Raw genomic sequence first — 57,031 nt, forward strand, 5'->3', positions numbered from 1 at the left:
GATCCGGCTGATCGCCGAGGTCAACGTCGTCGGGTCGGCCTGCGTGCCCGCCGCGCCGTCGGTGCCGTTCGGCGACACGTACAACGCCGACGCCGGCGGATTCGTCGTCGTCGTGGTGGTCGTCGTGGTCGTGGTGGTGCTCGTCGTCGTGCTCGTGCTGGTGGACGTCGACGTGGATGTGTCCGTGGGCACGCCGGTGCACGCCACGCCGTTGAGCTTGAAGGAGGTCGGGGCGGGGTTGGAGCCGGTCCACGAGCCGTTGAAGCCCGGCGTCACCGACGCGCCCGTGCCCAGGGAGCCGTTCCAGGACGCGTTGCGCACCGTCACCGCGCTGCCGGACTGGGAGAACTCACCGCCCCACAGCTGCGTGACCTGCTGCCCCGCGGCGAAGCTCCACTCCAGCGTCCACCCCGACACCGCGTCGCCCAGGTTGGTCACCGTGACGTTCGCGCCGAAACCGCCCTGCCACTGGCTCGTCACGGCGTAGTCCACCCGGCACCCGACCGCCGCGTTGGCGTTGGTGCCGGCGGCCACCACCATCAACGCCGACACGGCGACCGCCGAAGCGGCGGCGGTCGCGACAGAGACCCACCGGGTGGTGCGCCTGATCATGCGCGGATTCATGCATCGCCTCCTTGCGAGCAGGGTCCGGACGCCCCGGCAGTCCACCAGGGCGTTCCGGCGGAAGTCGGTGTCAGTTGCCGATGTCGGCTTGGGGACCCGCGTACGCGCGCAGCAGGGCGGGCACGTCGGCGGCCTTGTCCAGGGTGTAGGCGTAGAAGTCCGACGGGGTGAAGGCGGAGCCCCCGGTCTGCTGCTTGCCCGTCGAGTCGACCACGATGCTGCCGCTCTGGCGCAGCTCGGCGGTGGCGTCCTTGTAGTACGGGTCGCGGACGTTGTCGAAGTAGCTGTTCTCCAGCACCATCCTGGTGTTGCCGCGCGAGTAGTTGCCGTAGCCGCGCACGTCCTGCAGGTGGTTGTTGTAGAGGTGGGCGTACGCCACGTTGTCGGTGCTGGGGTTGCGGCTGTTCGTGTCGTGGATCCAGTTGTGGTGGATGGTCAGGCGGGCGGTGGTGTTGTCGGTCCAGCCGATGCCGAACGACTTGTTGCCCTCGGCGAGGACGTTCCAGGACACGGTGAGGTTGGTGGTGTCCTTGCGGCTGTCGAGGAGGCCGTCGTTCATGCGCAGGATCCGGTTGTGGTCGATCCAGACCCGGTCGGCGGTGTCCAGCTGGATGCCGTCGTAGTCGAACTCCTTGTCGTCCGGGTCGTCGGAGGCGACGCGGGTGTCGCGGATGGTCAGGTTGCGGATGATGACGTTGCCCGTGCCCGCGTTGAGCCGGAAGCCTCCGCCCACGATCTCGCCGCGCGTGCCGACGCCCACGACGGTCTTGTTCGAGGCGACCGGGACTTCCCTGCCCAGCGGGGTGATGGTGATGGCGCGGTCCACGCGGATCACGTACGGCTCGGCCGCCGAGGCGTAGCGCTCCAGGCCGGCCTGGTCGGTGACGGTGACCGTGGCGCCGCCCGCGCCGCCGGTGGTGCCGGCCGCGCCCGCGAACCCGTCGGGAGTCGCCGACCACCTCCCGCCACCTGTCGTGGTCGTGGTGGTGGTCGGGCTGTCGCCGGTGCAGGTGGTGCCGTTGAGCACGAAGCCGGTGGGCGTCGGGTTGGTCGACGTGAACGAACCGTTGAAGCCGAACGTCGCGCTGCCGCCGGTGGGGAGGGCCGCGTTGTAGGAGGCGTTCGTCGCGGTGACGTTCGCCGTGCCGGTGGTGACGGTGGCGTTCCACGCCTGCGTCACCCGCTGCCCGGCGGGGAACACCCACGTCAGGCTCCACCCGTACACCGGGTCGCCGAGATTGGTGACCGTCACCTCGGCGCCGAAGCCGCCCTGCCACTGGTTGGTCACGGTGTAGTCGACCCGGCACCCGACCGCCGCGTTGGCGTTGGTGCCGACCGCCATCACCAAGCCGCCGGTCAAAGCCGCCACCGACACGGCCGCGGCGATACCGGCGGTCCGGCTCCTCGTGCGCCAACCCCTACGCGGACTCATGCGTCGCCTCCTTGCGAACAGCACTGCCGGACCGCGATCCCCACGACGCCGACCCACGGCCGAATTGGCGGTTCCAGCAGTGTGAACCGCCCTCTGGGAACGCTCCCAGGGAGCATTGCGCAACCTTGCGCGACCGGCAAGAAAATTCACAATCATGAACGATCCCCACTCACCGCCGACCACCGGATCGATTCACGACCATGAACAAAATTGACCCGAACCGAAGGGATAACACCCCGATACGTTCATCCCGGTGAATTCCCGCGCTTTTCGCGCACGCGGCTACCACATCGCCGCCATTCGCATTCCCCGGCGCACCGACCGAGGTTTTCCGGCGGACGTGCACGGTTCGCAACCGCGTCGCGGGGCCCGTCACCCAGGCGGCTTGTCGAGATGACGGGTCGGGTGAAGCCGGTTCCCGGGACTCCGCCTGGACCAGCCGCGGACCTAGCGTTCGACACGTCAGGACACGAAGCGCGGGGAGGCTCCCATGGCCGGCCACCGATTCCTCCTCACCGCCGCGGCGCTGGTCGCCGCGACGGTGCTGCCCACCGGGACGGCTCACGCCGACGTGCCCGCGGGCGCGTGTGCGTTGCCCCCGACCAGCGCGCACCTGACCGAAGGCGTGCCCACGCCTGCGGGGCACGTGCCGTCGCACGGCACGGTGCGGGCCACGATGGTCTTCGTCGACTTCCCCGACGCGCCGGCCGGCGACTCGACCACCGGCCTGCGCGACCAGCTGCTGCCCGGCGGTCCGAGCTGGTTCACCACCAGCTCGTACGCCAACCTGACAGTGGCCGTCGACGCCGTCACCGCCCGGTTCTACCGGATGCCGCGACGGTCCACCGACTACGGCTGGCGACGCGGCCTCACCGCCGAGGCCCACGCCCGCTACCTCAACGACGCGCTGGCCGCGGTCGGCCGGACGGTGGCGTTCAGCGGCACGAACCTCCTCTACGTCGTGCCCACCCGTGCGGCGGCCGAGATCTCCTTCGCCGCCGCCTACATGGGCCCGGTCACGGCGCCCGACGGCACGGTGATCACCAGGTCCGTCACGTTCGGCCAGGACACGGCGCACTGGGGCAGCAAGGTCCTCAACCACGAGACCGGGCACGCGCTCGGCCTGCCGGACCTGTACGGCTACAGCGGCGACCTCCACCGGTTCGTCGGCGGCTGGGACCTGATGGGCCTGATCTCCGGGCCCAGCCCGGACCTGCTGGCCTGGCACAAGTGGAAGCTGAACTGGCTGCGCTACGACCAGATCGGCTGCGTCAGCGCCACCGGCCGCTACGTCGACACCCTCGTCCCGATCTCGGCCACCGGCGGGCGCAAGGGCGTCGTGATCCGCACCGGCCCGACCACCGTGCTGGTCGCCGAAGCACGAGCCCGGACCGGCCTGGACGCCGCCGCCTGCGCCACCGGTGTCCTGATCTACTCCGTCAACACCGCCGTCGCGAGCGGCAACGGCCCCGTGCTGGTCAAGGACTCACGGCCCGGCTCGGGTGGCTGCGGCGGGCACGAGCTGAACGACGCGCCGTTCACCGTGGGAGGCCGTTTCCACGACGCCGCGAGCAACACCACGATCGACGTGACGGGTCGTTCCGGCGACGACCACCGGATCACCATCGCGTTCGGCGTGGCGCCGTAGTGCGGCTGGGACGGAACGGAGGCGACCGTGGTCACGAGGCGTCGAGTGCTGGGACTGGGTGCCGCCGTGGCGCTCGGCACCGTCCTGCCCGCGGTGCCCGCCCGGGGCGACTACACGACCCACGTCGATCCGGCCCTCGGCTACGGCAGGTGGGGTTGAACGTCGTCCGCTACAACCTCGGCGCCAGCACGTTCCAGCCTGCTCATCCCGGTGGCCCGTCGATGGTCGCCTCCCCGAGGCTGCCGGCATTCCGCAAGATCGAGGGCTTCTGGCTCAACTGGCACAGCGCCGACCCGACGAACACGGGCAGCTGGGACTGGTCGAACGACGATCACCAACGTGCCATGTTGTACGCGGCACGCGATCGGGGGGCGAACGTCTTCCAGCTGTTCTCCGTCTCCCGATCTGGTGGATGTGCAAGAACCACAACCCGTCCGGCGCCGCTGACGGCGGCAACAACCTGCAGGAGCACAACTACCGGCAGCACGCCCAGTACCTGGCGATCGTCGCCCGGCACGCCCGCGACTTCTGGGGCATCGACTTCGGCAGCGTCGAACCGTTCAACGAACCGTCCCGGGGAGGGCACACGGCGGACGGGAGGGCCGAAGGCTGCTTCGTCAGCGCCCGCCCGTTCGAGCCGATCCAGCAGCAGGTCATCCACCACCTGAGGGAGGAACTGGACCGCCGCGGCCTGTCGGACGTGACGATCGCCGCCTCCGACGAGATGCGCTTCGAGCGCGCCGACATCACCTGGGGGCAGATGTCCGAACTGGACACCCAGCGCGTGATCGGCCAGGTCAACACCCACGGCTACCAGTACGACGACGAAGGGCCCGCGCGGTCGGCGCTGTACGACCACGTGCGCCCCCACGGCAAGCGGTTGTGGCAGAGCGAGTACGGCGAGCAGTACGAGCACGGCCTGTACCTGGCCTACCACCTGGCGATGGACCTGTACTTCCTGCACCCGACCGCCTGGTGCTACTGGCAGCCCCTGGACGGCCAGGTCACCGACCCCGACGGGCGCCGGCTCAGCTGGGGCCTGCTGAAGGCCACCTACAGCTTCGACACCGCGGTCAAGGGCGGCCGGCTCGGCGAGGACGACCCCTATCCGGGCACCGACGAGCACGTGACGAACAAGTACTTCGTCCTGGCCCAGTACACCCGCCACATCCGGCCCGGGATGACCATCATCGACAGCGGGGGCCAGGCCACCGTCGCCGCGCACCACCCGGACCGCGAACGCCTGGTCCTCGTCACGGTCTGCGGCAACACACCGCAGCGGGTCACCTACGACCTGTCCCGCTTCGCGGCCGTCGGCGGCTCCGCCCGGCGCTGGATCACCGATGCCGACCCGTCCTACCGCGTCGCCCGGCAGTACGTGCGCGGCACGGACGTCCAGCTGAGGAACAAGTGGCTGTCCGTGCCGTTCGACGCCAACTCCGGTCCAGACCTTCGAGATCGACGACGTCCGCCGCTGACCCCCGAGCTCGTGGCCGCTTGTTGCCAGGCCGCGCCACGCCGTCGCTCCACGACGTTGACTGGGGCCACCACGAACGGCGAGCGAGGAGGAGCGTCCGATGGTCCTGCATCCAGCCAGGCCGGTGCCGGTGGAGGCGCGGTTCCGCACGGCCCCGCTCACGGCGGCCGTCACCTGCGCGCTCGTGCTCGGTGTGCTCACCCTGCCGGCCGCGTTCGGCGTGCTCGGCGCGGCGGGCACCCCGACGAACACCCTCAGCACCGTGCTCAGGAGCGTGCTGGGCGCCGAAGGCGCGTGCTGCCTCGCCGGCGCGGTGCTGCTGGTGCTGCGGCAACCCGCGGGCCGGGCACTGGCAGCGATGGGCGGCGGTGTCGCCTCGGCGCTCCCCCTGCTGATGGTTCCGCTGATCGTCGTGACCCCGGAGGAGTTCGCGTCCGGCATCCGGCAGTCCGGCGGCCTCCTGATGCTCTTGGCGCTGTTCGTGCTCGGCCCGTTGACGATGGTGCTGAGCCTGCGTTGCGGTCCCCGTGCCGCGGTCGCGCGTCACCACCCGCACGGTCCGATCGCGCCCACGCCGCCGTGGTGATCCCGCGACCGGGCTTCAGGTGGCCGCTCCGGTCTCCCGCCGGGGAACGGACAGCGGCGTGGAGCCGAGCGTGCTCTCCAGTTGCTCCCACCGCGTGACCAGGTCCGACATCATCAGCATCAGCACGTCGGGGAAGGCGTGCAGGAAGCTCTGGTACCGGTAGTGGTCCAGGTAGTACAGGACCGCGTCGCTGACCGCCGTCACCGACGTGGTGCGGGCGTTGAAGAACAGGTCGTAGTGGCCGAGCACGGCGCCGCGACCCAGGACCGCGCGCTCGTAGAAGCCGCCGAAGTCCACCTCGACCTCACCGCCGGCGACGATGAACACCCCGTGCGCGGCGTCGTCCTCGCGGCAGATGACGTCGCCCGCGGTGAACGGGATCTCGTCGAACATCGAGGCGAGCGTCTCCCGCTCGGAATCGGCCAGCGAGGCGAACAGCCGCACCCCGTGCGGGTCGACGCCCTCGCGCAGGCACGCCACCCGCTCGGCCAGCTCGCGCTCGTCGATGTGCGTCATCCGCAGCCGCGCGAACCGCAGCACGCGGTCGGTGTTGCGGGACTGGCGGCGTGACGTCCCGGCGCTCGGCGGCGTGTAGAGCGTGGCGTTCCCGCTGATCCGCGCGGCTTCGCGCAGGCCGGACTCGTAGGCGCTGTGCACGCAGCCCCAGTGGTAGGGGTTGGTGCCCTCGCCGGCGAAGAACAGCCGGTCACCGACCGGTTCGGCGAGCGTGCCGATGTCCTTCGACGAGGAGTCGACGCCGATGCAGGTGTAGGAGCCCCGGGCGAAGGGGTCGGACGACCACGCGGTGCGCGAGATGCGCTCGGGCGCGGGCGCCTCGGCGCCGAACAGGTCCTCGACGATGGTGCCCGCGTAGGCGGCGACGTCCTCGTCGGACCAGGTCTCCGCCTCACGGCCGAGCGAGGCGCCGAGCAGCAGCACCAGGACCGGCTTGCCGTGGGACTTCCACATGCTGATCACGACCGTGGGGTACCGGTCCGTGTCGCGGCACAGGTAGCCGAAGACGTACTGGTCCCGCGGCCAGAAGGGTTCGCGGTAGTGCAGGGCGATCTTGTTGAGGGTGCCGAAGCCCAGTCGGGCGATCGCGGACCGCTTGGCCTCCGGCAGCGGCGGCTCGAAGCGCACCACCTCGGCCTTGAGCACCCCGAGCGGCACGGTCACCAGGACCTTGTCCGCCTCGAAGTCGCCCCGGTCGGTGGTGACCCGCACCGGCCCGGCGGTGGTGTCGATCCCGGTGACCACGTGGCCGAGCCTGACGTCCAAGCCCTCGGCGATGGCCTCCACCACCGCCTGGTAACCCTGGTGGAGAACGCTGTCGCCGTAGCCGTAGACCAGGTAGCCGTCCTCCCAGAACTTCAGGGACAGCTTGTCGGGGTCCTCGGCGACGTCCTCCCGCAGGAGCACGTTGAGGTGGTAGCGGACCGCCTGCTCGTCCTCGGCGGACAGCCGGCGTTCGGCGAGGATCCGGCGGAGCGCCTCGCCCAGCGAGATGTCCGGGTGCTGCTCCTTACGCGCGATCGCGGCCCGCTGCTCCAGCTCGTGCAGCACGTCGTCGGCCAGGTGCAGGGTGCGGCTCTTGTGGCGGTGGTTCGCCAGGCGGTGGTCCGCGCCGAACAGGTCCAGGCTGTCGAAGCCCCCGGTGTAGGCGCTGTCGCCGCCCACGTAGCTGTAGGGGATGCCCAGGTCCTCGACCAGCTCGGTGATCGGGTTGCCGTCCGTGCCGTGGATCCAGTGCGCGCCCAGGTCCACCCCGTGCTCGTCGGTCCGGATCCGCCCTCCGACGCGGTCGCGCGCCTCCAGCACCACCACCTCGTGACCGAGTTCGCGCAGCGCCCGCGCGGCGGCCAACCCCGCCATCCCGGCTCCCACGACGACGACGCCGGGTGGGCGGTCCGCGTCAGCTCTTCGAGACATCGCTCGATTCTCTGGCAGTCGACGCGGTCGCTGACATACCCGGATCGAGTGCTTGCCGCTGGTCCGTCCGGGTCGCCGGCGTCGGTTGAGCCACGTGGACTGCCCGTACTGTCGCCCATTCGGGTGCTAACACCCACTCCGGATGGCCGATACCCCGGGTAGAGGTGCACACCGGGAGGTAGCGTTGCCGACGTGGAGCCCAGGCGCGGGGTCATCGCCCCGGAACTGGAGCGGTGGAGCCGGGACGCCGACGACGGCGACCGGCGGACCGCCCTGGTGCGGCTGCGCGGAGGGGCTGAGGTCGAGCGGGCGGCCGAACGGCTGACGTCGCTCGGCATGGAGGTCACCAGCAGTGGCCCCGGCTCCGTCGTCGGCACCGTCTCACCCCCCGTGCTGCGCCTGATCGGTCAGGAGACCTGGGTGCTCGCCGTCGAAGGACCCCGAACCCTCAGGTCGCTCCAGCACGGCTGAAGGGGCGGGGCGATGGAGCCCAGACGTGACACGGTTCTGGACGCGCGGCTGCGCAGGGCGGCGGCGTTCGCGGACTTGGACCTGCCGGCGGACGAGAGCATCGGGGCACGGGCGCTCGACGTTTCGGGGCGGGCCGCCGAGACGCGCCGGACGACGGTGAAGCTGCTGGTGCGGTCGGCGGAGTTGGCGTCGGCCGAGAGCTGGCTGGAGGGCGTGGGCGGCCACGTGGTGTCCGCGCCGCCGGACCCGGGTTCGTCCGGTCAGGTGGTCGTGCTGGCGGGCGTTCCGGTCACCGCACTGTCCTCATTGGACCGGCAGCCGTGGCTGGTGCGCGCCGAGGCGCCGAAGGAGATGTTCACCCGCATGGACCGGGCGCGCGGCCCGGTGACCGGGGTGGACGCGGTCCAGACCGCGCACGGCGACCTCACCGGCGCCGGGGTGCTGCTGGCGGTGGTGGACACGGGGGTCGACTGGGCGCACCCGGACTTCCGGCACGGTGACGGCACCACCCGCCTGGAGCGGTTCGTGCACGCCCACGTGCCCGAGGGCTCGGACGAGTCGAGGTTCGACGTGTTCGAGGCCAGTGCGATCAACAAGGCGCTCAACGGCGGTCCGCCCATCCCGACCGGCGACCCGGGCGGCCACGGCACGCACTGCGCGTCCATCGCGGCGGGCAACGGGCGCGGCACGACCGACCGCAGGTTCCGCGGGGTGGCGCCCGAAGCGTCGCTGATGGGTGTGCGCGCCGAGCCGCTGCTGGACGTGCACATCATCGAGGGCATCCGCCAGGCGTTCGACCTGGCCGGCGACCGCCCGGCGGTGGTGAGCCTGAGCCTCGGCGGCCACTTCGGCGCCCACGACGGCACGTCCGCGATCGAGAACGAGATAGCGCGCGCCACCGGCCCGGGCCGGATCGTGGTCGTGGCGGCCGGCAACGAGGGCGACGACGGCGTGCACGCCCAGGGCCGACTGGTCGTCGGCGAGGAGTTGTCGTTCACCGTGCGGGTGCCCGACACGGGCCTGGTGTTCTGCGACGTGTGGATCCCGCGCGGCGACAAGGTGGACGTGTTCGTGGAAACGCCCAGCGGGACGCGGTTCGAACCCAACACCGGCGAGACGTCCACGCCGGACGGCGTCTTCGTCGCGGACTTCGTGGAGAACCCGGTCAACCGCGAGCAGAACCTGACCTTCCTGATGATCAACGGCACGGTCGACGAGCGGTGGACCATCCGCGTCACGCCCCTCTCCGTGGTGCACGGCGAGGTCCACGCGTGGGCGGGCTCGGTGGACGGCGGCCGGCTGATGTTCCCCGGCGCGCCGTTGGCGGGCTACTCGATCGGCATGCCCGCGACCGAGGAACGCGCGGTCGCGGTGGGTTCCCTCATTTCCCGAAACGAGTTCGAGGGTCCCCAGGGCGACTCGACCCTGCCGGGTCTGGCGGTGGACGTCGTGTCGTCGTTCTCCAGCCAGGGGCCGACGCGCATCGGCGTGCAGAAACCGGACATCGTCGCCCCCGGCCAGGTCGTGACCGCGGCCCTGTCGGCGGGCTCCGACATGGCCACGTCGCCCCGGTTGGCGGCACGGCGGCACCCGTCGGGGAAGTACGTCACCATCCAGGGCACCAGCATGGCGACGCCGTTCGTGGCGGGCATCGTGGCCCTGATGCTGCAACGGGAACCGAGGCTGACGCCGGAAGAGGTCCAGCAACGCCTGCGCGTCACGGCTCGCCGTGACGCCACGACAGGTCCGGTGTGGAATCCGCGCTACGGCTGGGGAAAGCTGGACGCCGAGGCACTGTTCCGCTCCTGACCCACTGCCACGCCGCGTTGGCCCGGCACTGCGATCTCCGATAATTCATCACGCGTTGTAACCGCAGCCGAGGGCGCGGAACAGGGTGACGGCCCGGTCGTAGTGGTCGACGGCCTGCCGGTGGCCGCCCGTGCGGTGGGCGAGCTCGGCGACACCGGCATCCCACGATGCGATACCGGACGGCTTTCGGCGCAGAAAGATGTCGACATTCGGGCGGAGGTGCCGGATACGATCAAGGCAGGTGGGCCGCGTCCGGCGCCGACCTCGTCGCTGCCGCGGACGTCGGGGGGCGTCGAAGAGCAGCTTTCCTGGGGGTGGCGTGAGGCAGCCGAAGGCGCTGGTGGTTCGCGGCGGGTGGGAGGGGCACAAGCCCGTCGAGGCGACGGAGTTGTTCATCCCGTTCCTGGAGCGCGGCGGCTACGCGGTGCGGGTCGAGGAGTCGACCGAGGTGTACGCCGACGCCGCCGAGATGGCCGACACGGACCTGGTCGTGCAGTGCGTGACGATGTCGCAGATCACCGGCGAGGAGGTGGCCGGGCTGCGTGCGGCGATCGAGGCGGGCACCGGCTTCACCGGCTGGCACGGTGGCATCGCGGACTCGTTCCGCGCCTCGTCGGACTACCTGCACCTGGTGGGTGGCCAGTTCGCGACGCACCCCGGCAAGCACCAGTCCGAACGCGCGGGCGGGCCGGAGGACAACTTCCTGCCGCACACCGTGAACATCACCGCGCTCGGCCGTGAGCACCCGATCACCGCGGGCGTCGAGGACTTCGAGCTGGTCACCGAGCAGTACTGGGTGCTGCACGACGACCTGAACGACGTGCTGGCCACCACGACCCACCCGGCGCAGGCGTGGCAGCCGTGGCACCGGCCGGTCACCTGTCCGGCGATCTGGACCCGCCAGTGGGGCGCCGGGCGGATCGTCGTGACGACCCCCGGGCACAGCCCGGACGTGTTGGAGCACCCCGCCGTCCGCACCGTCATCGAGAGGGGAATGCTGTGGGCGACCCGCACCGCGTCGGCATCGTAGGTCTCGGGGTCATCTCCCGCGCCTACCTGGACACGCTCGGCGTCCACCCGGCGGTGCGCGTCACCGCGGTCGCCGACCTCGACAGCGCGCGGGCCGCCGAGGTCGCCGCCAGGCTTCCGGGCGCCGCGGCGGTCAGCGTCGACGACCTGATCGGCGGGTCGGACGTCGACACGGTGCTCAACCTCACCACTCCCGCGGCCCACGCCGGGATCGCGCTGCGCGCCATCGACGCGGGCAAGAACGTGTTCGGCGAGAAGCCCCTCGCCGTGACGTTCGCCGAGGGCCGGACGGTCATCGACCGGGCCGCCGCGGCCGGTGTCCAGGTGGGTTGCGCCCCCGACACCGTGCTCGGCACGGGCACGCAGACCGCGCGCGCCGCGATCGACAGCGGGCTCATCGGACGCCCGCTGTCCGCGTCGGCCGTGATGGTCACGCCGGGGCACGAGCGCTGGCACCCCAACCCCGACTTCTACTACACCGCGGGCGGCGGTCCCCTGCTGGACATGGGGCCGTACTACATCTCGGCGCTGATCCACCTGCTCGGCCCGGTGCGCGCGGTGATCGGCGCGGCGGGTCGCCTGCGCGAGGAGCGCGTCATCGGGTCCGGCCCCCGGACGGGTCAGCGGATCCCGGTCGAGGTCGCCAGCCACGTCTCCGGCGTGCTCGAGCACACCAGCGGCGCGCTCTCCACCATCACGACGAGCTTCGACGGCGTGACCACCACCGCCGTGCCCATCGAGGTGCACGGCGAGACCGGCACCCTCGCGGTCCCGGACCCCAACCACTTCGACGGTGAGACCCGGCTCTTCCCGCTGGGCGGCACGGAGTGGCAGGCACTGCCCGCGAGCGCCGGTTACGCCGGAGCCGGCCGCGGCATCGGCCTGCTCGACCTCGTCACGGCCGGTGGGCAACGGCTCCCCCGCGCGGGCGGTGACCTCGCGTTGCACGTGCTGGAGACGATGACCGCCGTGCTCCGCGCCGCGGAGGAAGGACGACGGATCGACCTGACGACCACGGTCGAACGGCCGGCGGCGGTTCCGCTCACGCCCGCGGAGGAGTGGTCCCTCAGCCGCTGACGCGGACCGGATCCAAGCGCCCTTGCCGGACCTACGGCGTCTCCTGCAAGGGCCAGACCTCGACCACGCCGTGGGCGACCGCGCACGGGGTCGCCGCGGCGAGTTCGATGGCCTCCTGGAGCGTGGCCGCTTCGATGATCGCGAACCCGGCGACTGGCAGGGCCGAGGACATGAACGCCCCGCTGTCCACGGTCACGCCGGTGCCGTCGTGGTTCCGCACCTGCGTCGGCGACCCGGCGATCCCCATGGAGGCTCCCATCGCGCGCAACCGGGCGTCGTGCGCGTGCGCCTCGTCGCGGACCGCAGGGTCGGTGCGGTCGTACCCGTCCCGATCGCCGTACCCGATGGTCACGAATTTCGGCATGGCGCTGCCTCCCCTGGTCGACGCGGATCACTCGACCGTACTGAGGTCACGTCGCTCCGGCGACCCGCGGGCGCAGTTCGAGCACGCCGCCGCGGAGGTCGACCCGTGACCCGAACGGACGGCTGATCCGGTCGAGGACCGAACGCAGGTGCTCGGTGTCCGCGCGGTCCGGGTGGCGCAGGCGCATCCGGTGGGCCCGCATCGGCGCCATCCGCAGCCGGACCAGGTGGCCCGTGTCCGGCCGCACCGTGGCGAAGTACAGCAGGCGCAGGTCGTCGCGGTACTCCTCGTGGCCGCTGATGCCCTCGTAGTCGTTGATGAGGTCGCCGCAGCCGTACAGGATCAGCTTGCCGCGGTGGACCTCGACCGGGCGCGGGTGGTGCGAGGAGTGCCCGTGCACGAGGTCCACCCCACCGTCGATGAGCGCGTGCGCGAAGTCCACGTGCGCGTCGGGAACGTCGTAGCCCCAGTTGGACCCCCAGTGCACCGACGCCACGACGACGTCACCGGAACGCCTGGTCCGCCGGACGCGGTCGGTGACGGCGCGGGCCACGTCCTCCGACACGTCCGGCAGCAGGTCGACCCCGGCCCGGTCGGGGGTGGCCGCCCAACCGCCGGGGATCCCGCTGGATCGCGTCCCGAGCGACACGAGGACGACCCGGTTGCCGCGGCCGGTGGGGAGGGCCGTCGGGCGCTCCGCCTCGCGCGCGGTGCGTCCGGCGCCCGCCGCCGCGATCCCGGCGTCGGTCAGCGCGTCGAGCGTGTCGGCCAGGCCGGTGCGGCCGAAGTCGAGCACGTGGTTGTTGGCGAGCGCGCAGGCGTCGGGTCGGGCCGCGGTCAGGCACGGCACGTTCGCCGGGCTCATCCGGTAGTGCAGCCGCTTGCCACCGTCGATCTCGCCGCCGCCGGTGACGCTGGTCTCCAGGTTGATCAACCGCACGTCCGGCGCCTCCTCGGCCAGCACGTGCAGGGCGTCTCCCCACGGCCACGCGAAGTCGACCGGGCAGGGGATCGGACCGTTCGCCCGCTCCGCCAGCGCCACGTAGGTCCGCGCGTCCCGGACGTACGGCTCGTGCAGCCGCGGGTCGCCGGGGTGCGGCAGGATCTGGTCGACCCCGCGGCCGGTCATCACGTCACCGCACAGGAACACCGTCACCATGGGTCGATGGTTCACCGGGAGCCGGGAGATCGCCGACCAACCGCCGTGTGCGCGGCGCCGGAAACGGGTAGCCGACGGCGTGCGACGACATCACCGGTTCACCGTCACGGCCGCGGTCCTCGCCGCGACGGCCTGCGGCGCGCCTCCTCCGGAAGATGTCCGACCACCCGTGCCACCTTCCGCGCCGACCACCGCACCGACGTCCGCGCCGACGACTGCCCCGACCCGGACGCCGGGCGCCGGCGACGTGACGGTGACGGGCGTCGTCCGGACCGGGGTGGAGGCCGGGTGTCTGCTGCTGGACACCGACACCGAGGACTACCTGCTGCTCGCCGACGACGACGCCCAACTGCGGCCCGGGGTCACGGTCCAGGTGCGCGGAACACCCAAGCCGGGCATGGCGACGACCTGCCAGCAGGGCGTTCCCCTCGAAGTGCACGAGGTCCGACCGTCATGACGCGGACCGCACCGGCGGTTCCGCGGTCAGACCACGAGCTGCGTCAGCGCCGCCTCGGCCGCCTCGCGCACGGTGGTCCGCAGGACGACGAGGTCGGCGATACCCGTCTCGGTCAACGGCTTGAGCACCGCGCGCTGGTCGGCGGCCACGGCGAACCGGACTCCGCGCCGTTCGGCGCGGTGCCGCGCCTCGATGAGCATCGACAGGCCGATCGAGCCGAAGAACGTCACCGCGGTGAGGTCGAGCACCAGCACCTCGGCGGCCTCGTCCAGCCGGGCGATGACCTCGGTGCGCACGTCGTCGCAGGTCAGCATGTCCACCACGCCGTCGACACGGATCACCGTGACGCCGTCCCGCCGGACGGTCTCCACGACGATGGGTGGAGCGACCTCGACCTGCTCGCTCATCGGACTGCGCCTCCTGGGAACTTGGCGGACAAACCGGACACCGACCGGTTGCCGGCGCGACGAACCGCCGACCGGTCACCCCCATCGTTGCCCACGCCCACGCGTGCTGTCACCGCCGAACGTGGATGTGCGGTGGCCGCCGCAGCGCCGTCGCCGGACGCGGCAGCGGATCTGCGCAGGCCCGGGGCCACCTCGGCCACCCCACTCCGACAGACGTCACCCGATCGGGCGGTCACGGCACGGTGGCACGGGCACGGTGCGCAACCGTTGCCCGGGTGGAGTTCCGGCGCGGAACGCGTTGCGCCCGCGCTCCCGGATGGGCGACCCTGGCTGTGGCGGGGTCACCCGACCTCGCCGAACCCGAACCCGAACCCGAACCCGAACCGACCACTTTCGGCAGGTTGAGCGGTCATGGCACACCTGACTCCGCCGGCTGACCCGTACCTCGTGCTCGGCGTGCCACGTGACGCCGGGCAGGCCGACATCGCCGCCGCCTATCGCGTTCTCGTCCGCACCCTGCACCCGGACACCGGTGACGCCGATCCCGAGCGCTTCGCGGCGGTGCTGGCGGCCTACCGGTTGCTGCGCGATCCGAGACGCCGCGCCGCCTACGACCGGGACCACCCGCGGCCCGCGGACGTCCCGATCCCCGTCAAGGTCCACCAACCTCCCCCGAGCCGTGAACCCGACCTCCGCGTCGGCCCGGTCAGGCGTCATCAGCGCTGGTGAGACGCCCTCGCACGGGCAGGTACTGGACAGTGCCTCTCGATCACGGGGACGCACCCGCCACGAGCACGGCGGCACCGTCGACGCGGTCCGCGGCGAGGTCCGTGAGTGCCCGGTCGGCCGCGTCGAGCGGGTAGGGCGTGGTGGTGACCTCCAGCCGGTGCGTGCCCGCGAAGCGGAGGAACTCCGCGGCGTCCTGCCGGGTGTTGGCGGTGACGCTGCGCAGCTGCCGTTCCTGGAACAGGTGCTCCCGGTAGACCAGCGGCGGGACGTCGGTGAGGTGGATGCCCGCGATCGACAGCGTGCCCCCGCGGTCGAGCGCTTCGAGCGCGGGCAGGACGAGCGGGCCGACCGGGGCGAACAGGATCGCGGAGTCCAGCGGCTCCGGCGGCGGGTCCGCGGCGTCGCCCGCCGACGTCGCGCCGAGTGCCATCGCCAGCTCACGGGCCCGTGCGCTGCGGGTCATGACGTGCACGACGGCCCCGCGGGCCAGCGCGACCTGTGCCGCCAAGTGCGCACTCGCTCCGAGGCCGTAGATGCCCAACCGTCCACCCTCGGGCAGCTCCGCGCGCAGCAACGCCCGGTACCCGATGATCCCGGCGCACAGCAGCGGCGCCGCTTCGGCGTCGGAGTAGCCGGCGGGCAGGTGGTGGGCGTAGTCGGCGGGGACCACGGTGAAGTCGACGTAGCCGCCGTCGGCGTCCCACCCGGTGTAGACCGACTCCGGGCACAGGTTCTCGTCGCCGCGCAGGCAGTACCGGCACCGCCCGCACGTGCCGCGCAGCCAGGCGACGCCCACCCGGTCGCCGATCGCGAACCGGTCGTCATCGGACTCGACGACCTCGCCGACGACCTCATGCCCCGGCACGACGCCCGGCCGGTGCACGGGCAGATCGCCTTCGGTGACGTGCAGGTCGGTGCGGCAGACACCGCAGACCAGCACCCTGAGCAGCAACTCCCCCGGTCCCGGCTCGGGCACCGGATCCCGGCGCAGGACCAGCGGCCTGCCCGCCATCGGGCCGGGCCGGTCCACGTGCCACGCCCGCATGGTGCTCACGGGATCGATCGTCGCACCGATGCGCCCCGGCGCCCATCCGCACGCCGGCCACCGTCACCGCGGGTGATCCCTGTTCGTGGCGGGCATTCCCCCGAACGCTCGACACGGTCCGTTGAGGGGTATCCGATGCTGGAGGTCGTCGTGCGGAGGAGGATGTGCCATGCAGGCAAGCGTCGGTGACAAGCTGTTGGTGCACGGCAAGGTCGTCGGGCAGCACGAACGCACCGCCGAGGTCCTCGAAGTGCTGGGCAAGGACGGCAAGCCGCCTTACCGGGTGCGGTTCGAGGACGGGCACGAAACCGTCATGCTGCCCAGCCCCGACACCGTCGTGCGCCACGTCGAGGGCGACGCGTAGGGCGACGACTTCGGCCCTGCGGACGCCCGGGACCACGCGCCCACGCCGATGAGCGTTGCTACGGTGACGCATGCTTTCGGTGCGGGCCAACGGCGTTGAACTCGGTGTGGAGGTCTTCGGTCGTGAGGCCGATCCCCTCGTGCTGCTGGCCGGCGGCACCACCATGCACTCGTGGCCGGACGCGCTGTGCGAACGGCTCGCGGCAGGCGGACGTCGGGTGGTCCGCTACGACCTGCGCGACTGCGGTGCCTCCACGACCGTCGACCCCGAGGCGCCCGGCTACACACTCCGCGATCTCGCCACCGACGCGGCGGCGCTCGTCGGCGCGCTCGGCGCCGCCACCGCCCACCTCGGCGGCATCGGGGTCGGCGGCATGGTCGCCCAGGTCGCCGCGCTCGACCACCCGGGCGCGTTCTCGGCGCTGACCCTGGTCGGGACCCGGCCCGTCGCGCCCGGGCCGGTCGACGACGACCTCCCCGATCACGACGCAAAGGCGATGGGAGCGCTGTTCTCGCTCCCGAGGCCCGAGTGGAACGACCGGGCCGCGGTCGCCGCGTACGCCGCCGACCGCGCGGTGCTGCTCGGTGACGACCCGGAGCAGGCGCGCGCGACCGCTACGCGGATCTGGGACCGCACACCGTCGAGCGACCCCTCAGCGCACGAGGCGAACCAGCTCGGGATGGTGTTCGCCCGACTCGACTGCGCGCCGCGGTGGCGCGAACGGCTCGGCGACCTGGACGTGCCGACGCTGGTCGTGCACGGCCGCGCGAACCGGTTCTTCCCCGTCGGCAACGGCGAAGCGCTCGCCGACCGGATCCCCGGCGCGCGGTTGCTCGTCCTGGACGACGTGGCCACCGCGCTGCCCGACGCCGCGGCCGAGCAGGTCGCCGCGGCGATGCTCGACCTGCCGCACCCACGCCGCTGACCACCACACGGTCATGACGCGGCATCGGCAGGCCGGTTATCGCGTTGGCGCGGCCTGTCGCCGGTCGGACCGGACCTCGATGGCGCCGGCATCCCGTTCCAGTGCGGCCAGGACGTCGGCGGCGTCGAACACCTCGCCGGGGGCCGCGGCACCAGGGCCCCGGTGGCGTCCGTCGAGGAGCCGGACGACGCCTTCGACGACGATCGGCGCGGTCACGGCGTAGATGTCGCGCCCGGTCGCGCTGATCCGCCGGGTGTCCGCCCCGTGGCGCACGACGACGTCCACGACGAACCGCTGTTCCGAACGCCCCTGCTCGTCGGTCGGGGCCGGCGGCGGCGTGGCGGCGTCGCGGAGTTCCTCGAGCGGGGCGGTGTTGAGGTAGGAGCGGAGCTCGCCCACGGCGAGGTGGCGATCGATGGTGATCACCTCGGAGAACGGCAGCTGCACGACCGACTGCTCGCCCAACGGCGACGGGTAGGACCAGGTGCCGGACGGCGCCGGGTTCTCCAGCGCGGTCAGCGCGTTGTCGCGGATCACCAGGCGGGTCGCGGTGTTGCGCTCCCCGGTGACCCGGGTGCCCGCGGTCGGCCACCAGCGATCGAGGCCGATCGCGACCTCGACCTCGTCGGCGTGCGAGCCGCCGTCGAGCGCGGCCGTCACCAGCAGGTCGGCGAGACCGCCGTAGAACGCCATGGCGGGGACGACGGCGACGCCCGCGGCTCGGGCGGGTGCGTCGAGGTCGCGGTAGAGCGCCTGCACGACCGGCTGCTCGGCGGTGACGTCGAGGTAGTGGGCGCCGGCCTCGACCGCGGCGCGGGCGAGCGGGAGCGCGGTGTCGAGGAACGGCCCGGCGCAGTTGATGACCGCGCTCGTGCCGGCCACCGCCGCCCGGAGCAGGTCGGGGTCTTCGATGCCCACGACCCGGCGTTCGAGGGCCGCGTGTCGCGGTGGGACGGCGGCCAGGCGCTCGGCGCTGCGGCCGGCCAGGACCGGAACCAGTCCGCGCCGCAGCAGTTCGTCGACGACGAAGCGTCCTGTGTGGCCGGTGGCGCCGTAGACGAGGACTCGATCGGTTGCGTTCACGAGACCATCGTCGGGTGCGACACCGGTCCGGCACGAGTGTCCGAAACGACGTGTGTCGTACAATATGAGACATGCTCAGGATCGCCCTCGTCCTGCACGGCTCCGCGATGCTGTACGAGATCGCGATCGCGTCCGAGATCTTCGGCGTCGACCGCTCGGACCTGTCCCCCACCGGCCAGTGGTACGACCTCGTGGTCTGCACCGCCGACGGCGCACCGCACCCCTGGCTCGCGCACCTGCCGACCACGTCGTACGCCGGGATCGCCCACGTCGACACCGTCGTCGTGCCGTCGTCCGACGACCTCGACGACAACCCCGACCCCGACCTGCTCGACGCGCTGCGCGCGGCCCACGACCGCGGCGCCCGCATCGCGTCGCTGTGCACCGGCGCGTTCGTCCTGGCGGCGGCCGGGGTGCTCGACGGCCGGGTCGCGGCGACGCACTGGATGCACGCCGAGGACCTCGCCCGCCGCTACCCGCAGGTCGACGTCCGACCCGACGTGCTCTACGTCGACGAGGGCGACGTGCTCACCTCGGCGGGCAAGACGGCGGCGCTCGACCTCTGCCTCCACCTGGTGCGGCGCGACCTCGGCGCCGCCGCCGCCAACGGGATCGCACGGCGGCTCGTCGTGCCTGCCCACCGGAGCGGCGGCCAAGCGCAGTTCATCACCCCGCCCGCCGAGCCACGACGCCAGGACGGCCTCGCACCCACCCTCGAGTGGGCACGCGCCCGGCTCGACCAGCCCCTGACCGTGCGCGACCTCGCCGGGCACGCCAACCTCAGCACCCGCCAACTCGCCCGCCGGATGCGGGCCGAACTCCAGGCCGGACCGCTCGACTGGCTCCACCACCAGCGGATCGCCCGCGCCCAGGAACTCCTCGAACGCACCGACGCTTCGATCGACCGGATCGCGACCAGTTGCGGCATGGGCACGTCCACCACGTTGCGCCGGCACTTCCACCGCGTCCTCGGCGTCACCCCCACCGCGTACCGGGCGACGTTCCGCCTGGGGTGACACCGCCCCTGCCCCGTTTCGGGCGATGCCGTGTCGTCCGGGAAACCGTCACGGTCGCAGGTGCGTCGGAGGCGAGTCGGAACGGCGCGTTGACGGGGCTGTGGTGGTGGCAGCGGTGGGGTCTGTCGCTGCTCGTGATCAGCGTCGCCGTCGGCCTGGTCGGCTCGTTGACGGGCGACGTGTCGGGCCTGGTCGTCGCCGGCCGGGTCGTCTGGCTGTGCGGTTCCGCGTTCGTGCTGATGCCCCGCTGGGAGCTGTTCCGGGCGTAGGAACGGCGAAACCAGGAGCCGGCTCGACGCGGCGAGTCGTAACCCGCTGCACTCTCCGGACGATTACATGTACACCCGCTCGGGTGGAACCGCCCGACGGGTTCGCATGACCCGGGGAGGCTGTTGTGCCTGTCGAGCCCGAGGAGATCCGGTTCGCCGTCGTCCTCAACGGCGGGGTGAGCCTGGCTGTCTGGATGGGTGGCGCGGTCTTGGAGCTGGACCGCCTCACGCGAAGCACGTCCGTCTACGGAACCCTTTTGACGATGGCCGGCTGCAAGGCGCGCGCCGACGTGATCTCCGGGACGTCCGCGGGCGGCATCAACGGGGCCGCGCTCGCGCTCTCCCAGGTCAACGCCAACGCCCGGCTGGACGAGCTGCGGGGGCTGTGGGCGGAGCAGGGGCGGATGGAGCAGCTCCTGCGCACGCCGTTCCTCGGCCAGCCGGTGTCCTTGCTGCGCGGCGACGAGTTCTTCCTGCCCCGGCTGCGGGAAGCGCTCGAAGGGCTCATCGCCGACCACGAGCCGACCCGGCCCGAGGACCGCCCGATCGACCTGCGGATCACCACGACCGTGCTCGACGGGGTGCCGCAGCCGACGTTCGACGACCTCGGGCAGCCGCTGACCCAGTACGAGCACCGGTGCACGTTCACGTTCCGCCGCGACCACCCCTTGCACGGGAGGAGGGGTGACGAGCTCCAGCCGCGGGACGACTTCCGGCCCGACGACCTCCGCGCCCGCGTGGCGCAGCTGGCGCTGGCCGCCCGGTCGTCGGCGTCGTTCCCGTTCGCGTTCGAGCCCTCGTACGTCCCGGTCAACGGTGTCGTCGGGCCGGATCGGCCGGACATGGGCGAGTTCGCCTCCTGGGCCGACCGGTCGCGCACCGACCGGTCGCGGTTCGCCGTGGACGGCGGGCTGCTGGCGAACACGCCCACCACCGAGGCGCTGGAGGCGATCGACCGGATGCCCGCCGGCGGACCCGTGCGGCGGGTGATGCTGCTGTTGTTCCCGCACTCCGAGCTGCCCGGCGACGAACCCGCGCCGGCGGACCCGGACTTCGTGCCCACCACCCTGGGCACCGGCGGGCGGCTGCTGGCGGCGCTGCGCAACCAGGGCGCCAAGACCTACGTGGACAAGATCGAGGAGCACAACCGCGTCGCCGCGTCACGCCGGGGCAGCCGGGACGAGGTGCTGGACCGGCTGGCCGACGAGCACCGCCGGGACGGTCCGACGGGGCTGACGGTGCCCGGCAGGCTGTACGCGCTGGTCGAGGCACTGCACCCGCACTACCAGGACCTCAGGGTGCGGCGGGCGGCGCGGGACATCGCGACCCGGCAGCTCGACGTCGTCGGCTCCAACACCGAGCGTTGGCCGTTCGAACGGGTGCGGCAGGCGGCGGAGAGCGCCCAGCGGGCCCGGCTGAACGGTCGCGAGGGCTTGCCCTACGTGCCGCCGGACGCGCCGCCGGCCGTGGCGGACGACCTGCTGGGGCGGCACGGCTGGCGGTGGGGTTTCACGATCGTCGACGGCGTCGCCGGTGCCGTCATGGAGCTGACCGAACGCCTGCTGCGGGTCGTCCCGGCCGACCGGCCGGAACCTCTCGACCGTGCCGCGGAACTGATCGGCGCGGCCCGGCTGGAGCTGCACTGGGTGCGGGAACGGGTGCGGGCGCTGCGCGCCGAACGCGACCGGCGGTGGGTCGAGAACCCGGCGGGAAGGCTGGACTTCGAATACTGGGCCGCCCGCTTGGAGTCCTTCGCCCAGGACATGATCGGCGAGGGCCCGGGGATCGTGGGCAACAAGGTGCGCACGGAGGTCGACACGATCGGGCGGGTGGTCGCCGACGCGTGCCGCATCCTGTTCGCGCTCACCGACGAGCAGCGCGACAGCGGCGGGCTCACGCCGTGGTACCTCCTGCTGAAGCCGGAACTGCCGGAGAAGGAGTCCGCGTTGGCCGGTCGGCCCGCCGACTCCCCCGCGCAGCTCACCGCCGACCAGGCGGCCGACACCGCGCGGCAACCGGCGTGGCTGTCGCGCCTGCTGGCGTTGGAGGTGGCGACGGCGTGCCTGGCCGACGAGTCGCCGACCGGGTACGACCGGTCCATCGAGCTGATCCAGCTCAGCCTGCACACCGACAACGACTTCGCCGAGTTCAGCACCACCTCCGACGACAAGGCGGGCGGGCTGGCGCTGGGGCGGTTCGGCGGGTTCCTCAAGCGCTCCTGGCGGGTCAACGACTGGATCTGGGGCCGGCTGGACGCGGCCACCATGCTCTGCCGGGTGCTGTGCGACCAGCGCCGCCTCCGCCGCGTCGCCGACCTGGAGCACAAGACCGTCGGCCCGGACGTGCCGAACCGGGAGGAGGTGCTGGCCGGTCGCGCCCGAACGGCGGTCGACGAGCTCACCGACGCGTTGTTCGGCGGGCGGACCACCGGCGAGCCGAAGGTCGACCGGGCGATCGCGGGCGCGGAACGCGAGCTGGCACGCGTGTACGACGGGACGATCCGGCCGGACGCGTTGGAGCCCGTGTCCCCGTGCCTGGCCGCGCTCGCGGCGTGGGGCCTCCAGGCGCGGATCGCCGCCGAGGAGCTGCCCCACCTGCGCGTGGCCGTCGAGGGCGACCTCGACGACGGCGCCGACACCCGGTCCAACGGCGCGCGGTTCGTCCGCGAGCACAAAGCCCTGCTCGACCAGCTCTCCCAGGTCGACCCGGGCCTGCCGTCGACCGCGCGGGACACCGGGTTGCGGGCGCTGAAGGCCTTCGACCGGGCCGCGATCGGCCGGGAGCCGCTCGGCCAGGAGGTGTCCAGCGACCAGGCCATCCGGACGGCGGCGACGGCCGCGGCGGTGGCGGTGACCGTGCTCGACAGCGACAACTCGGGACTGGGCGGGATCAAGGCGATGCGGCCGATCACGCGCGGGCTGCGCGGCGCGGCGCTGCTGCCGTACTGGGCGGTGGTCGGGCTGACCCGCGGCGGCACGATCGCGCGGTTCCTGGCGGTGCTCGCGCTCGGCGGCGGCGGGCTGGCGCTGGCGCTCGCGCTGCTCGGGGTGCTGCGCGACGGTCCCGGCAGCGTGGCCGCGGCGGTCGGCGGAGCGTCGCTGCTCGCCGCGTTCGGGTACGCGGCCCTGCGCAGCGGCAGCCTCCTGCACGGCTTGGTGCTGCTCACGCCGGTGCTGCCGCTGGCCGCGCACGCGTTGCAGGTGTCGCTGCACGGCGGACCGGGCGGGCCGACGCTGCCCGCCGCCTCGGCGTTCCTGCTCATCGCGCTGACCGTCGGCGGCCTGCTGGTGATCGGCAGCCTGCGGTCGCCGCTGCGCACCCCGCTCGGCGTCCTGGCCCGCCCGCGCCGCCGGCCGGGTCGTCCCGCCGTGACCAGGCGTCCGGGGCCCGCCGTCGCCGCCATGTCGGTGGCCGTGCTGGGGTACTTCTTGATCGCCGCGCTGATCCGGCCCGTGCCGACCGCCCTGTGGATCATGTCCGGGTGCGTTGTCGCGGCGGTGCTGTTCGGCGTGATCACGGCGTGCGTGCACGGCCGGCGGCTCCAGCGGTGGCTCGCCGACGCCGACCGGCGCTGGACGGTCGAGAGCGCCTTCCACCCCGCGGCCGTCACCGCCGGGTGGGCGTTGGTGTACGGCGGTGTGTACGCGGTCGCGGTCCTGGTGCTGGTCGGCCTGGAACCCGGCACCGATCCCGCCGGCGACGGTGTCGTCGGCCGCTGGGCGGGCGCCGACTGGTGGGCGCTGACCGCCCTGGTCACCGCCGCGGTCGCCGCGCTCGTGCTGGTCCTGGTGACGCCGTGGTTCGTGCCGGTGCGCGCGTGGAAGCGCCTGCGGCGGAACCTGGTGGACGAGGCCACGGTGTCCCTCTACCGCAACCCCGCGCTGGTGACGTCGACCCTGCGCGTCCTGCTGGAAGGCCGCGGCCTGCTCTACCGGCACCTGGTGCGGCAGTCCGACGGCGGGCCGGTGCTCGGTCCGCGCGGCGAGCGGATCGCGGCCCGCATCCGCGCCGGGCTGTGGCCGCCCGATCCGGCGACCGACGGCGCGGAAGACCCACGGACCGCGGCACGGCGGTACGTGGAGGCGTCCCGGACGGCCGACGCGACCGCGCTGTGGCGCTTGTCCTTCCACCGCTCGGAACGCGCGGCCGTGGCCTTGGCCACCCACCTGGACCGCTGCCCGCAGGACTTCTCGCTCGAGGGTGTCGAACCGGACGGCCGCACGGCCGCGGTCGCGACCCTGGGCCGGGCCGACACCTTGGACGTCATCCACCTGCGCCGCCGCCGTTCCCGGTGGTACGTCGACATCGAGAGCCACGCGCCGGCGCCTCCCGCACCGACCGGTCCCGGGCCGGGGCGCCCGGTCGCGCGCGAAGCTCCGGCACGCTCCGGTTCCTAGCTCCTGCCGGCGGGTCGTCGGGTGGACCGTGCCGTCCCCGCCGGCTCCGGAGGGCCGCAGAGGGCGGTCAGTCCTGGGCGAAGTTCCACAGGACGTCCGGGTACTCCAAGCGGCTCGGGCCGGCGTCGTCGACGAGCGCTTCCCACTCTTGGCCTTCGTCGTCGGCGGACACGGCTGACACGCGCCAGGTGGCGGGCCAGTCCCGGTACAGCGGCACCCGCCTGGCGCGCACGTCGTTCGCCACGGCGTTCTCGCAGTCGCTCAGGTCCGCGGCTCCCGCGAACGAGACGCGGTCGAAGAGGATGCCGTTGCGGAGGCCGATCGCGTGCAACCAGGCGTCACCGTTGAACACGACGTGCGAGAACAGGGGTGTGCCGGCGCTGAACTCGGCTTTGACGAACCACACCTCGTCCGCGAACGTGCTCGAGGAGATCCGGGTGGCGCCGAAGAAGTCCGCGCCCCGGAAGTTGACCTCACCGTCGAAGGCCGTCGACTCGATCTCGACCGACTCGCGGAACGTCGCGCCCGCGAACATCGCGGCGGCTGAGAACCGCGCGTCGGCGCACCGGAAGGCGCCCTCGAACGCGGCGCCCTGGAACGTGACGCCGGCCGCGAACCGGGTGCCGGTCAACGTCGCGGCGCCGGTGACGCGGAGTCCGTGGAAGTCCGCTTCGGTCCGGAACAGCGTGCCGTCGAGCACCAGGTCACCGCCGACCCGCGCCGCCGCGGCCAGGACCGGCCCGTCGAAGGTGGCGTCGACGAGGTCGAGTTCCTCGCCCGTCGCCAGACCCGTGAAGTCACACGTGCCGGTGAAGGTCGTCTCGGTGAACACCGCTTTCCGGACGTGGCAGCCGGTGAGGCTGAAGTCCTCCAGGGTGGCTTTCGACAGGTCCAGGCCGACGTCCCAGAACGTCGCGGAAGCCGACTCGGGCGACGGGCGGAGGTGCTCGATCAGGATGCGCTGCGCCGCCGAGCGGACCTGCGCGTTGCGGCTGCGCGCGGTCGCGTCGCCGGAATCGGTCACCGGCATCCGGAGCAGGGAGCAGATCACGTTGACGACCGTCTGGCGCATTCGCGGCTGGTCGTCGGCCAGGCGCTCGAAGCCGTACAGACCGGCGAGCTGCACCGTGATGTTGTCCGAACCGAACTGCTCGGCCGCCTTCGTGTAGATCTCGGTCACGCGTCGCTCGGCCGCGTCGTGGCGACCGTCACCCGCGACCTGCTCCGCGTGCCTCCCGTTGGCCTCGGCGACCTCCTCGGCGTGACGCTGGGCCCGGTCGCGCTGCTCCAGCTCGACCTGCCGGTTCCGCAGCTCGTCACGACGCACCTGCAGCTCCAGTTCCTGGGTGCGCTGCCGCCGTGCGGCCAGGTACAGCGCGAACACGCCACCGCCGCCCACGGCGATGGCCGACGCCGTCTTGATGACGTCCAGGTGGGCGGTCGCCCGCTGCTCCGCGTCGGCGAGCGCGAGACCGTCGACCCACCGCCACAGCACCACGAGCACGACACCCGCGATCACCAGCACGACACCCGCGACCACCGGCACCGTCCACCTCGGCAGCGGAGCGCGCGACAGGGCTGCGGCAGGCGGGTTCGACGCGCCGGCGGAATCGGTCACACCGATCAAGTCGGCAACCCGCCCGCGGACGCTTCACCTCTCCGGGCGGATCGACTCGGATTTCACTCGACCAGGTGAGCTGTGCGCGGAACCGTAGGGGCGTCACGGCGACGCGGCGATCTCCACCCGGACCGACTGCGTGTCCTTCAGGATGACGACCGACGGCCGGTAGTCGTCGTTGTACCGACCGGTTATCAGGAACCAGCGGTCGTTGGAGTAGGTCATCAGGGACAGGCCGGTGTAGCGGTAGAACGGCTTTCCCCGATGCTCGTTCTGGGTCGGCTCGACCTGCGAGCCGGGCAGGTCCAGGTAGTCGTCGCTGAAGACCGTCACGAGCGGGAGCCGGGTGGGGTTGGGGTCCTCCTCGACGCCGCGGGCCGCTCGCTGCCCCAGGTCCTGGGCGTACAGGGTGCCCGCCCAGAAGAGCCCGAGGAACAGCACGACGTACAGGACGCCCCTGGCGCTCTTGGCCGCCGACCAGAACCTGATCACCAGGATGGCGCCCGCGCCCAGCAGTGCCGCCCCGCCGAAGGGTGCGATCGGGAACGCCGGGTCAAAGCCCACGAGGAACAGCAGCCCCACCAGGAACGAGGCGATGCCGACCACGACGATCCCGGCCACCGCGTACCGCGCGAGCCGCCCCGTGGCCGATCTGCCGCGCAGCAGTGAGACCGCCCGGTCGACGCCCAGGAAGAGGAGGGCGCAGACGGCGATCCGCGCCACGGCCCCGAACGTGACGTCGACGCTCCGCAACGCGTAGTCCTGAAGGGACGGCTTCAGCACGCCTTGGCTGATGCCGAAGTAGCCGTAGTACGCCTGGTTCCTGATCCACCCGATGTAGACCAAGAGCGCGGTGATCACGGTCGCGGGCGCGGCGACGTCGAGGACCGTCTTGATCTGCTCCAGGACGTTCCGCTGGTCACTGCTCGGTGCGGTGCCCGGTGCGGCGCCTTGGTCGACGCTCATCCGGTCATCCGGCCGGCCGTGTCGGCGACGGCTCGGGCTTCGACGTGGTGGGGGGATCGTTCGTGGTGGGGCCTGCGGTGGTGGTGGGCGTGCACGACAACCCCGGTATGCCGCAATGACCCGTCGTCGTTCGGGTAGCGGACTTCTCGGATCGGACGATGGGCGGGATGAACACGGTCGTGACTCCCCCGGCCGATGTCGTCGTAACCCCTGGGGATTGCGTCGTCCCGGTCACGGACGTGGTCGTGCCGGTAGCCGACCCGCGCACCGCGTCCCGCGGTCGGTTGTCGTCGCCTTGTCGGGCGCAGGCGGCGATCACCAGCAGGCCGAGAACGCTTCCGCCCAGCGCTGCCCGGATGCGATCAGCACGTCTTGCCATCGGCCACCTCCGCCGAGGTCGCTGCTCACCGCCTGCCGTGCGGCCGGGGCGGTGGACGGACAGTCTCACTTCTGACATCGCCCGCCGGCGCGGAGGATTACGCGATGTACCCGAACGTGTGACAAGGGCGGAGGCGTGCTTCGTCGGGTGACGCCGGCGGAGGTCAGTGCGTGCCGTGGGCGCTCAGCTCTCGGTAGTGGTCGATCTTCGCGTCCAACGACGTCAGGCAGTCGGAGAGCTCGGCGATCCGCCGCCGGACGGCGTCGCGGTGCCGTTCCAGCAACTCCAGGCGTTCCCGCGCGGTCGCGTCGCCTTGCCTGCGCAGCTCGGCGAAGCGTTGCATGTCCCGGATGGACATGCCGGTGGTGCGCAGGCGGGTGAGGAAGGCGAGCCAGGCCAGGTCGGCGCTGCGGAAGCGGCGCCGGCGGTCCGGGCCGCGGCCGACCGGGTCGAGCAGGCCGATCCGCTCGTAGTAGCGCAACGTGTGCGCGGTCAGGCCGGTGGCCTCGGCCGTTTCCGCGATCGACAGCACGCTCGTCTGGTTCATGCCGTCGACGGTAGGAGTTGGAGCGCGCTCGAAGTCAACCCGGCAGCTCCTCGAACACGCCCCTGGCCACGGTCACGGCGTTCAGGACGCGGGGGAAGCCGGCGTACGGCACGACGTGGATCAGCGCCTCGACCACCTGACCCCGGCTCAACCCCACGCGCAGCGCGGCGCCCAGGTGCACCCGCAGTTGGGGTGCGGCGTCGCCGAACGCGGTCAGCGCGCCGATCGTCACGAGCTGCCGCTGCCGCACCGTGAGCCACGGCCGGTAGTACACGTCGCCGAACGCGAACTCGACCACGTAGCGGCCGAGGTCGGGCGCGATGTCCCGCAACGACTCGATCACGTCCAGCCCGTGCTGCCCGTCGACCTCCACCAGCTTCTCCGCGCCACGCGCGTAGCGGTCCCGCTGGTCGGTCTGCACCGGCGGCTCGACCGTGATCCCCCGGTCCGCGAACACCTGCCGGGCGGCCTGCACGGCGTTGAGCGCCCTGGGGAAGCCCGCGAACGGCACGATGTGGATCAGCGCCTCCACGATCTCGACGGGGCTCAGCCCGACCTGGAGCGCCGCGTCGAGGTGGAACCGGAGCTGCGGCGCGGTGTCGCCCTGCGCGGCCAGGGCTCCGATGGTCACCAGCTGCCGCTGCCGGTGGTCCAGCCCCGGCCTGGCGTAGACGTCGCCGTAGGCGAACTCGACGATGTAGCGGCCGAGGTCCGGTGCGATGTCCGACAGCGACTTGACCACCTCGGCGCCGCGGTCACCGGAGACCTGCCGCAGGACGGCCATGCCCCTGGCGTACCGGCCCGATGCGGCTGACGCCTCCGGTGCCGTCGACACGCCGACGGCGCCGATCAGCGCGCCGGCGGCCAGCAGCGAACGTCGGTTGACGGTGGTGTCGTGATCTGACTTGGTCATGCCGGCGACGCTAGGTCTTCGCGCGCGCTCGAAGTCAAACCATCGCGCGTGCGGACGGCCGATGATGTGAGCGATAACAGGAGAACGCGGGCCGGAACGTTCACACGGTGGCGCCTGGGACCGCTCTCAGGCGCGTGGTCGGACCTACGGCCGCCCAACGGGTGACCGGACGGGGAACCGGGCGTTGACTTCCGGGATCCGCTCACTGCAGGATGTTGCGCAACGCATTGAACATCAACGCGAAGCAATGGCCCGGACGGCCTGAAACCGCCGCCTATGGCCTCGACTTCCGCGCTGCCGCCCGCTCTGCCGGGCAGCACGTCGCGTGCCGGCACCGCTCCGCCGAGGAGAACCCCTTGAAGACCAGATGACGTCGTCCCAGTGAAGCCTGATTGTTAGCGCTAACAAGACCAGCGGGCCGGTCCGATCGGCCGTCACTTCCCCAAACCGAGGACAGCATCGTGGACTTCACCAGACGACAGCTCGGCCGCATCGCCGCGGTCGGGACCGGGGCGCTCGTGCTGCCGGGCCTGCTGCCACCAGGCACGGCGGCGGCCTCGTTCTCGGACGGCAAGTGGGGCGACCAGGGTGACGGCACCTACGCCAACCCGATCATCCCGGCCGACCTCAGCGACTGGGACTGCATCCGGGTCGGCGCCGACTACTACGGCATCACCAGCACGTTCGGGTACTCGCCCGGCATGGCCGTCCTGCACTCGAAGGACCTGGTCAACTGGCGGACGATCGGCGGCGCGGTCGACGACCTCACCCGCATCGGACCGGAGCTGAACTGGGACCGGATGAACCGCTACGGCCGCGGCGTGTGGGCCGGGGCCCTCCGCCACCACGCGGGCCGGTACTGGCTGTACTTCAACACGCCCGACGAAGGCTTCTTCATGACGTCGGCACCGTCGCCGACCGGGCCGTGGGAGCCGTTGCACTCGGTGTGGCGGACCACCGGCTGGAACGACGTGTGCCCGTTCTGGGACGACGACGGCCAGGGCTACCTGGTCACCACGCACTACGCGGACGCCTACAAGGTGCACGTGTTCAAGCTGTCCGCGGACGGCAAGTCGCTGGTGGGCCCCTCAAGGGTCATCCACCAGTCACGGGGCAGCGAGGCCAACAAGCTCTACAAGATCGACGGCACCTACTACCACCTCTTCAGCGAGGTGAAGGCCGAGGGCCGGGTGGTCATGATGAACCGCGGCAGCAGCCTCTTCGGCCCGTTCGAGACCAGGCAGTTGCAGCACGTCTCCCCCTCCGCGGACCGCGAGCCCAACCAGGGCGGGCTGGTGCAGGCGCCGGACGGCGCGTGGCACTGGGTGACCCACCACGGCACCGGCCGCTGGGAGGGACGGGTGCTGTCGCTGCTGCCGGTGACCTGGGTGGACGGCTGGCCGATCCTGGGTTCGGTGGGCGCGGACGGCATTGGCAACATGGTCTGGACGGGCCGGGTGCCCGCCGGCGGCACGCCCGGCCTGCCGGTCGACGCGCTGCCCCCCGTGGTGACCGGCGACCTGTTCACCGACACCCGCCTCAAGCCGCAGTGGGAGTGGCACTACCAGCCGCGCGCGGACCGGTGGTCGCTGACCGAACGCCCCGGCTTCCTGCGGTTGAAGGCGTTCGCGCCCCTGGCGGCGGACAACCTGACCAAGGCCGGGAACACGCTCACCCAACGGGTGCTGCGCACCGCGGGCGGCGCGACGGTGACGGTCCGCCTCGAACTGGCGGGCCTCGCCGACGGCCAGCACGCCGGGCTGTGCCACTACGCGGCGACCTACGCCGGGCTGGGCGTCCGGCGCGCCGGGACCACGACCGCCATCGAGCACAACGTCGGCGGCGGCCTGACCCAAGGTCCGGTGATCACGCAGAACGCCGTGTGGCTGCGCACCTCGTGGGACGTCAACGGGGTCAGCCGGTTCTCCTACAGCCTCGACGGGAGCGCGTTCACCCCGTTCGGCGGCACCTACCAGCTCACCTGGGGCGGTTACCGCGGTGACCGGGTCGGCATCTACACCTACAACCCGAACGGCACCGGTCACGTCGACGTCGACTCGGTGCAGTACACGATCGCACCCACCCGGGCCTACAAGTGCGTGAGCGCGCGCAGCGGCAAGGTCGTCGACGTCTCCAACGGGTCGGGCGCAGACGGCGCCGCCGTGGTCCAGTGGGCCGACACCGGCAGGGCGAACCAGCACTGGGCCTTCCAGTCCACAGTGGACGGCTACCACACCGTCACGTGCGTCGGCAGCGGCAAGGTGCTCGACGTGGCAGGGTCCTCCCTGGCGGACGGCGCACGGGTCGTACAGGCGACCGCCGACGGCCGGGCCAGCCAGCAGTGGCAGCTGCGCCCGCAGACCGGTGGCGTGTTCACCGTGGTCAACCGCCACAGCGGCAAGGTGCTCGACGTCAGCGGAGGCAGCACCGCCGACGGCGCCGCGCTGATCCAGTACCGCGACGTCGGCAGCGCCAACCAGCGCTGGACCTTCCACCGCGTCGCAGGCTAGGGCTTGGGCGGTGAACCCCGTCCCCCGGGGTTCACCGCTCCCCCAGCTGTGCCAGCACCGTCCCCTGCGTGACCGACGCGCCCGGCTCGACGGTCAGGCCGGTGACGACGCCGGCCTTGTGGGCGGTGACCGGGTTCTCCATCTTCATGGCCTCCAGCACCAGGACGAGGTCGCCCGCCTCGACCGGCTGCCCCTCGGACACCGCGACCTTCACCACCGTGCCCTGCATCGGCGCGACGATCGCGTCGCCGGACACGAGGGTCATGCCGCCGGTGCGCCTGCGCGCGGTCGGGCGGGGTTGGCCGGCGGTCGCCGCGGCCGGTGTCGCACCGTCCACGAGGGCGGTGAGGTCGGCAGGCAGTGACACCTCGACGCGGCGGCTGTTCACCTCCACGACCAGCCGCCGGCGCGGGAGTTCGTCGGCGGTGGTCGGTTGGGGGTGGTGCGGCTCGACCGGGTTGTGCCACTCGGTCTCGATCCACTTCGTGTGCACGTCGAACGAACCACCCCCGGCGAACGCGGGGTCGTCCACGACGAGGCGGTGGAAGGGCAGCACGGTGGCGATCCCCTCGACGTCGTACTCGCGCAGCGCGCGGCGGGCCCGGCGCAGGGCCTGCTCACGGGTGGGACCCCACACGACGAGCTTGGCCAGCATCGAGTCGAACTGGCCGCCGATCACGCTGCCCTCGACGACTCCCGAGTCGACCCGGACGCCCGGCCCGCCCGGTTCGCGGTAGCGGGTGATCCGGCCGGGTGTGGGCAGGAACCCGCGGCCGGCGTCCTCCCCGTTGATCCGGAACTCGAACGCGTGCCCGCGCGGCGCCGGGTCCTCGGTCAGCTCCAGCGGGTGGCCCTCGGCGATGCGGAACTGCTCCAGCACCAGGTCGACGCCGGTGGTCTCCTCGGTGACCGGGTGCTCGACCTGCAACCGGGTGTTGACCTCCAGGAACGACACGGTGTCGCCCTGGACCAGGTACTCCACCGTGCCCGCCCCGGAGTACCCGGCCGCCCGGCAGATGGCCTTGGCCGAGTCGTGGACCAGTCGCCGCTGCTCGTCGGTCAGGAACGGCGCCGGCGCCTCCTCGACCAGCTTCTGGTGCCGTCGTTGCAGGGAGCAGTCACGCGTGCCGAGCACGACGACGTTGCCGTGCCGGTCGGCCAGCACCTGGGCCTCCACGTGCCGTGCCCGGTCCAGGTACCGCTCCACGAAGCACTCGCCGCGGCCGAACGCGGTGACCGCCTCGCGGGTCGCCGACTCGAACAGCTCCGGGATCTCGTCGAGGGAACGGGCGACCTTCAGGCCACGCCCGCCACCGCCGAACGCGGCCTTGATCGCGACCGGCAGGCCGTGGCGCTCGGCGAAGTCGACGATCTCCCGGGCGTCGTCGACGGGACGCCCGGTGCCGGGGACGAGCGGTGCGCCCACCCGTTCGGCGATCCGCCGCGCGGTCACCTTGTCGCCGAGGTCCCGGATGGCCTGCGGGCTCGGCCCGATCCAGGTCAGGCCGGCGTCGAGGACGGCTTGGGCGAAGTCCGCGTTCTCCGACAGGAAGCCGTAGCCGGGGTGGATCGCGTCGGCGCCGCACCGCCGCGCGACCTCCAGGATCCGGTCCGCCGACAGGTAGGACTCGGCCGCGGTCCGGCCGCCCAGCGCGAACGCCTCGTCGGCGAGCCGGGCGAACGGGGCGTCGGCGTCGGGTTCGGCGTACACCGCGACGCTCGCGATCCCCGCGTCCCGCGCCGCCCTGATCACCCGGACCGCGATCTCGCCCCGGTTGGCGATGAGAACCTTGTGCACCTGCGACTCCCTCTCTGTGCTCGGTCGGCCCGCTCGGACCGACCGCTACCCGGCGCTGCGCCAGCTGTTGGGCGGCACGAACACCGCGGCCCGCTCCGGGTGCAGCCACCGGGGCGCGGCCAGGAGCCGCGCGTCGTCCGGTGGTCGCCGGGTGGCCAGGCACACCACCGCCAGCAGGGCGCCCAGCTCGTCCTCGTCGAGCGTTCCGGACTCGATCCGCAGGACCGGTTCGTCGGCCATGACCGCTCCCTCCCTACAGGGGTGTGTTGCCGTGCTTGCGCAGCGGCAGGTCGGCGTGCTTGGTGCGCAGCATCTCCAGGCCGCGGATGAGCACCCGCCGGGTGTCGGCCGGTTCGATCACGTCGTCGACCAGCCCGCGCTCGGCGGCGTAGGCGGAGTGCATGAGCTCGGCCCGGTACAGGTCGATCTTCTGCCGGCGAACCGCCTCGCGGTCGCCGTTCGCGGCGGCGATGTCGCGCCGGAAGATGATGTCGACGGCCGCTTCCGGCCCCATGACGGCGATCTCGTTGCCCGGCCACGCCAGGACGAGGTCCGCGCCGATCGAGCGGGAGTCCATGACGATGTACGCGCCGCCGTAGGCCTTGCGGACGATCACCGACAGTCGCGGCACCGTGGCGTTGCAGTAGGCGGCCAGCAGCTTCGCGCCGTGCCGGATGATGCCGTCGTGCTCCTGGTTCACGCCGGGCAGGAAGCCGGGCACGTCCACGAACGTGACGATCGGGATGTTGAAGCAGTCGCACGTCTGGACGAACCTCGCCGCCTTCTCCGACGCCGCGATGTCCAGGGCGCCGGCCAGCACGGACGGCTGGTTGGCCACCACGCCCACGACCTGGCCGCCCAGCCTGGCGAACGCGCAGATGACGTTGGTCGCCCAACCCTCTTGCACCTCCAGGACGAACCCGTCGTCGACGACCTCCTCGATGACCGCCCGCATGTCGTAGGGCCGGTTGCCGTCCGCGGGCACCAGGTGGTCGAGCGCCTCGGCGCGGCGGTCGACCGGGTCGGCCGACGGCAGGGCGGGCGGGCGTTCCCGGTTGTTGGCCGGCAGCATCGACAGCAGCAACCGGACGTCCTCCAGGCACGACCGCTCGTCGTCGTAGGCGAAGTGCGCGACGCCGGAGAGCCGGTTGTGCACGTCCGCACCGCCGAGCTCGTCCATGGTGACCCGCTCGCCGGTCACCGCGGCCACCACGTCCGGCCCGGTGAGGAACATCTGGGAGATGCCGCGGACCATGAACGTGAAGTCGGTCAGCGCCGGGCTGTACGCGGCGCCGCCGGCGCACGGGCCGAGCATGACGCTGATCTGCGGGATGACGCCCGACGCCTTGGCGTTGCGCCGGAAGATCCCGCCGAACCCGGCGAGCGCCGTGACGCCTTCGTGGATGCGGGCGCCCGCGCTGTCGTTGAGCGACACCAGCGGCGCGCCGGCCTCCACGGCGAGGTCCATCACCTTGTGGATCTTCTCCGCGTGCGCCTCGCCGACCGCGCCGCCCAGGATCCGGAAGTCCTGGGCGTAGACGAAGACCGTCCGACCGTGCACGGTGCCCCAGCCGGTCACCACGCCGTCGCTGAGCGGGCGGTGGTCCGCCCGGCCCAGGCCGGCGTGCCGGGCGCGGCGCAGGCCCTCGACCTCCTGGAACGACCCCTCGTCGAGCAGCAGCGCGATCCGCTCGCGGGCGGTCAGCTTGCCCTTGCCCCGCTGCCGCCGCGCGGCTTCGTCATCGTCGTCGAGCAGTGCGCGTTTCAGCTCGGCGATCTTCCCGACCGCGTCGTGCACCATGTTTCCTCCTCGTGGTGCGCGCCCTCAGGCGGGCAGCCGGTTGTGCTGTGCCAGTGCGACGAGCGCCGCCTTGTCGACCTTGCCGTTGGCCAGGCGGGGCAGGGACTCGACCACCGTCAGGACGTCCAGGTCCGCGGTCGGCAGGTCCGTGCCCGAAAGGTTCACCGTCGCGCCGGTGGTGGCGGCGGCGGTCCGCACGAACCCGGCGAGCCGGACCGGGCCGCCTCCGGTCGCGGGGACGCCCACCACCTCGCACTCCGCCACGTCCGGGTGGGCTTCGAGCCTCCGGCGGACCGACGACGGCGAGACGACCGCACCGCCCTTGCGGACCAGGTCGCCGATGCGGTCGATCACGGTCAGCAGGCCGGCCGCGGACACCGTGCCGTAGTCGCCGGTCGGGAACCAGCCGGGCCCCACCGCGGTCACCCCCGAACCGTCGAGGTAGCCCTGCATGACGTTCGGGCCCGCGACCCAGACCTGCCCGGCCGCCCCGGTCGGCACCGGCTCCGCGGTCGGGTCGTCCAGCGCGGCGACCCGGACCGCGACGTCCCGCACGGGGGCGCCCACGGAGCCGATCCGCTCGTGGCCGGCGCGTTCGGTGCTGACCAGTGAGGTGGTCTCGGACAGCCCGTAGCCCTGCCAACACGGGACGCCGAGCGTCGAGGCGATCCGGGTGGCGGCCTTCTCCGACAGCGCGGTGCTCCCGGAGCCGACCATGCGCAGGTGCCGGACCCGGGCCGAGCCGAACGCCGGGTCGGCCGCCAGCTGCTCCAGCCGCACCGGCAGGGAGTACAGGTGGGTGGCCTCCGCCTCGTCGGCGGCGAGCACCGAGTCGAGCACCCGTCGATGACCGACGAGGACCTGCCGGACCCCGGCCAGCACCGCCGCGTTCATGTGCATCGGGTAGAAGATCGGCCTGCTGTGCGCGAGGCCGCCCGACCCGGCGAGCCCGTGGGCGTCGGCCAGTTGCGCGGCGTTGACCAGGACGTTGCGGTGGCTGTAGGCGACCGCCTTCGCCCGGCCGGTCGAGCCGCTGGTGAACATCAGCGCGGCGGTGTCGTCCGGCAGCGCGGGCGCCCCGCCCGTCCGCAGCCGGAGCAGCCGGCCGAAGTCGACCCGGATCTCCTCCTGGACCAGGTCGAGCAGCCCCTGGTCGGCCAGCTTGGCGCGCAGGGCGTCGAGTCCGGCGTCGGAGACCAGCACGGCCGAGGGCATCGCCAGCCGCAGCACGTGGGCCACGGCCGGCGCGGGCAGCAGCGGGTTGATCGGCGCGACGACGTTGCCGCTGCGGATCGTGCCGTAGTAGTAGGCCGGGAACACCGGGTCGAGGTCGGCCACCAGACCGACCACACCGCGGCCCGGTGCGGCCGTGCCCAGCGCCTTGGCCGCCGAGGACGCCACGTCGTCCCAGTCCCGGAAGGTCAGGGTCTCGGCGCCGACCCGCACCGCCGGCCGGTCGGCGCCGGCGCGGACGGCCTCGGTCAGCAAGGTGTCCACTTCAGCCGGCCGCGGCTCGGGCAGCGGCTCGGCCGCCACCCAGGACCGCCCGGCGGCCGGCCAACGCATCGTGTCGTCCATGACGTCCCCCATCACCAGCTCGTCCTCATGCGAAGCACTCCGGCAACCCGCCGTTGAGCGCGACCATCTCCGCGAACACCGCCACGACGTCCAGCGGCGCTCCCGGCTCGGCGCCGTCGAGTTCGGCGTAGGCGCGGTGCAGGTTCGCGACCAGCCGTTCCGGCTCGCCCCACCGGCCGAACTCGGCCGGGTCCGTCCGCTCCGCGACCGCGGCGGGTGGCAGGCCCGCCCGGTGCCCCGCCGTCGCGACCCCGTCCAGCCAGTCCAGGTACCGCTCGGTGTCGTCCAGCAGCACGGGACCGCCGACCGGTCCGTGCCCCGGCACGACCACCCGTGGCCGCAGCTCCCGCACCGACGCGACCGCCGCGCGCATCCCGGCCAGCGACCCCATCAGCAGGAACGGGGTGCTGCCCGACATGATCACGTCACCGGCGAACAGCACGCGTTGCTCGGGCAGCCACACGACCGTGTCGCCGCGGGTGTGCGCCGGCCCGACGTGGATCAGCTCCACGGTGCGGCGGCCGTCGTGCAGGACGAGCCGGTCCTCGTAGGTGAAGTCGGGCAACCGCACCTCCGGCTCGCCCCACCGCACGTCCGGCCACAGGCCCGTCAGCCCCAGGCCGCTCGCCGCCATCTCCCGGGCGGCCTCGACGTGCGCGACCACCTCGGTGCCCGCCGGGAACCAGCACCCGCCGAAGACGTGGTCACCGTGGAAGTGCGTGATGACCAGGCGGTCGATCGGCTGCGGGGCCAGGGCCCGGACCGCGGCGAGCTGCGCCTCGGTCCGGTCCCGGGTGGCGCACGTGTCGATCACCGTCGTGCCGTCCGCGCCCACGACGACACCGCTGTTGTTGACGCACCAGCCGCCGTGCTCCTGCAGGTAGGCGAACACCCCCGGCGCGAGCTCCACCGGCGTGGGCGCGGGTGGCAGGTCGATCCGCACGCGTGACACGGTCAGACCCCCTCCAGCAGCGACTTCGCGATCAGCATCGTGGCCATGCTGTTGGCGCTGAGCGCGTCGCGCGCCTTGGCCAGGTTCGCCTGGTCGCGGGCGGCCTCCGGGCGCAGCCGGATGGTGTGCTCGGAGGTGAGCACGGTCTCGCCCTGGCCCGCTCTGATCGTCCAGCTGCCCAGGTGCAGGTCGAGCAGCGGCGGCAGGTCGAGCTGCTTGTAGCCGATGCGGCCGGTGCCCTCGGTGATCCGGATGGACATCGTCTCGTGCTCGCCGACCTGGGACAGGGTCGTCATCCGCAGCGACTGGACGTCGGCCGTGCCGTAGTCGTCGAGCCGCACGGCCGCGACGTGCGGCAGCCGGTCGGTCCAGTGCTCGGCCTCCCAGAGGAACGCGTGCACCGCGTCGGCCGCGGCGGCGATCCGGACGGAGTCGGCGAACGTCCGGACCTCGCCCGTCCCCCGCTCGGCGACGGCCTTGACGTTCGCCAGTTCGGTCCGGCTGTTCTCGTCGGTGACCTTCTCGATCCAGGCCAACGCCTCCGGGTCGTCGTCGACCGCCGAGAACGTGTGCAGCAGGCGGAGTCTGGTGCGCCCCGGGCCGTCCTCCTCGGCTACCCAGGTGCCGCTCATCGACGCGATCGGCGACGCCGGCACCGCCTGGCGGAAGGTGATCCGGTGCGACCGGGGGTCGAGCTCGCGCACCGACGTCCAGGACTTCACCAGGTCGCCTGCGCTCGCCCAGATCCGGAAGGTCTCCGTCGTCCCGCGGTGCTCGACGTGCGTGACCTGGATGGTCGGCTCGAACAGCTCGGGCCAGCGCTCGGCGTGGGCGAGCAGGGCGTAGACCTCGCCGGGCTCGGCGTCGATCGTGATGTCGTGCGTGGTCTCCATTGCGGTGCCCTCACGTCAGTAGTTGCCCAGCCCGCCGCAGACGTTGAGCGCCTGCGCGGTGATGGAAGCGGCCAGCGGTGTGGTGAGGTACTCGACGAGGCCCGCGACCTCGTCGGGCGTGGTGTACCGGCCGAGCGGGATCTTGGCCTCGAACTTGGCCAGGACGTCGGCCTCGGACACGTCCCAGATCCGGGCGTAGTTCTCCCGGACGTGGTGCGCCATCGGGGTTTCGACGTAGCCGGGGCAGACGGCGTTCACGGTGACGCCGGTGCCGGCCAGCTCCAGGCCGAGTGCCTTGGTGAAGCCCACGACGCCGTGCTTCGAGGCGCTGTAGGGCGCGCCCAGGACGACGCCCTGCTTGCCGCCCGTCGAGGCGATGTTGATGATCTGGGCGGCCTGGCGCGTGGTCATCCCGCCGGTCGTCAGCACGTGCCGCGACATCAGGAAGACGCTGCGCAGGTTGGTGTTGACGACGTTGTCCCACAGCTCGGTCGACAGGCCGCTGGTGACGCCGCCGCCGGGGATGCCCGCGTTGTTCACCAGGGTCGTGACGGGCCCGAACGCCGCCACGCCCGCGGCCACGAAGGACTCGACCTGCGACTCGTGCCGCACGTCGCAAGACTGGCCGTCGGCGGTGATGCCGAGTTCGGCGAGGTCCGCGACGGTCTCCTTGACGCGGCGCGCGTCCCGGGCGCCGAGGAACACCCGGTAACCGGCGGCGCCCAGCCGCTTGGCGATCGCCAGGCCGATCCCGCTGGTGGCGCCGGAGATCAGCGCGACCCGGTCGTCGGTGTGCTCAGGCAGCATCGCGCTCCTCCTCGATCACGTCGAGCAGTGCGGCCGGCGTCTTGGCGTGTTCCAGGACGTCGTCGTCGAGCAGGACCCCGTGCTCGCGCTTGAGGAGGTTCAGCACCTCCAGCAACGCGATGGAGTCGAAGCCGATGTCGTCGAAGGAGGTGTCCGGGCTGACGTCCGTCGCGAGGTCGACGTTGTCGTCCTCGCCCGCCACCTTGCGGAGCACCGCGGTCAGGGTGTCGATGTTCATTGCGTTCTCCCGTTGTCTTGTCGGAGTTCGGTGTGCGGCTTCGTCAGCACCATCGCCGAGTTGAAGCCGCCGCGGCCCCTGGCGAGCACCAGGACCGTGTGGACCCGGCCCGGGGCCGGGTGGTCGACGACGCGCAACGCGCTCGCCGCGTCGGAGAGCTGGTAGCGCGGCGTGGGCGGGACGACCTGCTTGGCGATCGCCAGGCACGCCGTCGCGACGTCGAGCGCGCTGCCCGCGCAGCCGAGCCGGCCGATGCCGGTCTTCGGCACGGTCACCGGGACGCCTCCCGGGCCGAACACGGCGTCGATCGCCCGCGCTTCCCGGTCGTCCATCTCGCGGGTGCCGAACCCGTCGGCGAACACCACGTCGACGTCGCCCGCGTCCACCTCCGCGTCGCGCAGCGCGACGCGGATCGCGCGTTCCAGGCCGCGGCCGTCCCGCGCCACGCCGTCGAAGGTGGACGCGAACCCCGCGATCTCGGCGTAGGCCGGGCGCGCACCGGCGCGGTCGGGCCGTTCCACGGTCATGATCGCCCCGCCCTCGCCGGACACAAAGCCGTCGGCGTGCGGCGAGAACGGCCGGTACGCCGTGCGCGGGTCGGGGTCAGTCGCCATGAGCCCGGCGCTGGTGTAGGCCGACCAGCCCCACGGGCAGAGGTTGGTGTCCACGGCGCCGGCGAGCACCAGCTCGCAGTCGTGCCGCAGCTGCCGTCGTGCCTGGCCGATCGCCTCCATGCCGCCGGTGTCGTCGGTGACCAGCGCGCGGGCCGCTCCCCGCAGGTTGTGCCGGATGGAGATCTGGCCGGTGTTGACCGCGTAGAACCAGGCGAACGACTGGTACGCGCTGACGTGGGCCGGGCCGCGCGACCACAGCGCCTGCATCTCCTTCTGCGCGAACTCGAACCCGCCGCCGTTGTTCGCGGTCACCACCGCCGAGGCGTGCTCGGAGTAGGTCCCGTCGGGGATGGCGGCGTCGTCGAGCGCCTCGCGGGTGGCGACCAGCGCGAACTGGGTGACCCGGTCGGTCTGCGGCAGCAGCCGGGCGGGCAGGTGGTCCCTCGGGTCGAACCCGGTGTGCTCACCGGCGAGCCCGGTGGCGTACTTGCCGCCGTCGAACCGGGTGATCGGGCCGATCCCGTTGGTCGAGTCGAGCAGCGCGGTCCAGTACGGGTCGACGCCGACGCCGAACGGCGTGACGATGCCCAGGCCGGTGATGTGCGGTTTCATCGCGTCGCACCCGACCTCGAGATGATCATGGCGCTCTGGAACCCGCCGAACCCGCTGCCCACGCTGAGCACGTGCTCCGGCGACGCTTCCCTGGCCCGGACCGGGATGTAGTCGAGGTCGCACTCCGGGTCGCGCTCGGTCCAGTTCGCGGTGGGCGGCAGCAACCCGTGCTGCAGGGCCAGCAGGCACGCCGCGATCTCGATGGAGCCGATCGCGCCCAACGAGTGGCCGACCATCGACTTGATCGAGCTGACCGGCGTGCGGTACGCGTGCTCGCCGAGCGCGAGCTTGAACGCGGCCGTCTCGTGCCGGTCGTTCTGCTTGGTGCCCGACCCGTGCGCGTTGACGTACCCGATGTCGGTCGGCGCGATGCCCGCCTGGTCGAGCGCCGCGGTGATCGCCGCCGCCATCTCCACGCCGTCCGGGCGCAACCCGGTCATGTGGTAGGCGTTGCACCGGCTCGCGAAGCCCGTGAGCTCGCCGTAGATCGGCGCTCCCCGCCGGCGGGCCGACTCCAGCTCCTCGATGACGAACATCGCCGCGCCCTCGCCGAGCACGAACCCGTTGCGGCTCTTGTCGAACGGCCGCAACGCGCGTTCCGGCTCGTCGAGCCGCGGCGTCGTCGCCTTGATCGCGTCGAAGCAGGCGATCGTGATGGGCGAGATCGGCGCGTCGGACGCACCGCACACGGCTCGGTCGATCGTGCCTTCCCGCACGAGTTCGACCGCGTGCGCCACGGCGTCGAGCCCGGAGGTGCACCCGCTGGACACGACCGAGACCGGCCCTTCCGCGCCGACCTCGACGGCCAGCTCGGCGGCGATGGAGCTGGGGATGTAGTAGTCGTAGTAGTGCGGGCCGGCCTTGGACTCGTCCACTTCCCAGGTGCTGCCGTGCCCGCTCATCCGCACGTACTCGGACTCCAGGGCCGGGGTCGACCCGACCGCGGTCCCGACCACGACGCCGGTCCGCCCCGGATCGCCGAGACCCAGGTCGATCCCGCTGTCCTCGACGGCCTCCCGCACGGCGACGAGCGCGAACTGCCCCACCCGGTCCAGCCGCGCCACCTCGGCGGCGGTCAGGCCGCACGACGCCGGGTCGAAGTCGACCTCGGCCGCGACTTGGGACCGGAACGGCGTCGGATCGACCAGCGTCATGGTCCGGGTCGCGGTGCGCCCCGAGGAGATCAGGTCCCAGAAGTTCTTCCGCCCTGGTGTGCCCGGTGCCACGACACCGATGCCGGACACCACGACCCTTCGCTTGCCCGTCATGTTCAACCCCACGTTCCCCCCTGAGATCAACGAATGGTCAGTTCGGCTTCGCGGTCCGCGACACGACCCGGTGTCCCGCGACGCCCTCGACGCGGAGCAGGTCCGCGAACTCGATCACCGCGGTGATGCGCGAGCCCTGGCCCGCGACGGACTCCACCGCGAGCACGGTGCCCCGCACCCGGAGGTCGTCGCCGGTGGGCGTGACCGCGCAGTTCGCCATGAAGTGCCGCTGCACCGCGCCGCGCGCGGACCTGGCGTCCCGGAGGACCCGGCTGTGCTCGACGATCCGGGCTCGGCCCCGCAGCGTGCGGAGGCCGTCGATGACGAACTCCGCGTCCGCGGCGAACGTGTCGCCGTAGGCGTCGAGGTCGCCGCGGTCGAGCGCGTGGACCTGCTCGGCGTAGAACTGCTCGACCGCGGTCCGGCTGTCCTCGGCCATCACGACCGCCACGGCTTGTCGTCGCGGGTCACCTTGCGGGCCCGGACCTGCCAGCGGTCGTCGCGCCGCACCAGGACGTCCTCGCAGAGCGTGCTGGCGTAGATGACGGGCGTGCCCGTCGCGCCGCTCTCGACGACGAGGACGTAGCTGCTCGTCCGCACGAGCGCGGCGGTGCGCGGCACGACCCGCAGCATCGACACGAGGTGCCGGTGGGTGATGCCGTCCCGGGCGCGCTGCTCGACGCCGGCCGCGGCCGCCGCCCCGATCGCGGCGCGCCCGTGCAGGAGTCGGTCGAATCCGCTCGCCGCGAAGGTCGCCTCAGGCACGAAATCGGCGGCGAACGCGGCGGTGTCGCCCCGGTCGAGGGCGCCCATGTGGTTCACGTAGAACCGGGACACTTCCTCGTGCAGCGACGCCTCCGCCCGGGCGGGTGGTCGGATCATTTTCAAGGTCGTCATGAGCCACCAGTGATTCAGTCGTCGGTCGTTCGTGGCGGTGAGCCGGCGGACCGGCTCGTGAATGTTGTCGGCGACGTTATGGCGGGGCGTCCGACGGCGGCAATCACATTGCACGGGAGTTCGCGAATCCTGCACTCCTGTTCACCCGCGTACCGTGATCACGGACTCCGAGGGGAGTCGGCGCAGGTAGGAGGCCCGCTCAGGGGTGCGTGCCGTGCCCCGCGAGGCTTGACGATCTCTTGGCGGACACCACGCAAAGTGCGGTCACGAGCTGTTCTGAATAATTCTCACTATCGCGCATATCCGCCCCGGGTCGGGTGACACCCGGATCGGCGCGGCGCACGAAAACCCGATCTTGGCGCAGTTCTGCGATTCACCCGCGCCCCGGAGGCGTCGTTGGTTACGATGACCTGGTCCGATGACCACTGCGACACTGGTGCGGGGAGGTACCAATGCGCGAGGGAGCTTCTGGGGGGCAGGTCCCGGCGGAGCGTTCAAGATTCATCAGGATTCACAACCGGAACGTGAACCCGGTCGACCGGCTCGAGTATTGGAATGAGCTGACCGAGGGCACGCGGTACGGCAAGAACGGGATGCCGCTGATTGCGGCCGAGCCGAGTTTCCAGGCCGATTACACCGGGCACTGGGTCGGCGACGCCGGCGTGGTGGCCGGGAAGATGGACGCCGGGGCGTTCCTGGTCGACCGCACGCGGGCGGAGGGCATCGACGGCGGCCGGGTGCAGCTCATCCTCTCGGGCAGCAACGGCGCGCGGATCGACGCGCGGGACTCGACGCACGAGATCGGCCCCGGCTCGCTGTACCTCCAGTTCCACGACGAGCCCCGGCGCGTCCTGTGGACCAGGCCGGACCGCCAGCTGATCGTGGACATCGACTCGTCGCGGCTGACCGTGGACGTCGAGGTGCTCCGGCGGGCGATGTTCTCGCCGCTGCCCGTCGACCGGGACATGGTGGACCTGTTCGTCCAGTCGGCGACCAGGATCCTCAACACACCGCGGTGCGCGACCCCGGCGGCCGGACCGTTCCTGGTCAGCCTGGTCGAACTGCTGGTGCGCAGCGCGCTGGGCGACGACATCGAGTTGGCGGAGACCGGGCCCGCGCTCCGGGGGCGGGCACTGGCCGTCATGCGGGAGAACCTCGCGCGCCCCGACCTCAGCGCGGAGGAGGTGGCGGCGGCCCTGAACATCTCGCGCCGCAGCCTGTTCCAGCTCTTCGACGACGGGACGCCGCCGATGACGGTGCTCCGCCGGATGCGCATCGCGCGCGCCCAGGAGATCCTCGGCGACGGCAGGCGGGACGACCTGACCATCGCGCAGGTCTCCCGGTTGTGCGGGTTCGGCACCTCGCGCGGGTTCAACAACGCGTTCCTGCGCGAAGCCGGCCAACGCCCCACCGACTACCGCCGCAACCGGAGCGCGCCGACGTCCACCGAACCCTGAACCGTCGCGGTCGGACTACCTCAGCTGCGCCACCGGCACGACGGCGGCCGCGGCGAACCCCGCGGTGGCCACGACCGTCCTGATCAGGTGGAAGCGGCGCCAGTCGTCGCGGTGCTCGGACCACGAGTCCGGGATCGACCCGACCCAGCCGTCCGCCAGCACGTTCAGCGGCACCAGGGTCGTGATCGTGAGGACGATGCCGGCGAGCGTCGCCGCCGCGGCGACGACGCCGGCGATCAGCACGACCGCGTCCTTCCTGGAGCTGAGCACCACGACCGCGCTCGACGCCAGCATCCCCACCACGAACAGCGGCGGCATGAACCGCCCGTAGTCCCGGTTCACCGCCTGCCAGTACGACACGTAGGCGTTCGGGCTCATGGCGGAGACCCCCGGGTTGAACGCGATGCCGAAGCACAACCCGGCGTACAGCCCGGTGGCGAGCAACGACAGCACGATGGAGACCGCGTAGACCGACTTCACCCCGGGCACCTTCCTCTCGGACCCGTCCAGTCCACTACAGGACGGCGAACCCGGCGACCGCATGGATCACGGCCAGCACCGCCCCACCGCCCATCAGCCCCTTCTCCTTGCGCCAGACGCCGATGGCGACGTCGATCAACTGGATCGCGGCCGCGACGAAGAGCAACCAGGCCACGGCGGTCCCCCGCTCAAACCAGGGCAGGACCGCGGCGACGAGGCCGAGCGGCACGGCACGCGCCGCGTACATGTAGGCGTAGAACCGCTCCGCGGCCGAAGTCGTCGTGGAGCCGCTCATGGACGCGGGCTTGGCGCCCGCCGCCGCGGCGAACCCCACGCTGAGCAGCGCGGCCAGTGTGTTCAACACGAGTAGGACGGTCATAGTGTCACCCCTGAACTGTGTACTGACTCAACTGTTGAGTGATGCTACAGTACCGGTATGGAAGCGACAACGCACCCGGAAGGACTTCTCGGAGACTCACTGGCCTTCCGGCTGACCGTGCTCGGAGCGGTCGTGCAGAAGGAGTTCGCGCAGCACCTGAAGGAGGCGGGACTGACGCCGAAGCACCTCGGCGTGCTCAACGTCGTCGACCGGGGATTGGCCCGCACCCAGGACGACGTCGCCACGCTGATGCAGGTCACGCCCGGCATGGTCGTCCGCCTGGTCGACCACCTGGAGCAGCGCGACCTGCTCACGCGCACGCGGGACCCGATCAACCGGCGGCGGCACATCCTCACCGTCACGGAGGGCGGCGCCGTGGTCCTGGCCGACGGCGCCGCCTTCGCCGCCACCGTGGACGCCCGGCTGGTCGCCACCGCCGGCCCTGCCCTGGCCGACCGGCTCGACGAGGCGCTCACCGCGCTGATGCGCCCCCTCACCGGCGACGGGTGACACCGTCGGTGAGGGGGCGGCCGGAGCCGCGACCCTCTTTCACGACAATCGACGGTCGGCAGCAATTGCCGTGCCGACCGGTTATCGGGAATCAGCGGTCGCGGGAATGGCGCGTCAGACCAGTTGGGTGATGGTGATGTCGGCGGGGCCGCTGGAACTGGTGACGCCTTCCGGCGTGAGGCACTGCTGCGGCGTGGTGTTGAGCACGACCGCGTTCATGACGACCGCGGCTCCCTCGAACCGGCCGGCGGTCACCCTGCCCTGGTACACGACGACGGTCTCGTTGGCCGGACGCAGCACCACCACTCCGGCCGCGGCCACGGTGGTGGTCTCGCCGGTGTTCCAGGTGATGGTCACCATGATGGACACGCTCCCGGCCAGGCAGGAGATCAGCCCGGTCACCACGATCCGGTACCCACCGGACGTGATCGCCGGCGTCCCGGTGGACAGGCACGGGCCGTAGTCCGCGCGGGAGGTGATCGTGACGGGCCTGATCTGCGCGGTCACGCCGGGCTGGTAGGTGTTGGCCCCGCTGCCCACGCACGACAGCAGCTCCGCGGCCTGGGCCGCGGGTGCGGTGGCCACCAGCCCGGCCGCGACCGTCGCGGCGACGACGACACCCGCGACGGATCGCCGCAGACCCGATAACGAATTCCTGATCCCACTCGTACCCATCGAGGCGCCTCCGCGAATTCGGAACGGGCAAATGAATCGCCACTGTAACTCCGGGTCGACGCGCCGAAAAGGTGAAATGTCACGACACTTTCCGTGGGTGTCACGGGCGATGAAGCCGCAGATTTCGGACAGCGGGAACGCCGATGCCCGGCCGGTTCCTCACCCGGCCGGGCATCGGTGGATCAGCGCGTGGTCAGTGCCGAGCGGTGACCGAGTTCGCCGCGACGAGCGGGGCGAGTTGGAGCCAGTCGACGTTGGGACCCCAGCCGGTGGCGTTGCCGAGCGTCAGCGCGCCGGCCGCGGTGGTCAGGTCGAGCGGTGAGGTTTCCGGCCAGAACCCGTCCCAGGTGTAGTTGTGGCGGTACGGCGCGCGGGTCGTGCCGCCACCGGCCTCGGCGGTGTCGAGGAACCTGGTGACCGCGTCGGTGTTGTACGGGTGGCCGGTGTTCTTCTCGGCCTGCGCGTAGGCCACGGTCAGGTTGTACTGGCCGGCCTTGCGGAGCACGTCCGGCCGGGGCACGGTCAGGGTGCCGCCCTTGCCGAGCTGGCCGACGTAGGAGCCGCCGGACGCCCACGTGCCCGGCGTCGTCGCCGCTCCCCCGCCGAGCTGCCCGGACTCGGCCTCGACGCGGACCGCGCGCCGGTCGGCGGCGGTGTCGCGGACCTGGGTGAGCGTGCCCAGGACCAGCGGGGTGCGGCCCTCGTTGGAGAGCACGACCTCGGTGACGCCCGCCTTGAGGTGCGCGGTCGTAGTGCCCGTCCACGCGCCGGCCCGGTCGGCGGTCAGGTCGCCGCCGGTGACGCGGCGGTCGGACAGGGTCAGGCCCAGCTTGCTGTGGCCGGCGCCGAACCACGTGGTGGACAGCGCGTAGTAGCCGTCCTCCGCGGCCGAGACGTAGGTGGTCACGGTGTCGCCCGCGCCCAGGACGACGGCGTTGGGCACGAGCGCCCGCAGTGCCCGGATCCCGCGGTCCACCGAGCCGCCGGTGCGGCGCGAGTCGGTCAGCTGGTAGGTGCTCGTCTCCGGGCCGGTGATCTCGGTGAGGTCGATGCGGTCGAGCGCGATGTCGCCCGGCCGGCCGAGGAAGCCCGTCGGGTCGCTGGTGCGCAGGGAGAGGCGGTGGCGGCCGGCGGTGAGCTGGACCGGCGTGTCGAGCCTGCCGCGGTACTGCCAGTTCAGCGTGGCGGGGAAGGTGAGGGTGGAGTGGTGAGCGTCGTCGACGTAGAGCCCCTGCCTGCCGACGAACCCGCCGGTGCCGTACAGCACGCCGAGCCGGTAGGCCCCGGTGCGCGGCACGTCGACGTCGACGGTGACGCGGGAGCCGGCGTTGTTCATGTAGCCGATGTCCTTGCCGCCGGACGTGGTGTACCGCCAGCCCGACGGGTCGGACTGGTCGACGACCCTGGCGTTCTCCACCAGGCCGGACTCGGCTTCGTAGCCGGCCGTCCACGGCGCGTTCGCGACCGGGGCGGCGGCGAGGCCGGCCGGGGTCACGATCACCTGGTAGGCGGCCAGCGGGTCGCCGCCGGGCACCTTGACGGTGATCTTGCCGTCGGAGACCCGGACGCGCGAGGCGGCCACCACCGGGGGCTGCCCGGCGTCGCCTTCGTAGCCGGACCAGGTGGTCTTGGCCACGCGCACGTCCACGTGCCCGCCGAAGGTCTTGCGGTCCAGGCCGGTGACGGCGACGTCGACCGCGTTGGCGGTGCCGCCGAGCAGGACGGTGGCCTTGGCGTCGGCGCGGTCGAGCGTGGCCAGGCCCTGGAGGGTGTCACGGGTGCTGGGCTTGGGCGGGGTGACGCGGACGGTGTCGCCGGACAGGTCGGCGTACCACTTGGTCAGCCACCAGCCGCCGTTGGCGCGGGACGTGCGCACGGCGTGGTCGCTCAGGTTGCCGGCGAGCGTCCAGTACGCCATCTGCCCTTCGACCTTGGTGTCCTCCAGCATGGTGAGCCACTGGATCATCTGGCCGGGCACGGAGGTGTCGCGGCGGTTGGCGTACTCGGTGATGTTGATCGGGAGTGGACCGATGCCCAGGGACTTCTCGATGGCGCGGTAGTCCTCGTGGTGGGCCCGGTAGTGGTTCAGCGAGTCCGGGCTCAGCTCGTGCCAGGTGATGATGTCGGGCAGGACGTCGTTCGCCTTGGCGTAGGTGAGGAAGTCGCGCAACCGGCCCGGGTTGTAGGAGGCCTCGCCCGGTCCGTCGATGCGCGCGTCGGGCAGCACGGACTTGACGGTCCGGTAGACCTTGGTCCAGTCGGCGAGGAACTTGTCCTTCTTGGTGGCCCAGTCGCCGTACCAGATCCAGTCGGGCTCGTTGAAGATCGTCCAGACGAACCGGTCGCGGTCCGGCCGTGCGGCGACCTTCTCCAACTGCGGCCGCAGCCGGGCGAGGTAGTCGTCGATGCCCAGGTCCTGGTAGGGCCAGGCGCTGTAGATGTCCTGCGAGTTGATGTAGACGTCGGCGCCGCCGGAGGCGAAGAGGTCGTCGGCGACCACGAGCGCGTCGCCGTTGGGGTGCTGCTCGCCGTCCGGCGGCTTCTGGGCGACGCTGCACGGCTTCATGCCGGCGATCAGGTCGTGGGCGGGCACGCCGGGGTCGCCCAGGCCGTAGAGGATGCCGGTGGCGCAGCCGCGGAACGCCCCGGTGGAGGCGGCGAGGTCCACGCTCAGGGTCTCGGCGGCGGCGGGTTCGGGTTGGGCGGAGGCGGCCGGGGCCGCCGGTGACAGGGTCGCCACCAGCAGCGCGGCGGCTACCGCGCCAACGGGGATTCGGGATCTTGCCGGTCGGTGTCGCATCGTTGCTCCACAGGGTTTACCGGGGGGTGGGGTCGGTTACCGGAACAGGGCGTTGACCTGCTCGTTGGCCTGGGTCAACGAGCCGGGGTCGGCTTGGGAGGTCAGCACGGCGTCGATGGCGGGCCCCATGACGGCGGCGATCTCCGGCGCGTGGTCGGTGATCGGGAACAGGTGGGTGGCGCCTTCGTCGAGGGGCTGGGTGAAGGCGGTGATGTCCACGCCCTTGGCGGCGAACGTCTTCTCGGCCACGGCGAGGGCCTCGGGCAGGGCCGGGAACACCACGGCCTTCTCGCCCACCGCCTTCTGGCACTCGGCGGAGGCGAGGTGCTTGACCCACTTCCAAGCGCCCTCGCGGTTGTCGGTGCCGGTGTAGATGGAGTCGGCGAGGCCGTTGAAGATGGTGGCGCGCTTGCCGGACGGGCCGGTCGGGGTGGGCGCCACGCCGACCTCGACGCCGTCGTAGCCGAAGTAGCTGTTGATCATCCACGAGCCGTTGGTGCTCAGCGCGTACTTGCCCGCGCCGAACCCGTCGTTGACGCTGGTGCCGGAGCGGGCGGTGGCCAGGCTGGGCAGGTAGCCCTTGTCGATCAGGCCGCGGAACCAGCCCATGGTCTGCTGGAAGCGCGGGTCGTCGTAGTTGAAGTGACCGCCCCACGGGTTCTTGTCGGTGTACGTCCAGCCGGTGCTCAGCGCGTACATGCTCCACATCTGCTGGCCGACCCCGGCGCCGTTGTTCTCGTCCAGGCCCAGGCCGTGCACGGCGACCTTGGACTTGTCGAAACCGGGCTGGTCGCCGCGCACGCCGTTGGCGTCGACGGTGAGCCGGGCGATGAGCTTCTCGTAGGTGCCGCCGTCCTGGGGGTTCCAGGTGAGGTTCGCCAGCTCGGACTCGGCGACGCCCGCGTCGGCGAGCATCTTCTTGTTGTAGAACAGCGCGACGGTGTCGAAGTCCTTGGGCAGGCCGTAGCGCTTGCCGTCCTGGGTGACCCACAGGTCGGCCAGGCCCTCCGGGTAGACGTCGGTGGGCACGCCGTCGCGGGAGACGAACTCGTCGAGCGGCAGCAGCTGGTTCTTGGCCGCGTAGGTCGGGAAGTAGTTGAGGTGGTCGGTGAACACGTCCGGTGCGGTGCCCGCCACGAGGTCGGTGGTCAGCTTGTTCCAGTAGTCGGCCCACCCGAACTGCTCGATCTTCACGGTGGTGCCCGGGTTGGCCTGCTGGAACGACGTGGCGCACGCCTGGTAGGCGGGCAGCTGGTTGGCGTCCCACAGCCAGTAGGTGATCTCGTCGGAGCCGCTGCCGCCGCCCGGCGCGCCCGCGCAGCCGGCGAGCGCCAACGAGACGGCGGCGGCCAGGGCGGCCGGCTTGGACAACTTGTTGTGCACGGTGAAAACTCCTTTGTCCCACCCGTGTCCGGACGGCTACTTGATGCCGGAGAACTGGATGGAGTCGACGATCCGGCGCCCGAAGGCGGCGAACAGCGCGATGATCGGCAGCGCCGCGAGCAGGGTGGCGGCCATGAGACCGGCCCAGTCGGGACTGCCCTGCGGGGTCTGGGAGCGGAACACGCCCAGCGCCACCGTGAGGACGCGCACGCCCTCACCCTGGCCGACCAGCAGCGGCCAGAAGTACTCGTTCCACGCGGTGACGTAGGCCAGCAGCGCCAGCGTCGCCAACGGTGCCCGGCTCATCGGCAGGACGATCCGGAAGAAGATCCTCGGGTGCCCGGCGCCGTCGATGCGCGCCGCCTCCTCGACCTCACGGCTGATGCCCAGCATGAACTGGCGCATGAAGAACACCGCGAACGGCGTCATGAAGAAGAACGGCAGCACGATCGCCGCGTAGGTGTTGAGCAGCTTGAGGTCGCGCATCAGCACGAAGTTGGGCAGCGCGGTGAAGATCGGCGGGATCATCAGCGCGGTGAGGAAGACGAAGAACACCGCGTCGCGCCCCGGCCACCGCAGCCGCGCGAACGCGTAGGCGGCCATCGAGCTGAACAGCACCTGCCCGGCGGTGATGATCGTCGAGGTGAGCACCGAGTTCAGCAGGAAGCGCCCGAAGTCGATCGACGCGCCGGAGCCGCCCTGGGCGCGGGCCTCCTCCAGCGACGCCAACCCGAGCACGCGCTCGAACGCGCCCAGCGTGAACCCGGCCGGCAGCAACGAGTCGGCGTTGGCCGCCAGCGCCCGGTTGTCGGACAAGGAGACGCGCAGCATCCAGTAGAACGGGAACAGCGTGACCAGCACCAGCAGCGCCAGCACCGCCCACCCCAGCGCACGTCGCCACCGGGGGCCGATCGTGGTCGTGGTCATCACCGGCTCCTTCAGTCCAGGTCCGAGGTGCCCGCGCGCAGCAGGCGCAGCTGCGCCACCGCCAGACCCGCGAGGATCAGGAACAACACGACCGACAACGCGGCCGCGTAGCCGAAGTCGAACTGCTGGAACGCCTTCTCGTAGATGTAGAAGTAGATGACGCGGGTGGCGTCGACCGGGCCGCCGCGCGTGGTGACCGCGACGGTGTCGAAGATCTGGAACGACCCGATCACGGTCAGCACCAGCACCATCGCCAGCACGGGCCGCAGCAGCGGCAGCGTGACGCTGCGGAAGACCCGCCACTCCGACGCGCCGTCGATCGCCGCGGCCTCGTACACCGACCTCGGGATGGCCTGGAGCCCGGCGAAGATCAGCAGCGCCGTGTAGCCCATGTGCCGCCACACGTTGACCAGGGCGATGGTCGGGATGGCCGTGGAGGTCTCGCCGAAGAACGCCACCGGGTCGATGCCGACCGACGACAGCAGCGCGTTCACGATGCCCAGCTGGGCGTCGAGCATGTTGTACCAGACCAGGGCCACCACGACGTTGGCGATCAGGTAGGGCAGCAACAGCAGGCCCCTGACCAACGACGACTTGGTCAACCGGTGCATCAGGACCGCGATGAGCAGCGCCACGACGGTCTGCACGCCGATGTTGACCACGACGTACTCGACGGTGACCAGCAGCGCGTTGCCGAACCTGGCGTCGCCGAGCGCGTCGCGGTAGTTCTGCGCGCCCACCCAGTTCGGCGCGGCCAGCAGGCTGTAGTCGGTGAAGCTCAGGTAGAACGTCTGCAGCGCCGGCCAGGCGTAGAACAGCACGAACCCGAACCCGGCGGGCAGCAGGAACAGCAGGGCCACCCGCAGGTCGCTGCGGCGTCTGGCCGGGTGGGCGGCGGTCATGGGCGCTCCTCCCGAACGAGGTGCAGCAGCAGTGCCTGCTCGGGGTGCAGCGGCGGGACCTGGACGCCCACCTCCGCCAGTTCCCGCCCGGACAGGCGGACGCCGGTCGCCAGCCACGGGACCGGGGTCAAGGCCGTGGACGGTGGCACGGCGGCGGGTTCGGCGAGCCCGACGGCGAACCGGCCGTCGGGCGGCAGGCCGGGCAGCGTCACCCGTCCCGCCGAGGTGGTCGTCCCGGCGGCCGTCGCGACCACGGCGAACAGCGCCTGCCGCTCGTCGTCGGACACCACGCCGTGGACCAGGATCGCCGGGTCCGGCGAGTCCGCGCGCACCACCCGGCCGCGGTGCAGCCAGCCGCGGACCCGCCGGTAGAACCCGACCCAGCGGGCCAGCGCGGCCAGCTCCGCAGGCTCCGCCGCGGCGAGGTCCCACTCGATGCCCAGGTGGCCGAACAGGGCGGTGGTCGCGCGGAAGTCCAGGTCGTGCCTGCGCCCCGTGGTGTGCGACCGGGCGGCGCCGATGTGCGAGCCGATCAGCTCCGGTGGCAGCAGCAGGCCCGTCCAGCGCTGGATGCCCTGCCGCTCCAGCGCGTCGATGCAGTCGCTGGCCCACACCCGGTCGGTGTGCTCCAGGATGCCCAGGTCGACCCGCGACCCGCCGGAGGAGCAGGACTCGACCTCCAGCACGGGGTGGCGGCGGCGCAATTCGTCGAGCAGGCCGTAGATCGCCAGCGTCTGGGCGTGCACGGCGGCACGACCGGTGCGCGAGTCGCCCGCGTCGACCAGGTCGCGGTTGTGGTCCCACTTGAGGTAGGCGATCCGGTACTCGGTCACCAGGGCGTCCAGGCGCTCCAAGAGGTGGTCCCGCACGTCGGCGCGGGTCAGGTCGAGCACGTACTGCCCGCGCACCAGCGGCGGGCGGCGACCGCCGGTGGACAGCACCCAGTCCGGGTGCGCCCGCAGCAGGTCGGAGTCGGCGCTGACCATCTCCGGCTCCACCCACAGGCCGAAGTCCAGGCCCAGCGAGCGGACGTGGTCGACCAGCGGGTGCAGGCCGTCGGGCCAGACCCGCTCGTCGACGTGCCAGTCGCCCAGCCCGGTGGTGTCGTCGCGCCGGTTGCGGAACCAGCCGTCGTCCAGCACGAACAGCTCCGCGCCCACCTCCGCGCCCAGGTCGGCCAGGGTGCGCAGCCGGTCGAGGTCGTGGTCGAAGTACACCGCTTCCCAGGTGTTGAGCACCACGCGCCGCGGCCGTGTCGGGTGGTGCGGCCTCGACCGCAGGTGGCGGTGGAAGCGGGCCGACAGCTCGTCCAGGCCGTCGCCGCAGGAGCCGAACACCTCGGGGGTCGAGTAGGTCTCCCCCGGCTCCAGCCGCACCTCGCCCTCCAGCAGCAGCTCGCCGCCGCCGATCACGGCGTCACCGGTGGGCACCCGCTCGGCGTAGGTGCGGTGGTTGCCGCTCCAGGCGACGTGCACGCCCCACACCTGCCCGCGGCGGAACCCGAAACCGCTCTCCCCCGCGACGAGGACGAGCGTGGCGTCCGAACCGGTCCGACCTCGCCGGCTGTCCCGCACGTGCGCCTGCACGCCGAACGGCCTGCGCTGCGGCGTGCGTTCCCGGCCCCAACGCCCGGTGAGGTCGAGCAACTCCGTGGCACGCGGGGGCAGCGGCAGGGCCAGCACGAGCCCGTCGAGGGTGTACACCGAGTCACCGGTGTTGCGCACGGTGGCACGCAGGCGCACCAGCCCCGCGGGCGTCAGGCCCATCTCCAGGTCCAGGGCGAGACCGGCCTCCGCGTCGGACGCCTGGACCAGGCACGAACCACCGTCTTCGACGATCCGTTCGACGGTGAACAGCGGCGACCAGTCGCGGCCGTCCCGGTGCCCGCGCAGACCGGGCAGCCCCGGCCAGGCGGTCGCGTGCGCGGGCACCACCGCCACGGCGCTCGGGACCTCGGTCGCGTTCGGCACCACCGCCGGCACGCTCGCCGCCGCCACCGCGCCCAGCGAGGCGTCGAGGCCGAGGTCGGCGCCCCAGTGCAGGACCTGCGGCAGCCTGGAGTCCTTGCAGTGCAGCACCAAGCTCACGCCGTCGGCTCGCAAGTGGACGATGCGGTCGACGGCGCCGACGTCGTCGACGTCCGGTGCGGTGGCCGGTGGAGCGGTGGACACGCAACCTCCAAGCGATGCAGCACTCGTCACATTGAACGTTCCATGGAACATGTCAGGGCGATCGGGGCGGGTCAACGGCGTCGGCGGTAACGAATCCGCAACATTGAACGTTCCATGCATCCGGTCGGTCACCCAGGGTGAATGATGATCCGGTGCGAGGAAGTGGACCGGCGCCCCGTGCCGGCGCGGACCGGGGACGACGGCGCGTCGGCATCGTGGACGTCGCCGCCGCCGCGGGCGTGTCGAGGCAGACCGTGTCCAACGTCCTCAACGGCCGCGACGAGTACTACTCCGCCGCGACCCACGAGAAGGTCACCAGTGCCATGCGGGCGCTGGGCTACCAGCCCAACCGCGCCGCGCAGACCTTGCGCTCACGCCGCACGATGCAGATCGGCTACCACATCTTCGGCGAGCAGCTGGACCGGGCGCAGGGCTTCACCCTGCACTTCCTGCTGGCCCTGGTGAAGGCCGGCTCCGACGTCGACCACCAGGTGCTCGTCTTCACCCACCACCGCGACGACCCACTCGGCGTGTTCAAGGACCTCGTCGCGCGGCACGCCGTGGACGCGGTGATCCTGTCCGAGTCCAGTGTGGACGACGAGCGGGCCCGCTTCCTGGCCGACAGCACCATCCCGTTCGCCTCCTTCGGCCGCCTGTCCCCCGACCTGCCGCAGCACTGGGTGGACGTCGACAACGTGGCGGGGATGCGCGAGGTGGTGGACGTGCTCGTCGCCGAGGGCCACCAGCGGTTCGCCTACCTCGGCACGGACGGTGACCAGTACTGGAAGGCCGAGCGCCAGGACGGCTTCCTCCAGCGCCTGTCCCACCACGGCCTCCGCCTGCCGAAGGCGTCGCTCTTCCGCGGTTCCGACCAGGACGTGCGCCGCCGCGCGCACCGACTGCTCACCGGCAAGAACCCGCCCAGCGCCATCGTGACGGGCAGCGACGCCGTCGCCGCGGTCGTGCTCAGCGTCGCGCAGTCCCTGGGCCTTCGGGTCGGCTCCGACGTGGCGATCACCGGCTTCGACGGCGGCGCGGTCGGCCTGGTGACCGAGCCGATCCTCACCAGCGCCCGCATCCCGGTCGAGCGCATCTCCCGCGAACTGGTCGCCCGCTGCCTGCGCCAGGTCGAGCACGGCCACGACGACGAACCGGGCCTCCTCCTGCCCACCGAACTGGTGCGCGGCGGCAGCGCCTGACCGGGCGCACGACGAACAGCCGCATGCGACAGCGGCCGCGGTGCAGAACACCTCCCGCAACGCGGGCGCGACCTCGCCAACGCCGGCAACGGCCGGGAGAACCAGGGGAACCGACGGTGCGCCGCACGGCCGACAAGCCGGCGGCGCACCGCACTCGTGCCTACGAGCGGAACCGGTCGGTCCCCGCCGTCGACGGCGTCACGCCGCAGTTCGGGCGGTACACCATGCGGTTGGCGCAGCTCGCCAGGTTCCAGTTCGTCGCGAGGAACGACCCGGCGGACGGGTTCGGGTGGAAGTAGTCGTTGACGTTGCAGTCCCAGTAGTAGTCCAGGTTGCCGTTCGGGGACGGGCACACGTTCGACCGGTAGTTGCCCGAGCGCGGGCCGCCGTCCTTGTAGCACATGACGTCGGCGTCGTCGTTGCAGTGACCGGCGCCCGAGGTGTTGGGCGTGTTCGGGAGGACGGCGCCCATCGAGTGCCCCTGCTCGTGCAGCATGTAGGTGAAGGGGCACCGCCCGTAGACCACCGCGATGCCGGGCGCGTTGTTCACGCCGTTCTCCACGCCGGGCCGGGTGTCGCCGCTCCCGTAGGCGACGCCGCCGCCGCAACCGCCGTCTCCCCAGTACACGACGTTGTCCTGACCGGTGATCCGCTGGCCCTGGCGCCCGACCTCCTGGTCGATGGCGCCGATGGCGCTGTTGTTGTGGCTGCTGCGCAGGACGCGGACGGCGGGCTGGCCCGTGGAGTCGCACGCGACGCGCAGCGACAGGTCCCCGCCGTACTCCGCGGCGCGGTTCGACACCATGGCGTTGGACTGGATGAAGTGCTGCCTGATCAGCGGGACCATCGTCGCCGAGGCGTCGGGCGCGCCGGCGGGGATCAGGTAGACGAGCTGGATCCGGTACGAGTCCGGAGCGCAGTGGTGCGCACGCGCGGCCAGCGGCGTGATCGCCGACGACGTCACCGCGTCCCGGGCGCCCTTGTCCTGGGGAGTCGGGGTGTCGATGCCGTGGGTCAGCAGGTCGCCGTTCGCCGTGCGCACCTTGAACAGGCCGTTGCCCAGCGCGCACACGCGGTCGCCCAGTTCCGGCTTGGGTGCGAACTCGTCGGCACGGTGACAACGCCCTGCGGCCGGCGCCGCGTGCGTGTGCGGAGCCGTGCCGGCGTCGTGAACGTGGTGGGCGGCGATCGGAACCGGGGTGCTCGCGGCAGCCGCGCCGGGTAATGCCAGGACGGACGCGATGACCGCGCCGGACGCGATCGTGGAGAGGAGCTTCTTCACGGGCACGCGGACCTCCGAGGAATCGGGCAGGGTGGTGCCGGCCGAAGCCGGATGGCGACGGCCGGATTCGGCGGCGGTCGAGCAGTGCGACGGCGGCGAGGCGAGCATCGTCCGAACAGGACGCGGTGACCCGCCGACCGGCCGGACGACCGGTGGCGGGTGCGCCACTCAGCAC

General features: G+C 72.1%; 52 protein-coding genes. 18 read left to right on the plus strand and 34 right to left on the minus strand.

Annotation, left to right across the window (positions count from 1 at the left end; genetic code table 11):
- On the minus strand, positions 1–624 hold a 624-nt coding region (locus ADK67_RS03860; RefSeq protein WP_231648004.1), incomplete at its 3' end, for a cellulose-binding domain-containing protein.
- A gap of 70 nt (positions 625–694) precedes the next feature.
- On the minus strand, positions 695–2,056 hold the full coding sequence (locus tag ADK67_RS03865) for a cellulose binding domain-containing protein (RefSeq protein ID WP_053714988.1): 1,362 nt from the start codon (positions 2,054–2,056) through the stop codon (positions 695–697).
- A gap of 490 nt (positions 2,057–2,546) precedes the next feature.
- Between ADK67_RS03865 and ADK67_RS03870 the strand changes: the two genes are divergently transcribed.
- Together ADK67_RS03870 and ADK67_RS54535 are read left to right on the plus strand one after the other, a co-directional pair.
- Positions 2,547–3,704, plus strand: a complete 1,158-nt coding sequence (locus ADK67_RS03870; RefSeq protein WP_053714989.1) for a M6 family metalloprotease domain-containing protein — start codon at positions 2,547–2,549, stop codon at positions 3,702–3,704.
- Positions 3,705–3,731: 27 nt separating this feature from the next.
- Positions 3,732–3,863 carry a hypothetical protein gene (locus tag ADK67_RS54535; RefSeq protein ID WP_269435977.1) on the plus strand — a complete coding sequence of 44 codons (132 nt, stop codon included), beginning with the start codon at positions 3,732–3,734 and terminating at the stop codon, positions 3,861–3,863.
- 172 nt (positions 3,864–4,035) lie between these two features.
- Here the strand turns inward: ADK67_RS54535 and ADK67_RS50440 are convergent, their stop codons facing one another.
- Positions 4,036–4,620, minus strand: a complete 585-nt coding sequence (locus ADK67_RS50440) for a hypothetical protein (RefSeq protein WP_157619897.1) — start codon at positions 4,618–4,620, stop codon at positions 4,036–4,038.
- Between the two features lie 661 nt (positions 4,621–5,281).
- Between ADK67_RS50440 and ADK67_RS03880 the strand changes: the two genes are divergently transcribed.
- A complete protein-coding gene (locus ADK67_RS03880) occupies positions 5,282–5,767 on the plus strand; it encodes a hypothetical protein (protein ID WP_157619898.1) in 486 nt (161 codons plus the stop codon).
- Between the two features lie 15 nt (positions 5,768–5,782).
- On the opposite strand, the gene ADK67_RS03885 is transcribed toward ADK67_RS03880, so the two are convergent.
- Positions 5,783–7,699, minus strand: a complete 1,917-nt coding sequence (locus tag ADK67_RS03885) for an FAD-dependent oxidoreductase (protein WP_053714992.1) — start codon at positions 7,697–7,699, stop codon at positions 5,783–5,785.
- Positions 7,700–7,891: 192 nt separating this feature from the next.
- On the opposite strand from ADK67_RS03885, the gene ADK67_RS03890 reads away from it, so the two are divergent.
- The 4 genes from ADK67_RS03890 (at position 7,892) to ADK67_RS03905 (ending at position 12,085) form a co-directional block, all read left to right on the plus strand.
- Positions 7,892–8,170, plus strand: a complete 279-nt coding sequence (locus ADK67_RS03890) for a hypothetical protein (RefSeq protein WP_053714993.1) — start codon at positions 7,892–7,894, stop codon at positions 8,168–8,170.
- Between the two features lie 12 nt (positions 8,171–8,182).
- Positions 8,183–9,979: a S8 family serine peptidase gene (locus ADK67_RS03895; RefSeq protein ID WP_053714994.1), complete on the plus strand. Its 1,797-nt coding sequence runs from the start codon at positions 8,183–8,185 to the stop codon at positions 9,977–9,979.
- Positions 9,980–10,298: 319 nt separating this feature from the next.
- Positions 10,299–11,009 carry a ThuA domain-containing protein gene (locus tag ADK67_RS03900; protein WP_053714995.1) on the plus strand — a complete coding sequence of 237 codons (711 nt, stop codon included), beginning with the start codon at positions 10,299–10,301 and terminating at the stop codon, positions 11,007–11,009.
- On the plus strand, positions 10,979–12,085 hold the full coding sequence (locus ADK67_RS03905) for a Gfo/Idh/MocA family protein (protein WP_053714996.1): 1,107 nt from the start codon (positions 10,979–10,981) through the stop codon (positions 12,083–12,085). Before ADK67_RS03900 ends, ADK67_RS03905 begins: the two co-directional genes overlap by 31 nt.
- A 31-nt stretch (positions 12,086–12,116) precedes the next feature.
- Here the strand turns inward: ADK67_RS03905 and ADK67_RS03910 are convergent, their stop codons facing one another.
- Positions 12,117–12,449 carry a YciI family protein gene (locus ADK67_RS03910; protein WP_053714997.1) on the minus strand — a complete coding sequence of 111 codons (333 nt, stop codon included), beginning with the start codon at positions 12,447–12,449 and terminating at the stop codon, positions 12,117–12,119.
- Positions 12,450–12,495: 46 nt separating this feature from the next.
- Entirely contained in the window at positions 12,496–13,608 is a 1,113-nt protein-coding gene (locus tag ADK67_RS03915) for a CapA family protein (protein WP_197289269.1), read from the minus strand.
- Positions 13,609–13,777: 169 nt separating this feature from the next.
- Here ADK67_RS03915 and ADK67_RS48140 point away from each other — a divergent pair, with 169 nt between their 5' ends.
- Positions 13,778–14,065: a hypothetical protein gene (locus ADK67_RS48140; RefSeq protein ID WP_157619899.1), complete on the plus strand. Its 288-nt coding sequence runs from the start codon at positions 13,778–13,780 to the stop codon at positions 14,063–14,065.
- A gap of 26 nt (positions 14,066–14,091) precedes the next feature.
- On the opposite strand, the gene ADK67_RS03925 is transcribed toward ADK67_RS48140, so the two are convergent.
- On the minus strand, positions 14,092–14,472 hold the full coding sequence (locus ADK67_RS03925; RefSeq protein ID WP_053715000.1) for an STAS domain-containing protein: 381 nt from the start codon (positions 14,470–14,472) through the stop codon (positions 14,092–14,094).
- A gap of 411 nt (positions 14,473–14,883) precedes the next feature.
- Here ADK67_RS03925 and ADK67_RS03930 point away from each other — a divergent pair, with 411 nt between their 5' ends.
- A complete protein-coding gene (locus ADK67_RS03930) occupies positions 14,884–15,201 on the plus strand; it encodes a J domain-containing protein (RefSeq protein WP_053715001.1) in 318 nt (105 codons plus the stop codon).
- Between the two features lie 40 nt (positions 15,202–15,241).
- On the opposite strand, the gene ADK67_RS03935 is transcribed toward ADK67_RS03930, so the two are convergent.
- The gene (locus ADK67_RS03935) at positions 15,242–16,246 is read right to left on the minus strand and encodes a zinc-binding alcohol dehydrogenase family protein (protein WP_053715113.1); all 1,005 of its coding nucleotides are present in this window, start codon (positions 16,244–16,246) and stop codon (positions 15,242–15,244) included.
- 169 nt (positions 16,247–16,415) lie between these two features.
- Here ADK67_RS03935 and ADK67_RS03940 point away from each other — a divergent pair, with 169 nt between their 5' ends.
- Entirely contained in the window at positions 16,416–16,610 is a 195-nt protein-coding gene (locus ADK67_RS03940; protein WP_053715002.1) for a DUF1918 domain-containing protein, read from the plus strand.
- A gap of 70 nt (positions 16,611–16,680) precedes the next feature.
- A complete protein-coding gene (locus ADK67_RS03945) occupies positions 16,681–17,535 on the plus strand; it encodes an alpha/beta fold hydrolase (protein WP_053715003.1) in 855 nt (284 codons plus the stop codon).
- A gap of 36 nt (positions 17,536–17,571) precedes the next feature.
- On the opposite strand, the gene ADK67_RS03950 is transcribed toward ADK67_RS03945, so the two are convergent.
- Positions 17,572–18,618: a saccharopine dehydrogenase family protein gene (locus tag ADK67_RS03950; protein WP_053715004.1), complete on the minus strand. Its 1,047-nt coding sequence runs from the start codon at positions 18,616–18,618 to the stop codon at positions 17,572–17,574.
- Positions 18,619–18,689: 71 nt separating this feature from the next.
- On the opposite strand from ADK67_RS03950, the gene ADK67_RS03955 reads away from it, so the two are divergent.
- The 3 genes from ADK67_RS03955 to ADK67_RS03965 all read left to right on the plus strand — a co-directional run bounded on the left by ADK67_RS03955 (position 18,690) and on the right by ADK67_RS03965 (position 24,300).
- Positions 18,690–19,634, plus strand: coding sequence for a GlxA family transcriptional regulator (locus ADK67_RS03955; protein ID WP_053715005.1), 945 nt, complete (start codon positions 18,690–18,692; stop codon positions 19,632–19,634).
- An 89-nt stretch (positions 19,635–19,723) separates the two neighbouring features.
- A complete protein-coding gene (locus ADK67_RS03960) occupies positions 19,724–19,903 on the plus strand; it encodes a hypothetical protein (RefSeq protein ID WP_053715006.1) in 180 nt (59 codons plus the stop codon).
- Positions 19,904–20,028: 125 nt separating this feature from the next.
- A complete protein-coding gene (locus ADK67_RS03965) occupies positions 20,029–24,300 on the plus strand; it encodes a patatin-like protein (protein ID WP_063797494.1) in 4,272 nt (1,423 codons plus the stop codon).
- A 67-nt stretch (positions 24,301–24,367) separates the two neighbouring features.
- Here the strand turns inward: ADK67_RS03965 and ADK67_RS03970 are convergent, their stop codons facing one another.
- The 4 genes from ADK67_RS03970 to ADK67_RS03985 all read right to left on the minus strand — a co-directional run bounded on the left by ADK67_RS03970 (position 24,368) and on the right by ADK67_RS03985 (position 28,723).
- On the minus strand, positions 24,368–25,918 hold the full coding sequence (locus tag ADK67_RS03970) for a pentapeptide repeat-containing protein (RefSeq protein WP_157619900.1): 1,551 nt from the start codon (positions 25,916–25,918) through the stop codon (positions 24,368–24,370).
- Positions 25,919–26,020: 102 nt separating this feature from the next.
- Positions 26,021–26,884: a hypothetical protein gene (locus ADK67_RS03975; protein ID WP_053715008.1), complete on the minus strand. Its 864-nt coding sequence runs from the start codon at positions 26,882–26,884 to the stop codon at positions 26,021–26,023.
- Positions 26,885–27,426: 542 nt separating this feature from the next.
- The gene (locus ADK67_RS03980) at positions 27,427–27,810 is read right to left on the minus strand and encodes a MerR family transcriptional regulator (RefSeq protein WP_053715009.1); all 384 of its coding nucleotides are present in this window, start codon (positions 27,808–27,810) and stop codon (positions 27,427–27,429) included.
- A gap of 34 nt (positions 27,811–27,844) precedes the next feature.
- On the minus strand, positions 27,845–28,723 hold the full coding sequence (locus ADK67_RS03985) for a carboxymuconolactone decarboxylase family protein (RefSeq protein ID WP_082403201.1): 879 nt from the start codon (positions 28,721–28,723) through the stop codon (positions 27,845–27,847).
- Positions 28,724–29,184: 461 nt separating this feature from the next.
- Between ADK67_RS03985 and ADK67_RS03990 the strand changes: the two genes are divergently transcribed.
- On the plus strand, positions 29,185–31,233 hold the full coding sequence (locus ADK67_RS03990) for a family 43 glycosylhydrolase (RefSeq protein ID WP_053715010.1): 2,049 nt from the start codon (positions 29,185–29,187) through the stop codon (positions 31,231–31,233).
- Between the two features lie 31 nt (positions 31,234–31,264).
- Here the strand turns inward: ADK67_RS03990 and ADK67_RS03995 are convergent, their stop codons facing one another.
- From ADK67_RS03995 to ADK67_RS04050, 12 genes are read right to left on the minus strand one after another with little or no spacing between them, the layout of a single operon-like run.
- Positions 31,265–33,031, minus strand: coding sequence for an acetyl/propionyl/methylcrotonyl-CoA carboxylase subunit alpha (locus tag ADK67_RS03995; protein WP_053715011.1), 1,767 nt, complete (start codon positions 33,029–33,031; stop codon positions 31,265–31,267).
- Between the two features lie 45 nt (positions 33,032–33,076).
- Complete coding sequence (locus ADK67_RS04000) at positions 33,077–33,271, minus strand: acyl-CoA carboxylase epsilon subunit (RefSeq protein ID WP_053715012.1); 195 nt, start codon at positions 33,269–33,271, stop codon at positions 33,077–33,079.
- 13 nt (positions 33,272–33,284) lie between these two features.
- Positions 33,285–34,832, minus strand: a complete 1,548-nt coding sequence (locus ADK67_RS04005) for an acyl-CoA carboxylase subunit beta (RefSeq protein ID WP_053715013.1) — start codon at positions 34,830–34,832, stop codon at positions 33,285–33,287.
- A 24-nt stretch (positions 34,833–34,856) separates the two neighbouring features.
- The gene (locus ADK67_RS04010) at positions 34,857–36,422 is read right to left on the minus strand and encodes a class I adenylate-forming enzyme family protein (RefSeq protein ID WP_053715014.1); all 1,566 of its coding nucleotides are present in this window, start codon (positions 36,420–36,422) and stop codon (positions 34,857–34,859) included.
- A 13-nt stretch (positions 36,423–36,435) separates the two neighbouring features.
- The gene (locus tag ADK67_RS04015) at positions 36,436–37,353 is read right to left on the minus strand and encodes an MBL fold metallo-hydrolase (RefSeq protein WP_231648005.1); all 918 of its coding nucleotides are present in this window, start codon (positions 37,351–37,353) and stop codon (positions 36,436–36,438) included.
- 11 nt (positions 37,354–37,364) lie between these two features.
- Positions 37,365–38,255 carry an aromatase/cyclase gene (locus tag ADK67_RS04020; RefSeq protein ID WP_053715015.1) on the minus strand — a complete coding sequence of 297 codons (891 nt, stop codon included), beginning with the start codon at positions 38,253–38,255 and terminating at the stop codon, positions 37,365–37,367.
- A 15-nt stretch (positions 38,256–38,270) separates the two neighbouring features.
- The gene (locus tag ADK67_RS04025) at positions 38,271–39,062 is read right to left on the minus strand and encodes an SDR family NAD(P)-dependent oxidoreductase (RefSeq protein ID WP_053715016.1); all 792 of its coding nucleotides are present in this window, start codon (positions 39,060–39,062) and stop codon (positions 38,271–38,273) included.
- On the minus strand, positions 39,052–39,300 hold the full coding sequence (locus ADK67_RS04030; protein WP_053715017.1) for an acyl carrier protein: 249 nt from the start codon (positions 39,298–39,300) through the stop codon (positions 39,052–39,054). Before ADK67_RS04030 ends, ADK67_RS04025 begins: the two co-directional genes overlap by 11 nt.
- Positions 39,297–40,526 (minus strand): beta-ketoacyl synthase N-terminal-like domain-containing protein, encoded by a 1,230-nt coding sequence (locus tag ADK67_RS04035; RefSeq protein WP_053715018.1) that lies wholly within the window; start codon positions 40,524–40,526, stop codon positions 39,297–39,299. Before ADK67_RS04035 ends, ADK67_RS04030 begins: the two co-directional genes overlap by 4 nt.
- Entirely contained in the window at positions 40,523–41,794 is a 1,272-nt protein-coding gene (locus ADK67_RS04040) for a beta-ketoacyl-[acyl-carrier-protein] synthase family protein (RefSeq protein WP_053715019.1), read from the minus strand. The genes ADK67_RS04035 and ADK67_RS04040 overlap by 4 nt, the downstream gene beginning before the upstream one ends.
- 37 nt (positions 41,795–41,831) lie before the next feature.
- Positions 41,832–42,245 carry a nuclear transport factor 2 family protein gene (locus ADK67_RS04045; protein ID WP_053715020.1) on the minus strand — a complete coding sequence of 138 codons (414 nt, stop codon included), beginning with the start codon at positions 42,243–42,245 and terminating at the stop codon, positions 41,832–41,834.
- Positions 42,233–42,691 carry a nuclear transport factor 2 family protein gene (locus ADK67_RS04050; protein WP_063797495.1) on the minus strand — a complete coding sequence of 153 codons (459 nt, stop codon included), beginning with the start codon at positions 42,689–42,691 and terminating at the stop codon, positions 42,233–42,235. The genes ADK67_RS04045 and ADK67_RS04050 overlap by 13 nt, the downstream gene beginning before the upstream one ends.
- 524 nt (positions 42,692–43,215) lie before the next feature.
- Between ADK67_RS04050 and ADK67_RS04055 the strand changes: the two genes are divergently transcribed.
- Positions 43,216–44,148 (plus strand): AraC family transcriptional regulator, encoded by a 933-nt coding sequence (locus ADK67_RS04055; protein ID WP_053715022.1) that lies wholly within the window; start codon positions 43,216–43,218, stop codon positions 44,146–44,148.
- 15 nt (positions 44,149–44,163) lie between these two features.
- On the opposite strand, the gene ADK67_RS04060 is transcribed toward ADK67_RS04055, so the two are convergent.
- Positions 44,164–44,628 carry a DUF1772 domain-containing protein gene (locus ADK67_RS04060; RefSeq protein ID WP_053715023.1) on the minus strand — a complete coding sequence of 155 codons (465 nt, stop codon included), beginning with the start codon at positions 44,626–44,628 and terminating at the stop codon, positions 44,164–44,166.
- A gap of 34 nt (positions 44,629–44,662) precedes the next feature.
- Positions 44,663–44,992, minus strand: coding sequence for a hypothetical protein (locus ADK67_RS04065; protein WP_157619901.1), 330 nt, complete (start codon positions 44,990–44,992; stop codon positions 44,663–44,665).
- A 72-nt stretch (positions 44,993–45,064) separates the two neighbouring features.
- On the opposite strand from ADK67_RS04065, the gene ADK67_RS04070 reads away from it, so the two are divergent.
- A complete protein-coding gene (locus ADK67_RS04070) occupies positions 45,065–45,517 on the plus strand; it encodes a MarR family winged helix-turn-helix transcriptional regulator (protein WP_063797497.1) in 453 nt (150 codons plus the stop codon).
- 114 nt (positions 45,518–45,631) lie between these two features.
- On the opposite strand, the gene ADK67_RS04075 is transcribed toward ADK67_RS04070, so the two are convergent.
- The 6 genes from ADK67_RS04075 to ADK67_RS04100 all read right to left on the minus strand — a co-directional run bounded on the left by ADK67_RS04075 (position 45,632) and on the right by ADK67_RS04100 (position 54,375).
- Positions 45,632–46,192 (minus strand): hypothetical protein, encoded by a 561-nt coding sequence (locus ADK67_RS04075; protein WP_157619902.1) that lies wholly within the window; start codon positions 46,190–46,192, stop codon positions 45,632–45,634.
- A 193-nt stretch (positions 46,193–46,385) separates the two neighbouring features.
- Positions 46,386–48,992 carry a carbohydrate-binding protein gene (locus ADK67_RS04080; RefSeq protein WP_157619903.1) on the minus strand — a complete coding sequence of 869 codons (2,607 nt, stop codon included), beginning with the start codon at positions 48,990–48,992 and terminating at the stop codon, positions 46,386–46,388.
- Positions 48,993–49,028: 36 nt separating this feature from the next.
- Positions 49,029–50,375 carry an ABC transporter substrate-binding protein gene (locus tag ADK67_RS04085; protein ID WP_197289270.1) on the minus strand — a complete coding sequence of 449 codons (1,347 nt, stop codon included), beginning with the start codon at positions 50,373–50,375 and terminating at the stop codon, positions 49,029–49,031.
- 36 nt (positions 50,376–50,411) lie between these two features.
- Complete coding sequence (locus ADK67_RS04090) at positions 50,412–51,302, minus strand: carbohydrate ABC transporter permease (protein ID WP_053715028.1); 891 nt, start codon at positions 51,300–51,302, stop codon at positions 50,412–50,414.
- Positions 51,303–51,313: 11 nt separating this feature from the next.
- Positions 51,314–52,204 carry a carbohydrate ABC transporter permease gene (locus ADK67_RS04095; protein WP_053715029.1) on the minus strand — a complete coding sequence of 297 codons (891 nt, stop codon included), beginning with the start codon at positions 52,202–52,204 and terminating at the stop codon, positions 51,314–51,316.
- The gene (locus ADK67_RS04100) at positions 52,201–54,375 is read right to left on the minus strand and encodes an alpha-galactosidase (RefSeq protein WP_053715030.1); all 2,175 of its coding nucleotides are present in this window, start codon (positions 54,373–54,375) and stop codon (positions 52,201–52,203) included. Before ADK67_RS04100 ends, ADK67_RS04095 begins: the two co-directional genes overlap by 4 nt.
- 152 nt (positions 54,376–54,527) lie before the next feature.
- On the opposite strand from ADK67_RS04100, the gene ADK67_RS04105 reads away from it, so the two are divergent.
- Positions 54,528–55,574, plus strand: a complete 1,047-nt coding sequence (locus tag ADK67_RS04105; RefSeq protein ID WP_197289271.1) for a LacI family DNA-binding transcriptional regulator — start codon at positions 54,528–54,530, stop codon at positions 55,572–55,574.
- A gap of 160 nt (positions 55,575–55,734) precedes the next feature.
- Here the strand turns inward: ADK67_RS04105 and ADK67_RS04110 are convergent, their stop codons facing one another.
- Positions 55,735–56,862, minus strand: coding sequence for a hypothetical protein (locus ADK67_RS04110; protein ID WP_197289272.1), 1,128 nt, complete (start codon positions 56,860–56,862; stop codon positions 55,735–55,737).
- Between the last annotated feature and the right edge of the window lie 169 nt (positions 56,863–57,031).

Origin of the sequence: Saccharothrix sp. NRRL B-16348 (assembly GCF_001280085.1) — a bacterium.
Lineage (GTDB): Bacteria > Actinomycetota > Actinomycetes > Mycobacteriales > Pseudonocardiaceae > Actinosynnema.

Excerpts from the sequence above, each read along its gene's own strand:
- ADK67_RS03865 (WP_053714988.1), bottom strand. The coding sequence starts at position 2,056 with ATGAGTCCGCGTAGGGGTTGGCGCACGAGGAGCCGGACCGCCGGTATC.
- ADK67_RS03870 (WP_053714989.1), top strand. The coding sequence starts at position 2,547 with ATGGCCGGCCACCGATTCCTCCTCACCGCCGCGGCGCTGGTCGCCGCG.
- ADK67_RS03880 (WP_157619898.1), top strand. The coding sequence starts at position 5,282 with ATGGTCCTGCATCCAGCCAGGCCGGTGCCGGTGGAGGCGCGGTTCCGC.
- ADK67_RS03885 (WP_053714992.1), bottom strand. The coding sequence starts at position 7,699 with ATGTCTCGAAGAGCTGACGCGGACCGCCCACCCGGCGTCGTCGTCGTG.
- ADK67_RS03895 (WP_053714994.1), top strand. The coding sequence starts at position 8,183 with ATGGAGCCCAGACGTGACACGGTTCTGGACGCGCGGCTGCGCAGGGCG.
- ADK67_RS03910 (WP_053714997.1), bottom strand. The coding sequence starts at position 12,449 with ATGCCGAAATTCGTGACCATCGGGTACGGCGATCGGGACGGGTACGAC.
- ADK67_RS03915 (WP_197289269.1), bottom strand. The coding sequence starts at position 13,608 with ATGGTGACGGTGTTCCTGTGCGGTGACGTGATGACCGGCCGCGGGGTC.
- ADK67_RS03925 (WP_053715000.1), bottom strand. The coding sequence starts at position 14,472 with ATGAGCGAGCAGGTCGAGGTCGCTCCACCCATCGTCGTGGAGACCGTC.
- ADK67_RS03930 (WP_053715001.1), top strand. The coding sequence starts at position 14,884 with ATGGCACACCTGACTCCGCCGGCTGACCCGTACCTCGTGCTCGGCGTG.
- ADK67_RS03935 (WP_053715113.1), bottom strand. The coding sequence starts at position 16,246 with ATGCGGGCGTGGCACGTGGACCGGCCCGGCCCGATGGCGGGCAGGCCG.
- ADK67_RS03940 (WP_053715002.1), top strand. The coding sequence starts at position 16,416 with ATGCAGGCAAGCGTCGGTGACAAGCTGTTGGTGCACGGCAAGGTCGTC.
- ADK67_RS03945 (WP_053715003.1), top strand. The coding sequence starts at position 16,681 with ATGCTTTCGGTGCGGGCCAACGGCGTTGAACTCGGTGTGGAGGTCTTC.
- ADK67_RS03955 (WP_053715005.1), top strand. The coding sequence starts at position 18,690 with ATGCTCAGGATCGCCCTCGTCCTGCACGGCTCCGCGATGCTGTACGAG.
- ADK67_RS03975 (WP_053715008.1), bottom strand. The coding sequence starts at position 26,884 with ATGAGCGTCGACCAAGGCGCCGCACCGGGCACCGCACCGAGCAGTGAC.
- ADK67_RS03980 (WP_053715009.1), bottom strand. The coding sequence starts at position 27,810 with ATGAACCAGACGAGCGTGCTGTCGATCGCGGAAACGGCCGAGGCCACC.
- ADK67_RS03985 (WP_082403201.1), bottom strand. The coding sequence starts at position 28,723 with ATGACCAAGTCAGATCACGACACCACCGTCAACCGACGTTCGCTGCTG.
- ADK67_RS04000 (WP_053715012.1), bottom strand. The coding sequence starts at position 33,271 with ATGGCCGACGAACCGGTCCTGCGGATCGAGTCCGGAACGCTCGACGAG.
- ADK67_RS04005 (WP_053715013.1), bottom strand. The coding sequence starts at position 34,832 with ATGGTGCACGACGCGGTCGGGAAGATCGCCGAGCTGAAACGCGCACTG.
- ADK67_RS04010 (WP_053715014.1), bottom strand. The coding sequence starts at position 36,422 with ATGGGGGACGTCATGGACGACACGATGCGTTGGCCGGCCGCCGGGCGG.
- ADK67_RS04020 (WP_053715015.1), bottom strand. The coding sequence starts at position 38,255 with ATGGAGACCACGCACGACATCACGATCGACGCCGAGCCCGGCGAGGTC.
- ADK67_RS04025 (WP_053715016.1), bottom strand. The coding sequence starts at position 39,062 with ATGCTGCCTGAGCACACCGACGACCGGGTCGCGCTGATCTCCGGCGCC.
- ADK67_RS04030 (WP_053715017.1), bottom strand. The coding sequence starts at position 39,300 with ATGAACATCGACACCCTGACCGCGGTGCTCCGCAAGGTGGCGGGCGAG.
- ADK67_RS04035 (WP_053715018.1), bottom strand. The coding sequence starts at position 40,526 with ATGAAACCGCACATCACCGGCCTGGGCATCGTCACGCCGTTCGGCGTC.
- ADK67_RS04040 (WP_053715019.1), bottom strand. The coding sequence starts at position 41,794 with ATGACGGGCAAGCGAAGGGTCGTGGTGTCCGGCATCGGTGTCGTGGCA.
- ADK67_RS04050 (WP_063797495.1), bottom strand. The coding sequence starts at position 42,691 with ATGACGACCTTGAAAATGATCCGACCACCCGCCCGGGCGGAGGCGTCG.
- ADK67_RS04070 (WP_063797497.1), top strand. The coding sequence starts at position 45,065 with ATGGAAGCGACAACGCACCCGGAAGGACTTCTCGGAGACTCACTGGCC.
- ADK67_RS04075 (WP_157619902.1), bottom strand. The coding sequence starts at position 46,192 with ATGGGTACGAGTGGGATCAGGAATTCGTTATCGGGTCTGCGGCGATCC.
- ADK67_RS04080 (WP_157619903.1), bottom strand. The coding sequence starts at position 48,992 with ATGCGACACCGACCGGCAAGATCCCGAATCCCCGTTGGCGCGGTAGCC.
- ADK67_RS04090 (WP_053715028.1), bottom strand. The coding sequence starts at position 51,302 with ATGACCACGACCACGATCGGCCCCCGGTGGCGACGTGCGCTGGGGTGG.
- ADK67_RS04095 (WP_053715029.1), bottom strand. The coding sequence starts at position 52,204 with ATGACCGCCGCCCACCCGGCCAGACGCCGCAGCGACCTGCGGGTGGCC.